We start from the raw sequence: 44,285 nt of genomic DNA, 5'->3' as shown, positions 1-44,285 counted from the left end.
GGCCGGCAGTGCCGGCCCGCCCGCCCTATCCGTACGCCGGGTCAGCCGTCGGCCGCGGCGACCAGCTCCGACGCGACCTCCCACAGCCGCTCGGCGTTGCCGGGGTCGACGGCGTACGGCGCGACCCCGGCCCACTCGGCCGTACGCTCGGTGACGACCGCAGCCTCGGCGCAGTCCTCGAAGTAGCGGCCACCCACGCCCTCCAGAAGTGGGGACGCGGCGAGCAGCACCGAGGTGGCGGCACCCTGCTGCGGGGTCTTGTGCTTCTCCTTGGGGCTGCGCAGACCGCCGATGTGCTTCTGCAGGCCGGTGGCGATCGCACCCGGATTCAGCGCGTTGCTGTGGATGCCGTCGCCCGACCACCGGCGGGTCACCTCGACCGCGAGCAGCGCCTCCGCGGTCTTCGACTGCCCGTACGCCAGCAGCGGGTCGTACGGCCGGAACGCGAAGTGCAGGTCATCGAAGATCACCGGGGACAGCAGGTTCCCGCTGGAGCTGACGGACACCACGCGGGCGCCGCCGGCGGCGGCCAACGCGTCGTGCAGTCCCACGGTCAACGCGAAGTGGCCCATGAAGTTCGTGGCGAACTGCAGCTCCCACCCCTCGGCGGTGCGTTCCAGCTCCGGCACCGCCATGATCCCGGCGTTGTTGACCAGGATGTGCAGCGGCTGCTCCCACCCGGCGACGAACCGGCGTACCGACGCCTGGTCGGCCAGATCCAACTCGCGGGCGGTGACCCGCTCCGCGCCGACGTCGGCCGCGATGTCCGCCGCGGCCTGCTCGCCCGCGCTGATCCGGCGCACGCCCAGCACCACCTCGGCACCCGCCCGGGCCAGCGCGCGAGCGGTCTCGAGCCCGATCCCGGCCGCACCGCCGGTGACGATCGCGCGCCGGCCGGTCAGGTCGACTCCGGCAAGCACCTCGTCCGCGGTCGAGGCGAAGCCGAACGGTGTCTGCATCCTGTCTGTCATGATCCGTCCTAACTTCCGGTCATTCCTCAGCGGTCCGTCGCTCCGCCAGCAGGCCCGTGGAGTTCCCGTTGCCACCCGTAAGAAGCAGCTCGGCCCGCGGTCAGTACTGCTGTACGGGGAGGCGGTAGCCGCCGTCGAGGCGCGGCGTGGCGGCGTTGAAGTACTGGTTGTTGATCATGTGGGTGACGAACCGGGCGAACTCCTCGGGGTGGCCGAGGCGCTGCGGGTTCGGAATCTGGGCGGAGATGCCGCGTTCCATCTCGTCGTCGATGTAGCCGTCGAGGATGGGGGTGCGGAAGCCGCCGGCCACGATGGTGTTGACGCGTACGCCCTTGCCGAGCAGGTCCCGGGCGGCGGGCAGGGTCATGCCGATCAGGGCCGCCTTGGTGGCGGCGTAGCCGGCGTGTCCGGCGTGTCCCTCGTGGGCGGAGATGGAGGAGGTGTTGATGACCACCCCCCGCTCGCCGTTGCTGTCCGGTTCGTTGCGCAGGATCGCGGCGACGGCGTTGGTCATGACGTTGAACGTGCCGACGAGGTTGATGTCGATCAGGCGCTGGAAGTCGGCAATGGGGGTCGGTGTCCCGTCGGGTTGCACCACGGGCACCGGAGCGATGACGGCCGCGGTGTTGACGTTGAGGTGCAGCGCGCCGAAGCGCTCGAGGGTGCGCGCGAACGCGTCCCGCACCGCGTCGGCGTCCGCGATGTCGCATTCCAGGCCGAGCGCGTTGTCGAGCCGGCCGGCGATCTCCTGGGCCAGTCGTCCGCGGCGGCCGAGGATGACCACGTTGGCGCCCTGAGCGGAGAGTTCCTCGGCGACGGCGAGGCCCAGGCCGGAGGTGGCGCCGGCGACGATGGCGGTCTTGTTCTTGATGTCCATGGGAGTCCTAACTCTCTGTGCAGGGGTGGACCGGGGCGCCTGTCGCGGCGCCGCCAGGTGGTTGATGGAGGGGGAGCGGCCCGCCCAGCCGGCCGTGCTCGGCAGTCGGCAGGCGGACCGGGTCCCCCGGCACGACCGCTCTATCGGCGGTCGAGCATCTCGAGGGAGGCGTCCCACAGGCGCGCGGCGGCCTGGGGGTCGAGGGCGTGTGCGGCGACGCCCGCTTCGTCGCCGGAGACGTCGGTGGAGCCGGCGGGCTTGGCTTCGTTGCAGTTCTCGAAGTAGCGGCCGCCGATGCCCTGCACCAGAGGGGACGCGGCGAGCAGCACGCTGGTGGCCGCGCCCTGCTCGACGGTGCGCCACGGGTAGTTGTCGAAGATTTCCTTGATCGCCGGGTCGACGTGGGCGCCGGTCTGGTGGCGCTGCAGGTTGGTGCGGATACCGCCCGGCATGACGGCGTTGGCGGTGATGCCGTCGGCGGCCCACCGGCGGGTCGCCTCGACGGCGAAGAGCACGATGGCGGTCTTGGACTGCCCGTAGGCCGACCACTCGTCGTACGGGCGGTGGTCGTAGTGGATGTCGTCGAAGACGACCGGGGACTGCAGGTGGCCGCTGGAGCTGACCGCGACGATGCGGGCGTCGCCGGCGGCGGCGAGGGCGTCGTGCAGGCCCAGGGCGAGGGCGAAGTGGCCGAGGTGGTTGGTGGCGAACTGCATCTCCCAGCCCTCGGGGGTGCGCTGCAGGTGCGGCAGCGCCATGATCCCGGCGTTGTTGACCAGGATGTGCAGGGGGCCCTGCCAGGCGGCGGTGAACGCCTCGATGGTGGCCCGGTCGGCCAGGTCCAGCGGGGCGACCCGGATGTCGGCGTTGCCCGTCCCGGCGGTGATCTCGGCGGCGACCCGCCGACCGGCCTCGACGTTGCGCACGGCGAGGGTCACCTCGGCGCCCGCGGCCGCCAGGGCCCGAGCGGTCTCGACGCCGATGCCGGACGCACCACCGGTGACGATCGCCCGCTTACCGGACAGGTCGACACCGGCGATGACCTCACCGGCGGTGCTCTCGCGGTGGAACGGGGTGGTGACGCGGTTCTGCGTGTCCATGCTGCTCCTGTCCTCGGCGGCGCGACCGGCGGCCACACCGCTACGCTTGATGCGGAGGAACCTCCGCTCACGTCACCGAGCCTAACCGGAGCATCCTCCGGTTGCCAATGAGTCGGCGGTCACGTCGCCGACCCGGCCAGAAAGGAACCCGCATGGCGGTAAGCAGTGATCGACCCCTGAGGGCGGACGCCAGACGCAACCGCGACCTGCTCCTCGCCTCCGCGGTGCGGCTGTTCACCGAACGGGGCCTCGACGTGACCCTCGACGCGATCGCCAAGGACGCCGGCGTCGGCATCGGCACGCTCTATCGGCACTTCCCCACCCGGGAAGCCCTCATCGAGGCCGCCTACCGCAACGAACTGACCGTCGTCTGCGACGCCGTCCCCGACCTGCTCGCCGCACTCCCGCCCGAGCAGGCGCTCCGCGCCTGGATGGACCGCTTCCTCGATTACGCCACCACCAAGTTCGGCATGGCCGACGCCCTGCACGCCGTCATCGCCTCCGGCGTCAACCCGTACGCCGAAAGCCTCGACCGGCTCGTCTCCGCAGTCGAGGCGCTACTGACCGCCACCGCCACCAGCGGCACCGTACGCACGGACGTCAGCGCCGAAGACGTCGTCTTCGCCCTCAGCGGCATCGCCCTGGCCACCAGCGAACCCGGCCGCCGCGAACAGGCGAGCCGCCTGCTCGACCTCCTGCTGGACGGACTGCGCTACCGCCGCTAGGCCGTGCCGGCACCACGACGCGCCGGTCGGGCACAGGGCCGCCTGAGGAGGACGGCAGGCATGGAGCAGGCCCAGCCGGGAAGGGACGTCGAGCGGTGGGGAGCAGGCTGGAGCCCAGCCTCGGACGACCCGGAAGGTAGGTCGTCGGACCGGAGCCCACCCGGACAGGACGGAGCAAGGAATGCTGCGGGTGGGTTTTCTGGTGGAGATGGAGGCGAAGCCCGGCAAGGAGGGCGACGTCGCGGAGCTGCTACGACAGGCGGAGCAGCTCGTGGAGGCGGAGCCGGGCACCATCGTCTGGTTCGCCGCGCAGCTCGGGCCGAGCTCGTTCCGGATCTTCGACTGCTTCGACAGCGAGGACGACCGCCACACCCACCTGATCGGCAAGGTGGGCCAGGCCCTGCAGGAGAACGCGGACCTGTTCAGCCGGCCACCGACGATCAACCCGGTGAACCTGCTGACGTACAAGATGCCGCGGTGAGGTTCCGGCCCCGGCCACCGCACCTACCGGCCACCGGACGCGCACGTCCGCGGTCGCGGATCTTGGACAGTTGCCGTTCGCTGTGACGGCAACTGTCCAAGATCCGTTCGCGCCGGGCCCACGGCCGGCGCAGGGCGCACGGGTACGGAGCTGACCACGCCGACGGGCCCGGCCATCTCGGTACCGAGCTGCAGGAGCAGCCCCTGTCAGCCCTTCAGGAGCTGGCGTGCCATGACGATCCGCTGCACCTGGTTGGTGCCCTCGTAGATCTGAGTGATCTTGGCGTCCCGCATCATCCGCTCGACCGGGTAGTCGCGGGTGTAGCCGTAGCCGCCGAGCAGCTGCACCGCGTCGGTGGTGATCTCCATGGCCGCGTCCGAGGCGAAGCACTTGGCCGCCGCGCCGAAGTAGGTCAGGTCGGCGTCGCCGCGCTCGGACTTGCCCGCCGCCGCGTACGTCAGCTGCCGGGCCGCCTCCAGCTTCATGCCCATGTCGGCGAGCATGAACTGGATGCCCTGGAAGTCGGCGACCGGCTTGCCGAACTGCTTGCGCTCGGCGACGTACCCCTTGGCGTAGTCGAGCGCGCCCTGGGCGATGCCGACGGCCTGCGCGGCGATGGTGACCCGGGTGTGGTCCAGGGTGCGCATCGCGGTGGCGAAGCCGGTGCCCTCGGCGCCGATCATGCGGTCGGCCGGGATCCGGACGTTGTCCAGGTAGACCTCGCGGGTCGGGGAGCCCTTGATGCCGAGCTTCTTCTCCGGCGCGCCGAAGCTGACCCCGGCGTCGGCCTTCTCCACCACGAACGCGGAGATGCCCCGCGAGCGGGCTGTGGGATCGGTCACAGCGAAGACCGTGTAGTACTCGGAGACGCCCGCGTTGGTGATCCAACGCTTCACCCCGTTGAGCACCCAGTGGTCGCCGTCCCGGACCGCCTTGGTGGTCATCGAGGCGGCGTCGCTGCCCGCCTCCGGCTCCGAGAGGCAGTACGAGAACATCGCGTCGCCGGTGGCGACCCGGCTCAGGTACTTCTGCTTCAGCTCCTCGGAGCCGGCCAGGATCAGCGGCATGGTGCCGAGCTTGTTGACCGCCGGGATCAGCGACGACGAGGCACAGGCCCGCGCCACCTCCTCGATCACGATGGCCGTGGCCAGCGCGTCCGCGCCGGCGCCGCCGTACTCGACCGGGATGTGCGGGGCGTGAAAGTCCGCAGCCCGCAGCGCGTCGTAGGACGCCTTCGGGAACTCGCCGGTCTCGTCCGCCTCGGCGGCGTTGGGGGCCACCTTCGCGTCACAGACCTCACGGACCGCCTCCCGGATCGCCTCGTGCTCATCGGGCAACCGGTAGACGTCGAACGACTGCTCTGCGGCCATGTCGGCCCTCCCCTTTCACCGCTATCATGCGCAGTCTGTGGCGTCCGGAGGCCGCCGACTGCCGCAGACTGAAGGATAGCCACCAGGTCCGGCCGGACCTTACCGGCGGGTAGGCTCGCGCACGACAGGCGTCGACACGGCACAACTACCCTCACACAAGACGACAAAGTCCCTCGGTGCCCGGCCATGGCGCCCCAAGCCGAACGCGACGCAGCGAAGCGCCGCCAGTGCGAGCGGAGAAGACAGGCGTGACGATCCCGTACCCGAACATCCAGCCGGTGCCGGCCATCACCCCGGTGACGCCGCCCTCGGGTGCGCCCCGGCCCCGGGTGACCTTCCTGGGCACCGGCTACCTCGGCGCGACGTACGCCATCTGCTACGCCGAGCTGGGCTACGAGGTCCTCGGTTTCGACGTCGACGCCGACAAGATCGCCAAGCTGAACGCGGGCGAGGTGCCGATCCACGAGCCGGGCCTGGACGAGCTGCTCCGGCGCAACCTGAGCGCCGGCCGGCTGCGATTCAGCACCGACATCTCCGAGGTCGCCGACTTCGGCGACGTGCACTTCATCTGCGTGGGCACCCCGCAGCGCGCCGACGGGATGGGCGCCGACCTGTCCTACGTCGAGGCGTCGGTGACCAGCCTGGCCCAGCACCTGACCCGCAAGGCGCTGATCGTCGGCAAGTCCACCGTCCCGGTCGGCACCGCCGAGTGGGTGGAGCAGCTGGTCGGCAAGCACACCCCCACCGACCTGGGCGTCGAGGTGGCCTGGAGCCCCGAGTTCCTCCAGGAGGGCTTCGCCGTCGACGACGTGCTGCGCCCCAACCGGATCGTGGTCGGCGTCAAGACCGAGTGGGCCAACGGCATGCTCTACGCCGCCCACAAGGGCGTCTTCGACCTGGCCGCCACCGAGGACCGCGAGGTGCCCCTGGTGGTCACCGACTTCGCCACCGCCGAGCTCGTCAAGGTCGCCGCGAACGCCTTCCTGGCCACCAAGATCTCCTTCATCAACGCGATGGCCGAGGTCTGCGAGGCCTCCGGCGGCGACGTCACCCAGCTGGCCCGGGCCATCGGGTACGACCCGCGCATCGGCAACCGGTTCCTCCAGGCCGGCCTCGGCTTCGGCGGTGCCTGCCTGCCCAAGGACATCCGCGCCTTCCAGGCCCGGGCGCAGGAGCTGGGCGCCGGCGAGGCGCTGCGCTTCCTGCACGAGGTGGACCTGATCAACCTCCGTCGCCGTACCCGGGTCCTCCAGCTCGCCGCCGACCTGCTCGGCCGCCGCTCCGGCCCGGCCGGCCCGGACTTCTCCGGCACCCGCATCGCGGTGCTGGGCGCCACCTTCAAGCCCAACACCGACGACGTCCGCGACGCCCCGGCGCTCGCCGTCGCCGCCCTGCTGGCCAAGTCCGGCGCGGACGTGCACGTGTACGACCCGCAGGGCACCGAGAACGCCCGCCGGGTCGCCCCCGAGCTGACCTACGAGGCCAGCATGAACGACGCGGTGACCGGCGCCAACCTGGTCTGCGTGCTCACCGAGTGGGCCGACTTCCGCAACGCCGACCCGGTCGTCCTCGGCGAGCTGGCCGCCGGGCGCAAGGTGGTCGACGGGCGCAACTGCCTCGACTCCACACTGTGGACGCAGGCCGGCTGGGAGTACCGCGGCATGGGCCGCCCCTGACGGTTACGCACCGACGCGCCGGCCGGGAAGCACCGCTTCCCGGCCGGCGCTCTGCATCGTGCCGAATCGCCAGCGCCAGGTGTCGAAATCCGCGCCGGGGCAGGGCATGCTCGACACTGGAGGTCCACAGTGCGGGCCGGCCGGGTGGAGGGGTGTCGTGGAGAGCTTTCAGTGCTCCTCGTGCGGGCGGCAGATACAGCCGGCCGCCAGTTGCCCGCACTGCGGTGCCGAGCAGCCGCAGTGGCGCGAGCACCTGGCGGAGGTCGAGCGGTCCATCGCGGAGATGAAGGCCCGCGAGGCGGCCATCCTCGCCGAACAGCGGCAGATCGCCGCCAAGATGCAGGCCGCCCTCTTCCAGCGCGACATCCTCACCCACGCCGGGGAGGAGCGGCTCAAGCAGGCCACCCGGCCGCGCCGGGTGCTGCGCCGCAAGCCGGGCCGCCGGCCGCCGACCGCTGCCACCGGGGCGCCGCCCCGGGTGCCCCGGCAGGGCGCCGCGCCGCCCGGGTCGGACGACGGCCCACCGCCGCCCCCGCGCGCCACCGCCTCCTGGCTGGACGCCGACGACCCGGAGCACCCGCCGGAGGCGTCCTCCCGGGAGGTGCAGAACATCCCGCTCGGGCTGGGCGCGCTGCTGCTGGCCGTGGCCGCGGTGGTCTTCGCCGCCGTCGCGACCAGCTCGATGGACGCCCTGGCCCGGCTCGGCATCCTGCTGATCGCCACCGTGCTGCTGCTGCTCGCCCCGCCGGTGCTGGCCCGGCGCGGGCTCACCTCGACCGCCGAGACGATCGCCGCGGTCGGCCTGCTGCTGGTGCCGCTGGCCGGGTACGCGCTCTGGGCGGTGGACCGGATCGGCGGCGGCGGGGCCTCCGGCGCGGTCTTCTCCGGGGTGATCTTCGCGGTGACCGCCGCAGTCGCCCTCGGGTACGCCCGGGGCACCGGCCTGCGCGCACCCCGCTTCGCCGCCGTGCTCGCCGCCCAGCCCGTGGTGCCACTGCTGGCGTACGACCGGATCACCGGCCCCGGCGGGTGGGCGCTCGCGCTGACCCTCGTCGCCGTGCTCGACCTCTGGCTGGCCCGCTCGTCGTTGCTGGTGGAACGCCCGATCCGCCGCGACCTGCCGGTCGACGCACCGGCCCCGCCGACCGCGCCCCGGCAGCGCACCGCCGGTGAGGGCCGGCCCGAGGCGGCGCCCGAGGAGGCCGGTGAGGTGCTCGGCGCCACGGCCGCCCCGGCGCCGGAGGAGATCGTCCGGCCGGTGCCGTGGCTGCCCCAGGTGACCTGGGGGCTGCACGCCGCGGCGGTGGCGCTCGCCCTGGCGTACGCGGTCACCGCGCTGCTGCGGGCGGCCACCGTACCGGCGGCCACGGTGGCCGGCGCGGCGCTGCTACTGGCCGCCGCGGTGGCTCTGGCCGGGGCGCTGGTGCTGCGGCGACCGCCACTGCCCGACGTGGCCGCCGGCATCATGACGCTGGCCGTGATCGGGGCGCTGGGCCGGGTCGCCTCGGTCGCCTATCCCGGTCGCGCGCTGCTGCTGATCGCCGCCGTCATCACGCTCACCGGGCTGGCCGTGCGGGCCGTACCGGAGGCGGCCCGGCGCGGGCCGCAGTTCGCCGCCGCGGCGGCGCTCACGGTCAGCGGGGTGGTGGTCGCCGGCGGCGCCCTGCGCGCCGGCCTGGCCCCGGCCCGCGCGGCCCTCCCGGCCTGGTCGGCCGACCTGACCCGGTTCCCCGCTGAGCTGGCCGCGGCGGTCGGCCCGGCGGCCTGGCAGCTCGCCGCGAGCGCCCTGCTGCTGACCGTGGCAGCGGTGCTCGCCCTGCCGCCGGAGATCCGCCGCGAGTTCGCGGTGGTCGGCGCGGGGCTGACCGCGCTCGCCGTGCCGGCCTCCCTCGGCCTCGGCTGGGCGGCCGCGCCGTGGCCGATGGTGCTCGCGGCGGTCGGTATCGGGGTGCTCGGCCTCTCCGCCGGCACCAGCCGGGCCGCGCTGGCGCACGCCGTCACCGCGACGGTGGTCGGCGTGATCGGCGCCGGGGCCGCGCTGAGCCGGCCCGCGCTGACGGCCGCAGCGCTGGTCACCCTGGTCGTGGCGGGGGTGCTGGTCGCGCTCGCACCCCGGGTGCGGATCACCCCGGCGGCGGCCGACACGCTCTCCGGCTGGGCGGCCGGCGGGGCGTCCTTCGCGCTGCCGGGCGCGGTGGCCGCCTTCGTCGCCGCCACCGAACCGGCCGTACCCGCCCCGACCCCGGCGATGCTGCGCGAGCTGACCGTCCCGATCCTGGCCTCCGGCTTCCTCGCCGTCTGCGTCACGCTCGGCTACGCGGCCATGGTGCAGGTCTCCCAGCGGCACATCGCCCTGCCGCACGCGGCGGGCACGGCGCTCGGCGCGCTCGCGGTCGTCGCCGCCGCCTTCGGCGCCCCCGGCACCACCGCCGCCGACGCCTGGGTGGGCGGGCTGCTGCTGGTCGCCACCGTGCTGCTCCTGCTCGCCCCCCGGATCGACGCCGGTCGCCGGTCCGACCTCGCCCTCGACGGCTCCGACCTGGCCGCCGCGGCGGTCACCGCCGCGCTGATCGCCACGCTGGCCCGGATCGCCGCGGTGATCTCCGCCGGCGGCCAGCTCGCGGTGGCCGCCGCGCTGGTGCTGCTGGTCGCCGTCGCCGCCCGGGCGATGCCCGAGGAGTGGCGCCGCGGCCCGGTGCTCGGGATCGCCGTCGGCGGCATCCTGATCGGCCTGCTCGCCGGCTGGTCTGCCCTGCGCGGCGGGGTCGGCGTGCTCGCCACGCCCGGCCCGATCTGGGCCGGCGACCTCGCCGGCTGGCCGGCCGCCCCGACAGGCGGAAGCACCTGGCAGGCCCCAGTGGCGCTGGCGCTGCTCGGCACCGCGGCCGGGATCCTGCTCCCGCCGCCCTGGAAGTACGACATCGCCGGTGCTGCGGCCGTGCTCGCCACCGTCGGCGCCCCGGCCGCCTTCGACCTGCCCTGGTGGTCGCCGGTGCTGGTCGGGACGATGGTCGCCACGGTCTTCGGGATGGCCGCAGTGGCCTCGGCCGACCCACGCGCGGGGCTGTCCCGGGCGGTCGTGGCCGGTGCGGTGGCGCTGCACGCGGCGGCGGCCGGGCTGGTCCGCCCATGGACCACCGCGCTGGCGCTGGGCGCCATCGCGCTGATCGGCCTGGTGGTCGCGGCGCTGGCCCGAGGGCTCGCCCCGTCGCTGGTGGAGGACGTGGAGACCGAGGGGATGCCGCCGCACCTGGTGCGGATCGGCGGCGCGGCGGCGGGCGCCGCCCTGCTGGCGCTGCCGGGCGCGGTGGCCGCGCTGGCCGCCGAGTTCGGTCACTCGGCCCAGGTGGTGCTGACCGCAGCGCTGGCGGCGTCCAGCATCGGGCTGGCCGGGGTCGCCGCGGTCCGCCGCCAGGTGCCGCAGTACCTGCCGTACGCGAGCGCGGCGATCGTCGGCGGCGCGACGGTCAGCGCGCTGGCCGCCATCTTCGCCCACCTCCCCTCCGGGGTGTACGCCGCCGCGGCGGCGCTGCTCGGGGTGCTCGCCGAACTGGTCCGGGCGGCCACCGTCCCGCCGGTCGGCTCGGCCCAGCCGGTCCGCCGGTGGGCCGTGCTGCTGGACGGCGCGCTGCGCCGGTTGCCGGACGACGGCACCACACGCCGCTGGCGGGTCAGCCCGGCCGTCGGCGCGTTCGCCGCGGCGGCGCTGCCGACGATGCTGGCCCTGGCCTCGCTCGCGCCGCTGCTCTACATCGCCCTGGTGGAGCCGCACCGGATGCTCTCCCGGATCTGGCAGGGGCCCCCGCCGGAGCTACTCACCCCGCCGCCGGAGGCGGTGGACGCCACCCACGTGCTGACCGCGCTGCTGCTCACCGCGACCGCCGCGCTGGCGGCCACCGGGCTCAGCGGCGGGCGGCGCTCCCGGGCGGTTCCGGTGGTCCTGCCGGGGCTGGCGGTGACCCTGCTGATCACCCCGGTGGCGCTCGGCCACGCCTGGCCGGAGAGCGCCCTGGCGGCGCTCGCGGTCTTCACCATCTCGATGCTCGGGCTGGCCCTGACCCCACCGCCGCCGCTGGCCGAGCGGGCCCGGTCGCTGCGGGTGACCCGGGTGCTGGTCTTCGTGATCGGGCTGGCCGGCGGCGGCGCCGGGCTGGCCGGCAGCCTCGGCACCCAGAGCCTGACCCTGTTCACGCTGGGCGGGGCGGTGGGCGTCGGCACCGTCGCCGCGCTCTTCGGCACCACCCAGCGGGCGCGCATCCTCGGCTGGCTCTTCGCCTCGCTGATGGCGCAGCTCTTCGTGCTCACCGCCGGGCTGGTCGCCGGGTTCGCCGCCGTCTGGTCGGCGTTCGGGGTGCTGGCGGTCGGCGCGGCGTTGCAGGTCTTCGCGGCGACCCTGCCGAGGCTGCGCCGGCCCGAGGCGCTGCGCGAGGCGGCCACCGTGGAGTGGAGCGGGTACGCCGCCGCGCTGATCGCCCTGGCCCTGGCCTACGACTCGCCCCGGCACATCGCCGCCCTGCTGGCCGCCTGGGGTGCCGTGCTCGGGGTGGCCGCGAGCCGGCCCGGGCGCCGCCCGCTGGAACGGCAGATCCTGTTCTGGGCCGTGGTGGCCTGCGAGATCACCGCCTGGTGGATCCTGATGCGGGTCGCCGACGTGGCGCTGCCCGAGGCGTACACACTGCCGTTCGCGGCGCTCGCCCTCCTGGTGGGGGTGCTGGAGCTGCGGCACCGGCCGGACCTGTCGAGCTGGGTGGCGTACGGACCGGCGCTGGTCACCGCGTTCGTGCCGACCCTGGCGATCGTGCTGGCGACCGAGGCCAGCATGCTGCGGCAGGTACTGCTGCTGCTCGGCGCGGTCGCGGTGCTGATCTTCGGCACGACGAGCCGGCAGCAGGCACCCGTGATCGTCGGCGCCGCGGTGACCGCGATCGCCGCGGTGCACGCGCTGTTCAGCCTGGGCCCGTGGCTGGTACTGATTCCGGTCGGCGTGGTGCTGCTGGTGCTGGGGGCGAGCAACGAGCGCCGGCGTCGCGCCCAGGAGCGGTTGCAGACCGCGCTACGCGGCATGCGGTGATTCGGAGGGTCCCTGTGGCGTGAGTGCCTTGTTGCGCAGAGCGTGCGGGGTGGTCGCGTTGGTCCGGGGCGGCGTGCGGGATGGCCGCTTTGGTCCCGGGCGGCGTGCGGGTTGGTCGCGGACGGGGAGCTGGTGGTTGAGCCCGGTGCGGAGCGCTCGTCTCGGCCAGGATCCAGCCAGCGCCCTTCTCCCGTTCGCCGGTCGCCGCCGGGCAGCCCGGTCGATCTTCGAGGTGAGCAGCAGTTGCGGCTACCAGCAGTGACATCAACCCCGGGTTGAACCCCGTCCTGCACGCCCTTTGCTCTGCTGCCCTCCACGCACCACTCACGCCGAGTGACGAGCCGTCGAGTGGTCGACGCCGAGGCGTATCGCGTTCCGGCTGTTCACGGCGGTGTCGCCTATGAGGCAGCAGAGCAAAGGGAGAAGACATGGGATCCGGGGGCACCAGAGCCGACACGCTGCGTGATGCCGCCGGGGGATCACCGACGGTGAGCGTCGTCGTGGTGTGGAGCGGTCAGGCGAGGGAGGCTCGGAGGGCGGCTTCCTTGCCGGCCACCATCTCCTCCAGGCTCGCCTGGAAGGCCGCCATCCGCTTCAGCAGCGCCGGGTCCGCGGCGGCGAGGATACGGACGGCGAGCAGCCCGGCGTTGCGGGCATTGCCGATCGACACCGTGGCGACCGGCACTCCGGCCGGCATCTGCACGATGGAGAGCAGGGAGTCCATCCCGTCGAGGTGCTTCAGCGGCACCGGCACGCCGATCACCGGCAGCGGGGTCACCGAGGCGACCATGCCGGGCAGGTGGGCCGCGCCGCCCGCCCCTGCGATGATCACCTTGACGCCCCGGTCGGCGGCGGAGCGGCCGTACTCGATCATCTTGACCGGGGTGCGGTGCGCGGAGACGACGCCGACCTCGTAGGAGACCTCGAACTCGTCCAGCGCCTCGGCGGCGGCCTTCATGACCGGCCAGTCCGAGTCGCTGCCCATGATCAGCCCGACTGTGCTCATGCCTGCCCCTCGCGCAGCCAACGGGCGGCCCGCGCCGCCCGCGCTCGTACGTCGTCCAGGTCGTCGCCGAGCACCGTGACGTGCCCGATCTTCCGGCCCGGCCGCACCTGCTTGCCGTACAGGTGGACCTTGGCGCCCGGCTCGGCGGCGAAGAGGTGGTGCAGCCGCTCGTCGATGGAGATCCCGCCCGGCTCACCGCCGAGGACGTTCGCCATCACCACCACCGGCGCGGTCAGCGAGGTGTCGCCCATCGGGTAGTCGAGCACGGCCCGCAGGTGCTGCTCGAACTGCGAGGTGCGCGCGCCCTCGATGGTCCAGTGCCCGGAGTTGTGCGGCCGCATGGCCAGCTCGTTGACGACCAGCCCGGCGTCGGTCTGGAACAGCTCCACCGCCAGCAGGCCGACCACGTCGAGCGCGGTGGCCAGGTCGATGGCGAGCTGCTGGGCGGCGAGCGCCAGCTCCTCCGGCAGGTCGGGGGCCGGGGCGAGCACCTCGACGCAGATGCCGTCCCGCTGCACGGTCTCCACCACCGGGTACGCAGCGACCTGCCCGAACGGCGAGCGGGCCACCTGCACGGCCAGCTCCCGGCGCAGCTTCACCCGCTCCTCGACGATCAGGGAGGTGCCGCCGGCGAGCAGCGTCGCGGCCAGCTCCGCGGCTTGGGTGGCGCCGTCGACCATCCAGACGCCCCGGCCGTCGTACCCGCCGCGGGCGGCCTTGAGCACCACCGGCCAGCCCTGCTCGGCACCGAAGTCGACCAGGTCGGCGGGCTCGGCCACCGGCCGCCAGGCCGGGTTCGGGGCGCCCAGCGCACCGAGGCGCTCCCGCATGATCCGCTTGTCCTGCGCGTGCAGCAGGGCGTCGGCGGCCGGGAAGAGCTTCACGCCCTCGGCGGCGAGGGCACGGATGTGCTCGGTGGGCACGTGCTCGTGGTCGAAGGTGACCACGTCGCAGCCCTTGGCGAAGGTACGCAGCGCGGAGAGGTCGGTGTGGTCGCCGTACTGGACGTCGGCGGCGACCAGGGCCGCGCCGTCGTCCGGGGCGAGCGCCAGCACACGCAGTGACTGGCCGAGGGCGATGGCGGCCTGGTGGGTCATCCGGGCCAGCTGGCCCCCGCCCACCATGCCGACGACGGGGAGACCGGTACGGGAATCCATAGCGCCGCCAGCCTATCCGGGCGGCCACCGGCGCTCGCCGCGAGGGGCGCAGGCCCCCCGGATCCACGCCGGCAGGCCGGCGGACCTCAGCCGAGCTGGGCGACCAGGTCGTCGACCGAGGTCACCGGCCGCTGGCAGACGAAACCCCGGCAGACGTACGCGGTGGGCCGCCCGTCGACCAGCGGTCGCTCCGCCAGCAGTGGCACCCCCGGCTGGTCGGGCCGGCCGGCCACCACCACCGCGCCGGGCGGGGCGTGCCGCACCGCGGCGGCCACCAGCGGGTCACCCGCCGGGTCGTCGGTGGCGACTGCGATCTCGTACGGCCCGGAGAGCAGCGCCTCCCCCACCGCCGCCGCGTAGCCGGTGAACCGGGCGTGCCGCCCGACGATCGGCGCGACGGTGGCCAGGGCCGCCTCCGCCGCCTCCCGGTAGCGGCTCTCGCCGGTCAGCGCCGCGTACGCCACCAGCGCCGCCACGATCGCCGAGCGCCCCGACGGGGTGGCGTTGTCGGTCGGGTCGGCCGGCCGGGCGACCAGCTGCTCCGCGTCGTCGGCCGTGTCGTAGAAGCCGCCGCCCGGGGCGGCGAACCGGGCCAGCGCGATGTCCAGCAGCCCACCGGCCAGCTCCAGCCAGCGCCCCTCGCCGGTGAGCTGGTGCATGGCGCAGAACGCCTCGGCCACGCAGCCGTAGTCCTCCAGCACGCCGGCCGGCTCGCCCACCACCTTGTCGCGCGACGCCCGGCGCAGCCGCCCGTCCACGACGTGCACGGCGGCCAGGTGCTCGGCGGCGTCCCGCATCGCGCCGTCGGCGACGATGGTGACGCCCTCCATCAGGTTCACGTCCTCGTCGTCCGGCGAGGCGTACAGGGCGGCGACGCGGAGGAACTCGGCGATGGCGGTGATCGCCAGGCCGTTCCAGGCGGCCACCACCTTGTCGTCGCGGGCCGGCTGGGGACGGGCGTCGCGGGCGGCCAGCAGCCGGCCGACGACGTCCCGCCAGCGGTTGCGGATCTCCGGGTCGGCGTCGTCCACGTCGCGGGCCAGCCGCAGCACGCTCGTGCCGTGCTCGAAGGTGCCCGCCTCGGTCACCTCGAACAGGTCGGCGGCCCACCGGCCGTCCTCCTCGCCGAGCGCCTCCACCAGCTGCGCCGGGGTCCAGGCGTAGGTGAGCCCCTCGACGCCCTCGGTGTCGGCGTCGAGCGCGGAGGCGAACCCCTCCCCCGGCCGGTGCAGCTCGTCGGCGAGGAACCGGGCGGTGTCCCGGGCCACCCGCCGGGCCAGCCGGTCCCCGGTGAGCCGCCACAGTTCGGTGTAGCAGCGCAGCAGCAGCGCGTTGTCGTAGAGCATCTTCTCGAAGTGCGGCACGGTCCAGTGCGCGTCCACCGAATAGCGGGCGAAGCCGCCCGCGAGCTGGTCGTGGATGCCGCCCCGGGCCATCGCCTCGGCGGTGTGCCGGGCGATCTCCAGGCTCCGCGCGGAACCGGTGCGCCGGTGGTGGCGCACCAGGAAGAGCAGGTTCATGTGCGGCGGGAACTTCGGCGCCCCGCCGAAGCCGCCGTTCGTCGCGTCGTACTCCCGGGAGAGCTGGTCGGCGGCGGCGTCGAGCAGTTCGGCGGTGAGCGGGGCGGTCGGTCCGCCGACGGCCTGGGCGCCGCCGATCGCCTCGACCACGGCGGCGCCCTGGCGCAGCACCGCCTCGCGCTGGTCGCGCCACGCGGTGGCGACGGACTCGAGCAGCCGGACGAAGTTCGCCCGGGGGAAGTAGGTGCCACAGAAGAACGGGGTGCCGTCGGGCGTGGCGAAGACCGTCATCGGCCAGCCGCCCTGCCCGGTCATCGCCTGGGTGGCGGTCATGTAGACGGCGTCGACGTCCGGCCGCTCCTCCCGGTCCACCTTGATCGCCACGAAGTCGTCGTTGACCAGCGCGCCGACCTGCTCGTTCTCGAACGACTCGTGCGCCATCACGTGACACCAGTGGCAGGCCGCGTAGCCCACCGAGATCAGCACCGGCACGTCGCGCCGCTTCGCCTCGGCGAAGGCTTCCGCGCACCAGGGCCACCAGTCGACCGGGTTGTCGGCGTGCTGGAGCAGGTACGGCGAGGTCGCATCGGCGAGTCGGTTCACCTGACGACCATATCCAGCCGGACGGGACCGCGCCGGTCGGACCGACGGCAATCGTGGGGCCTTCCCTAGTTCACCTTCATCTATTTATATCTGTGCATGCCGGCGATCGTCGCCGGCCTCGCGAGGAGGCACGCATGCGCGGATCCCGTCGTCTGTCGGCACTCACCTCGGTCGCGGTGCTCGCGGTGGTCCTCACCGGACACCCCGCCGCCGCGGCCGTCGACCCCGGCACCCGGATCTCGGGGACCACGGCCGTCGGCACCCACAACGCGTACGAACGCGGCACCTACACCTACCTGGCGCAGGCGCTCGACGCCCGGCCCGGGATGATCGAGCTGGACGTCTGGCCGGACGTGTTCACGCGCCAGTGGCGGGTCAGCCACTCCAACCCGCTCGGCAACGACAACAACTGCGTCGCCGCCACCAGCGCCGCACAGCTCTACACCGGCACCCGGAACAAGAACCTGGAACACTGCCTGGACGACATCCGGCTCTGGCTGGGCGCTCACCCCGACGCCGGGCCGCTGCAGCTCAAGCTGGAGCTGAAGACCGGCTTCAGCTCCCGTACCGGGCAGGGACCGGCCCAGCTCGACGCGCTGCTCGCCGCCCGGCTCGGCGACCGCGTCTTCCGCCCGGCCGACCTGCGCGGCGGGTACGCCTCGCTGGACGCCGCCGCCCGGGCCGACGCCTGGCCGACCCGCCGAGAGCTCGCCGGGAAGGTGCTCGTCGAGCTGATCCCGGGCACGGTCGAGGAGGGCAACCCCACCGACACGCTCCGCACCGACGTCGAGTACGCCCGCCACCTGGCCGCGCTGGCGTCGGCCGGCACCCTGGCCCGGGCGCAGGCCTTCCCGGCCGTGCACAACGCCCAGGCCGGCGACCCCCGCACCCGCTACAGCGAGGTCGGCCTGCGGCCGTGGTTCGTGGTCTTCGACGGCGACGCGAGCGCGTACGTCAACGGCACCATCGACACCTCCTGGTACGCCGCCAACCACTACCTGCTGGTGATGACCGACGCGCAGAACGTGCCCCCGGCGGTGGGGAACACCGACCCGGACGCCGCGAGGGCGCGCGTCGCCCAACTCGCGGCGGCGCACGCCAGCATCGCCTCCGCCGACTGGGCGGCACTACCGGCCGTCGTCGGCGAGGTCCTCCCCCGCGCCTGACCCTGGGCCGGGCCCGGTTCGCGGCCCGGTCCCGACTCGCGGTGTGTCGGGGTATCCCGCCGCCCGGACACCCCGACACGCCGCACGTCGCGACGGAGGGCGCCCCAGGGCCGGACGAGAGAGGGCGCTGCGGACCGGGGCGACGAGGGACCGGTGGTCAGGAGGCGCCGTCGGCGCGGAGCGGGAAGACGTTCGACTCGGCGGACTCGCGCAGCGTGCCGAGCACGGCGCTGATCTTGTCGGCCGGCATCGGCTTGAAGAAGTGGTAGCCCTGCGCGGCGGTGCAGCCCAGCTCGGCCAGGGCGAGCCGCTGCTCGGCGGTCTCCACGCCCTCCGCGACCACCCGCAGCCCCAGCTCCTGGGCGAGCCCGACGGTGGTGCGGACGATCGCCGCGGCCTCCGGCGACTCGGCCATCCGGATCACGAACGAGCGGTCCACCTTCAGCTCGTCCACCGCGATCCGGGTCAGGAAGGTCAGCGACGAGAAGCCGGTGCCGAAGTCGTCGACAGCGAGCTGCACGCCCATCGCGCGGACCGTGGCGAGCACCTCGTCGATCACCTCCAGCTCGCTCATCACCACCGTCTCGGTGATCTCCAGGACCAGCCGCTGCGGCGGCACCTGGTGACGACGCAGCGCGTCGGCGATCTCGGCCGGCAGGCGGGGGTCGAGCAGGCTCCGGGCGGAGAGGTTCACCGAGATCGGCACGTCGAGGCCGTCCCGGGCCCAGCCGGCGGCCACCGCGAGCGCCTTGTCCAGCACGTACCGGGTGAAGGCGCCGAGCTGCTCGCTGTTCTCCACCGGGCGGATGAAGTCGACCGGGCCGAGCCAGCCGCGCCGCGGGTGCCGCCACCGGATCAGCGCCTCCACCCCGGTCGGGGCGCCGGTGGCCAGGTCGACCGCCGGTTGCAGGGCCAGCACCAGCTGGTCGTCGACCTGCAACGCCTCCCGCAGCTCGGCGAGCAGCGCCAGCTGGTCGGTGCTCGCGGCGTCCCGGGAGCTGTCGTACGCGGCGACGCTGCCGCCGCCCTCCTTGGCCTGGTACATGGCGATGTCGGCCCGGCGCAGCAGTTCGGTCAGGTCGGCGGTGCCCGCCCCGGCCACCACCACCCCCACCGACACCTCGACGGACATCCGCACCCCGGCCACCTCGGTCGGGGCGGCCAGCCGCTCGGCGATCTCCCGGGCCTGACGCAGCGCGTACGCCATCGGGGCGGTGCGGTCGCCGATCACCGGGACCGACGTCAGCAGCAGGGCGAACTCGTCCCCGCCGAGGCGCCCCAGCAAATCGCCCGGGCGGGCGAGGGCGCCGAGCCGGTTGGCGGTGAGCCGCAGCAACTGGTCCCCGGCGGCGTGCCCGAGGGTGTCGTTGACCTCTTTGAACTGGTTGATGTCGAGCAGCAGCAGCGCCACCGGGTGGTCGTGGGCGAGCTGCCGCAGCGCCTGGTCGCCCTTGCTGAGCATGGCCGCCCGGTTCACCAGCCCGGTCAGCGCGTCGTGCACCGCCTCGTACGACGACCGCGCGCTGACCAGCCGCAGCTCGCGGTGGGTGGCCGCGTCGTGCAGCGCGGCGGCGAGCGCGTCGGAGAAGGCGGCCACGGCGTCCCGCTCGCGGGCGCTCGGCGGTGCCGAGGCGGGGAAGCGGACCCGCAGCTCGCCGACCTCGACGTCGCCGACGGTCAGCGCCCGGGCCAGTTCGTGCTCGGCGGTGGCCGGCCGAGCGGGCGGGCCGACCTCGCGGTCGCGCACCTGCCCGGAGGCGTCCCCCCGGTACCGGCGCCAGCGGCCGTCGCCTCGCGCCACGTCGACGTCGACCAGTTCGGCGCCGAAGAGGGTCAGCGCGCCGGTCACCGCGGCGGTGGCCACCCCGCGCTCGTCGAGCTGGTTGAGCGCGGCGGTCGCCTCGGCGAACGCCCGCCAGTCGCGGCGCTCCTGGTCGGCCCGGAGCCGGTGCCGGTAGGTCTGCTGGAGCAGCCAGAGCGGGGGCGGGAGCAGCAGCAGCCAGCGGGCGTCGATCTCCACCAGGGCGACCACGACCAGGCCGACCGCCACGTTGCCGACGAACATCAGCAGCTTGCCGCGGAGCGCGGCGAGCACCGGCGGGCCGATGGCGACGCCGTGCCGCAGCGCCAGCGTGGCGCCGCCGAGGCAGGCGGTGGCGAGCAGGTAGCTCACCGAGCCGGCGATCAGGGCGAGTGCGAGCCCGGGGGTGGGCGCGGCCAGCAGCGGCGCGCCGAGCGCGGTGGCGACCGCCACGGCGAGCGCGGTGGCGGCGGTCAGCGAGGCGGCTATCCGGAGCACCTCGAGCGGCGGCCGGCGGTCGACGGCCAGCGACATGCCCGTCCAGGCCAGGCCGGAACCGAGCAGCGCGGCGGCGGGCAGCCACCCGGCCGGCACGAGGTAGAGGCAGACGATCAGCGCGGCCTCGCCCCAGGTGATGCTGACCATGCCGGTGGCGGTGCGGAACCGCAGCCGGGCCAGCTGGGCGAGCGCGAACGCGACCAGGGCGATGCCGAAGCGCGCGGCCGGGGGAAGGGGGTCGTCCGACGGCAGACCGGCGGGAACGGTCAGGCCGATCACGACCGCCGTCAGGGCGGTCAGCGTGACGGCGACGGTCAGCAGCAGCACCCGCGGCGGGGTGCCGGCTGCCTCGGGCCGGTCGAGGTGCTCGCCGGCCCTGCCGGACGTCACCGGCCCGCTCCGTCCGCCGGCCGACGGGGGTTGCCCGGGACGGGCGCTGCTGCAACGGTCATGGCGCCCCCTCCCGCGCACGGCTCAGGGACTTTTCGGTCCCCCCGGCGGAAGGCTAAGCCAATCCGGGTGCCCGCAACAGGGGCTGACGACCCGGATCAGCGTGAATCACGCTCTGACTACCCGTTCCGGTGCTGCTGGTGGCCGTTGGGGGTGTCTGTGCGGGATTCCTGCGCCGAGGCCCCGCCCGCCGGATCGGCGGCCGGTGTGTCGGTCGGGCCCGGCGCCGGGAACCGGTCGGGCAGCCGGCGCAGCCGGGAGTTCATGTTGCGGATCAGCAGGACGGTGGCGGTGGCCAGGAGCAGGATGAGGAACAGGCCCATCGGCCCGGCCAGGCCACCCGTGCGGGTGTCCCCGAAGTTGTTCTCCGCGAGCACCTGAGCGGCGGTCAACATGGTGTTTCTCCGATGTGCGGTGGGGCTTCAGCGTAGCCCTCCGGCCGGTCAGCGGGCATGGGCCGTCTCGCGCACCCCGGCGAAGAGGTCCGACTCGGGCAGCGGGCTGTCGACCAGCGAGCGGACCAGCTGGAAGTCCTCCGTGGGCCAGGCGCGCCGCTGCAGCTCCATCGGCACGTGGAACCAGAAGCCGTCCGGGTCGATCTGGGTGGCGTGGGCGCGCAGCGCGTCGTCGCGGACCGGGAAGTAGTCGGCGCACTCGACCCGGGTGGTGATCCGCGGGCCCTTGTCCGGGCGGTCGTCCCAGCGCTTGAGCCACTCCTCGTACGGGGAGGCCAGGTCGGCGGCGAGCATGGCCTCGTGCAGCGCCATGATCTTGCCCTTGGAGAAGCCGATGTCGTAGTAGAGCTTGAGCGGCTGCCAGGGCTCACCGAGCTCCGGGTAGCGCTCCGGGTCGCCGGCCGCCTCGAACGCGGCGACGGAGATCTTGTGGGTCATGATGTGGTCGGGGTGCGGGTAGCCGCCCTCCTCGTCGTACGTGGTGACGACGTGCGGACGGAACTCGCGGATCAGCCGCACCAGCGGACCGGCGGCGACCTCGACGTCCTCCAGGGCGAAGCAGCCCTCGGGCAGCGGCGGCAGCGGGTCGCCCTCGGGCAGCCCCGAGTCGACGAAGCCGAGCCAGGCCTGCTCGACGCCGAGGATCGCCCGGGCGGCGTCCATCTCGGCGCGGCGGATCTCGCCGATGTTGGCCCAGACGTCGGGGCGGTCCATCTTCGGGTTGAGCACACTGCCGCGCTCGCCGCCGGTGCACGTCACGACCAGGACGTCCACGCCCTCGGCGACGTACTTCGCCATGGTCGCGGCGCCCTTGCTCGACTCGTCGTCGGGGTGCGCGTGCACCGCCATGAGACGCAGTTGCTCTGCCACTGTTGGGCGCTCCTCGTCTGTGCCCGCCGGCGACCCACCCGGGTCACCCGGCTGACCTGCCGGAATCCTCCCCCGTGCCGGACCCTGCCGGCGCCGACCTGTCATCCTTGACGACGGGACGGGCTGGGAGCATGGAACTCTCCCCATTCTTGCCGATGCCGCCGACAACAACGCCAGGAGATACCCGCCGGTGACCGAGACGCACGCCACAATCACGCCGGGCGCGCCCGCGTTCCCGCCCGGGCGGTACGGCCGCCGCCGGGAGCCGGGCCGCCGCCGGCCGCTGCTGGTCTGGCTGCTGGTGGCCGTCCTGGTCGCCGGGCTGGGCCTGGTCGCGGCGCAGCTCTACGCCCGCTACGGCGACCCGACGTACGACGCCGAGGTGATCACCTACACCGACGTCACCGACACCGGGGTGAGCGTCGACTTCCGGGTCACCCTGCCCGAGAGCGGCACGGCGGTGTGTGTGCTGCGGGCGCGCTCCCACGACGGCGCGGAGGTGGGCCGGGACGAGGTCGCGGTCAGCGCCCGGCCCGGCGAGCGGCACGGCACCTTCCAGCACCGGATCACCACGACCGCCCGGCCCTTCATCGGCGAAGTGATCCGCTGCCGCCCCGCCGGCTGACCCTCCGCACCAGCGCGGACCCACGATCCGGCCGGTCCGGCCGCCGACGCCGGTGGTGATCGACGACACCCGCGGGTGTGCCGCACTGGTAACTTGGTAACTCACCTGTCAGCCAGTTCCGCACGATCGAGGAGTACGCCTGTGTCCACCAATGACAACGAGGCGCCCGCCACCTGGCTGTCCCAGGACGCGTACGACCGCCTGAAGGCCGAGCTCGACCAGCACATCGCCAACCGGCCGGCCATCGCCGCCGAGATCAACGCCCGGCGCGAGGAAGGCGACCTGCGGGAGAACGGTGGCTACCACGCCGCCCGCGAGGAGCAGGGCAAGGCCGAGGGGCGCATCCTCTACCTCAAGGAGCTGCTGCGCACCGCCAAGGTCGGCGAGGCGCCGACCGCCGACTCGGTGGCGCCCGGCATGGTCGTGACGATCTACTTCGACGACGACCAGGAGGACACCGAGACCTTCCTGCTCGGCTCCCGGGAGATCGCCTCCACCACCGAGCTGACCGTCTACAGCCCGGAGTCGGCGCTCGGCAAGGCGATCCTGGGCGGTCGTCCGGGTCAGACCTGCACCTACACGGCGCCGAGCGGCGCCGACATCAAGGTGACCGTGGTCAGCTTCGAGCCGTTCTCCGGCTGAGTCCGGCCCCGCCGGGTCCGCGCGACCCGGCGGTTCCCATCGCGTACGGCCCGAGGCGTGGCACCGTCACCGGTGTCACGCCTCGGCCGCGAAGACCACCTGGTAGCCGCTGGCCCGCAGGGCGCTGATCAGCGTGTCGGAGTGCTCGACACCACGGGTCTCCACCGACAGCGCCACCTCCACCTCGCCGAGGCGCAGGTGCGGGTTGGCCCGCTGGTGCTCCACGTCCACCACGTTCGCCCGGTGCTCGGCGATCTCCGTGAGCAGCGAGGCGAGCTGACCGGGCCGGTCCGAGCAGCGCACGGTGACGCGCAGGTAGCGCCCGGCCGCGGCCAGGCCGTGCTCGATCACCCGGAGCATCAGCAGCGGGTCGATGTTGCCGCCGGAGAGCACCGCGACCACCGGCGCCTCCACCTCGACGACCCCGGCCAGCAGTGCGGCCACGCCCACCGCGCCGGCCGGCTCGACCACCTGCTTGCCGCGCTCCAGCAGCATCAGCAGCGCCCGGGAGATGTCCTCCTCGGAAACCGTGACGATCTCGTCGACCAGCTTGCGGACGTGGGTGAAGGTGATCTCCCCCGGCCGGCCGACCGCGATCCCGTCGGCGATGGTGGCGAAGGACGGCAGGCGTACCGGCTCGCCGGCCACCAGCGAGGGCGGGAAGGCCGCCGCGCTGGCCGCCTGCACCCCGACGACCCGGACGTCGGGGCGCAGCGCCTTGGCCGCCACCGCCATGCCGGAGATCAGGCCACCGCCGCCGACCCCGGTGATGATGGTCTTCACGTCCGGGCACTGTTCGAGGATCTCCAGCGCCACGGTGCCCTGACCCGCGATCACGTCGGGGTGGTCGAACGGGTGGATCAGCACCGCGCCGGTCCGCTCGGCGTACGTCTGCGCCGCCACCAGCGACTCGTCGACGGTGTTGCCGACCAGCTCGATCCGCGCGCCGTACCCCTTGGTGGCGGCCACCTTGGGCAGCGGCGCGTTCACCGGCATGAAGACGGTGGCGTGGGCGCCCACCAGACCGGCGGCGAGCGCGACGCCCTGGGCGTGGTTGCCGGCGCTGGCCGCGACCACGCCCCGGGCCCGCTCCTCCTCGCTGAGCCGGGAGATCCGCACGTACGCGCCGCGCACCTTGTAGGACCCGGCACGCTGCACGTTCTCGCACTTGAGCCACGCCGGGCCGCCGAGCGCGGCGCTGAGCGGCCGGGAGGGCTCCAGCGGGGTGGTGCGGGTGACGCCGGCGAGCAGCTCCCGCGCGGCCTGTACGTCGGCGAGACCGACCAGTTCCGTCATGCCCCGATCGTGCCACCCGCCACCGGGGGAACCATCGGCGCCGCCGGGGGCGTGTCGGCCGGCACCTGCGGCGCGGGCGCAACGACCGGCTGCGGCGCGGCGAACGGGCCGGGCGCGCCGGCCGGCACCGGCATGCCCGGCGCGTACGCACCCGGCACCGGCATGCCGGGGGCGACCGGCCAGGCCGGGGTGGCCCGGGCGATCCGGTCCTGCTGAGCGGCGGAGATCCGCCGGATCAGCACGATGAACGACACCGCCGCCACCACGCAGGCGATCGCCGGGATCGCGTTGCGGCCGAGCGCGCCCTGGTAGTAGTCGACGTACGCCTGGAAGTCGGCCCGGTCGACGGCCGTCTCGGGCAGCCGGGCGTACTCGAGGTCGTTCTTGCGGCTGAACAGCCGCTCGCCGACGCTGAAGAGCAGCCAGGCCGCCCACCAGACGCCGACCAGCCCCGGGGTGCTCCGGCGCCAGAGGCTGTCCCGGGCGATGTTGGCCACCACCCGGGCGGGCACCACGAAGTTGGCGAACGGCACCAGCCATCCGGCGATCGCCCAGCCCTGGCCGAGGGAGGGCAGCGCGCCGGGGAAGGCGTCGATGTTCTTGCGCGCCCGCCAGGTCCAGATGATGACCAGGACCGCGGCGGTCAGGTAGGCCACCACGAACGGCAGGCTCAGCGCCACCTCGAGCAGCATGGCCCCGAGGAGCACGTCGCTGTCGCCGTCGCGCTCGGCCTGCCGCGCCAGCACCATCCCGGCCACCGGGGCGAGCGCGGACAGCAGGTAGAACGCGGCGGTCACCCCGACCGCGACCGAGGCGGCCCGGCCGATGCCGCGTACGGAGTGGGTCTCCAGCCCCGGCGTGACGGCCGGCTGCCCGAGGGGGGTGTAGCAGTTCTGGCACTCGTTGAAGCTCGGGGACGTGGCGTCCCCGCAGGTCTGGCACTGCATGGGTGACCGTCCAGGGGGTGCGGCAGTGGATGCGCGCACACGCTAGACGATCATGCAACGACCGGCGACCCCGTTCCGACCCGCGGATAGCCGGGGGCGTGCCGGGACCAGGGTGCCTGCATCTCGAACTGCCCGGCCACCGCGAGCAGCAGCAGCTCCGAGCCGGGCGGGCCGACCAGCTGCACCGCGACCGGCAGGCCGTCCGGGCGCCGGCCGACCGGCACCACGATGGCCGGCAGGCCGGCGATGTTCCAGGGCGCGGCGTACGGGGCGTACCGGATGTTGGCCTTCATGTTGGCCGCCCAGGACCGGCCGGACCAGACGGCGGCCTCCGGCGGCGGGCCGGCCAGCGCCGGGGTGAGCAGCAGGTCGACCGAGTGGTCGGTGAAGAAGCCGATCGAGCGCTCGCGCCAGGCGGCCCGGTCGGCCTCCCGGACGTACCCGCGTCGTTGCGCCCACTCGCCGAGCGCGACGTGCCGACGGCTGCGCCGCTGGAGGTCCCGCCGGGCGATGCCGGCGGCGCGCACCTCGACGGCGGCGGCGGCGAACCACGTCGCGATGCCCTGCAGGCCGAGCGCGGTCGGGTAGACCGGGTCGGCGGGCACGGTGTCGTGGCCGGCGGCGGCGAGCAGCCGGCCGGCGGCCGCCACCGCGTCGGAGTTGGGGGCGTCCGGAGAGACGCCCCGCACCGGGGAGCGCAGCGAGACCCCGACCCGCAGCCGGGGCGGCGGGACCAGCTTGTCGGCGCGCCGGCCGGCGAGCACCTGGAAGCCGACGGCGGCGTCGGCGACCGTGGTGGTGAGCATGCCGTGCTCGGTGAGGCCGAACCAGTCCTCCGCGCCGAGCTGGGCGGGGACCACGCCCCGGCCCGGCTTGAGCCCGACCAGGCCGCAGCAGGCGGCCGGGATGCGGATCGAGCCGAGACCGTCGTTGCCGTGCGCGATCGGCACCAGCCCGGCGGCCACCGCGGCGGCGGCGCCGCCGGAGGAACCGCCGGGGGTACGTCCGGTGTCCCACGGGTTGCGGGTGACCGCCGACTCGTCGTCGGTGAGCGCCCAGAGGCCGAGCTCCGGCATCCGGGTCGCCCCGAGGATCACCGCGCCGGCGCCGCGCAGCCGCCGGACCACCTCGTGGTCGGCCTCCGCGACGCCGCTACGCGCGGCGGCCGAACCGTTCCAGGTGGGCAGGCCGGCGACGGCGGTGTTCTCCTTCACCGCCACCGGCACCCCGGCCAGCGGGAGGTTGGCCAGGTCCTCCTGCTCGTCGACCTTCTCCGCCTCGGTGATCGCCTCCCCGCCGCGTACCGTGCGGAACGCGGCGAGGTCGGCGTCGGCGCGGGCGATGTGGTCGAGGTGGTCGGCGACGACCTGGGTGGCCGAGACGTCGCCGCGGCGTACGCCCCTGGCGATCTGCTTGGCGGTCGCTCCGACCCAGGTCGGCATGATGTCCTGCACGGCCATCCTCCCCAGCCAGCGGTCAGCCCAGTGCCTGCTCCAGATCGGCGAGCAGGTCGTCGACCGTTTCGATGCCGACAGACAGTCGCACGAGATCGCCGGGAACTTCAAGCGGCGAGCCCGCAGCACTTGCGTGTGTCATCCGGCCGGGGTGCTCGATCAGGGACTCGACGCCACCGAGCGACTCGGCGAGCACGAAGAGCTTGGCCCGGTTGCAGATCTGCACGGCGTGCTCCTCGCCACCGGCGGCGCGGAAGGAGATCATGCCGCCGAAGCGGCGCATCTGCTTCGCGGCCACCTCGTGGCCGGGGTGCGCGGGCAGGCCCGGATAGATGACCTGACCGACCTTGGCGTGCCCGTCCAGGTACGCGGCGATCCGCTCGGCGTTGTCGCAGTGCCGGTCCATCCGTACCCCGAGGGTCTTGATGCCGCGCAGGGTGAGCCAGGCGTCGAAGGGTCCGTTGATCGCGCCCATCGCGTTCTGGTGGTAGCGGAGTTCCTCACCGAGGCCGGCGTCGGCGGCGATCAGCGCGCCACCGACCACGTCGGAGTGCCCGCCGATGTACTTGGTGGTCGAGTGGACCACCACGTCCGCGCCGTGCGCGATCGGCTGCTGCAGGTACGGCGAGGCGAAGGTGTTGTCGACCGCCAGCAGCGCCCCGGCGTCGTGCGCGACGGCGGCCAGGGCGGCCATGTCGGCGATGCCGAGCAGCGGGTTGGTCGGCGTCTCCACCCAGACGATCTTGGTGGTGGGGCGCATGGCGGCCCGGACCGCGTCGATGTCGGAGACCTTGGCCGGGGTGTAGTCCAGCCCCCAGCGCTCGGCGACCCGGGCGAAGAGCCGGTAGGTGCCGCCGTACGCGTCGTCCGGGATCACCACGTGGTCACCCGGCTTGCAGACGGTGCGCAGCAGGGTGTCCTCGGCGGCCAGGCCGCTGGCGAAGGCGAGCGCCACCGGGCCGCCCTCCAGGGCGGCGAGGCACTCCTGCAGCGCGTCCCGGGTGGGGTTGCCGGAGCGGCTGTACTCGTAGCCGTTGCGGGGCGCGCCGACGGCGTCCTGGGCGTAGGTGCTGGTCTGGTAGATCGGTGGGATCACCGCGCCGGTGCGGGCCTCGGGGTCCTGGCCGGCGTGGATGGCGAGCGTCTCGAAGCCGTGACTCATTCCCGAGACGTTAGTCCGCCCGTCCGCCGGGGCGGGCGGAACCCGCCCGCGGGGTCGCCCGGCTCTCCCTGCCGGGGGCGGCCGGGTGATTCACGGCCCGCCCCGGCCACCCGAGGCGACGCCCGTCTCCTTCGGGTGCATCTGTTGTCGCCGGGACGACAACAGATGCACCCGGAGCACCTCTCTTCGCTCCGTGTCGCGGGGGCGGGCGACCTCCCCGGCCGGCATTACGCTGCCCGGATGAGCGGGTGTGTGTTCTGCGGGATCGTGGCGGGCGAGGTGCCGGCGTTCCGGGTGGCCGACGAGCCGGACGGCGTCGCGTTCCTGGACACCCGGCCGGTCTTCAAGGGGCACGTGCTGGTGGTCCCCCGCACCCACCTGATCAGCCTCCCCGACCTGTCGGCGGACGCGCTGCCCGGCTACTTCCGCCTGGTCCAACGCCTCGCGGTGGCGGTCGAGACCGGACTCGGGGCGGGCGGGACGTTCGTGGCGATGAACAACAAGGTGTCGCAGTCCGTCCCGCACCTGCACACCCACGTGGTGCCCCGCACCAAGGGCGACGGCCTGCGCGGCTTCTTCTGGCCGCGGACCCGCTACGCCGACGACGCGGAGGCCGAGGAGCACGCCGCCCGCGTCGCCGCCGCTCTGGCACCGCCCGGAGCCTGAGTTGGCACCCGGCGGGTAAGGAACCGGGGCCCGCCGGCGTTGCACGCGGGGAGAGGTACCGAAAGGAGTCCCACCGTGTTCCTTCGCCGCATGAAGGCCGAACTGCCCACCCCCGACCAGGCGCTGCCCGGCCGCATGACCGCGATGCCGATCGCTGACCGGCACGAGGTGCTGCCGTCGACCCTGAAGGGTCCGTTTCCGGAGGGTGCCCAGGTCGCCGTCTTCGGCATGGGCTGTTTCTGGGGGGCCGAGCGGCTGTTCTGGACCCTGCCCGGGGTGATCACCACCTCCGCCGGCTACGCGGGCGGCAGCACGCCGAACCCGACGTACGAGGAGGTCTGCTCGGGCATGACCGGGCACGCCGAGGTGGTCCAGGTGGTCTACGACCCCACGAAGATCAGCTACGAGGACCTGCTCAAGGTCTTCTGGGAGAACCACGACCCGACCCAGGGCATGCGCCAGGGCAACGACGTCGGTACCCAGTACCGCTCGGCGATCTACACGACCACGGACGAGCAGCGGGCGACCGCGGAGGCGTCGCGGGACGCGTTCGCGCCGATCGTGGCCCGGGCCGGCAAGGGTGAGATCACCACGGAGATCACGCCGCTCGGCACGTACTACTTCGCCGAGGACTACCACCAGCAGTACCTCGCGCCGACCAAGAACCCGAACGGGTACTGCAACCACGGCCCCAACGGGCTGAGCTGCCCGGTCGGCGTGGCCCGTACCGCCGGCTGACCGGCCTGACGTTCGTCGACGGGCCTGCGGTGTTTGTCACACCGCAGGCCCGCTCCGATCCGGGCACTGGCCCGTCCACCGGCGGAAAAGTCGGCGGTGACCACGGGGCCGGGAAGAAGCGGCGCGCATCCTAGCAAACACGTAACGCCACCGACATCAGCTCAACAGGCGAACTGCAACAACCTCTGGCACCATTCCCTGGCATGTGCGGACTGGCTGGGGAGTACCGCCGTGACGGCTCACGGGCCGACGTCGCGGCGGTGGAGCGCATGGCGGCGACGATGAGCGACCGGGGACCCGACGACAGCGGGGTCTGGGCCCAGGGGCCGGTCGCCCTCGGGCACCGGCGCCTGAAGATCATCGACTTGTCGGCGGCGAGCGGGCAGCCGCTGGTCGACCCCGACTCGGGGCTGACCGGCGTCTTCAACGGCTGCATCTACAACTACCGGGAACTGCGCGCGCAGTTGCAGGCCAAGGGGCACCGCTTCTTCTCCTCGGGCGACAGCGAGGTGGTCGTCAAGGCGTACGCCGAGTGGGGGCTCGACTTCGTCGACCACCTGATCGGCATGTTCGCCGTGGCGATCACCGAGCGGGACACCGGCCGGCTGGTACTGGCCCGGGACCGGCTCGGCATCAAGCCGCTCTACCTTGCCGAGACGCCCGGCACGGTGCGCTTCGCCAGCACCCTGCCGGCGCTGCTGGCCGGCGGCGGCGTGGACACCGAGATCGACACCGTGGCGCTCGCCCACTACCTCAGCTTCCACAGCATCGTGCCGCCCCCGCGGACCATCCTGCGCGGCGTCACCAAGCTGCCCCCGGCGACCGTACGGGTCTACGAGCCGGACGGCCGCACCCACGACCGGGTCTACTGGGATCCGTCGTTCACCCGGGCCGCCGAACGGGCCGACTGGTCCGAGCAGGACTGGCAGGACGCCCTGCTGGAGTCGCTGACCACCGCCGTGCGCCGCCGGATGGTCGCCGACGTGCCGGTCGGCGTGCTGCTCTCCGGCGGCCTCGACTCCAGCCTGGTGGTCGCGCTGCTGGCCGGCGAGGGGCAGTCGGGCCTCTCCACCTTCTCCATCGGCTTCGACTCCGTCGGCGGCCGGGGGGGCGACGAGTTCGTCTACTCCGACCTCATCGCGAAGACCTTCGACACCGACCACCACCAGCTCAAGGTGGCCGCCGGCGACCTGGTGCCGCCGCTGGAGGCGGCCGTGGCGGCGATGAGCGAGCCGATGGTCAGCCACGACTGCGTCGCCTTCTACCTGCTCAGCCAGGAGGTGTCCCGGCACGTCAAGGTGGTCCAGTCCGGGCAGGGCGCCGACGAGATCCTCGGCGGCTACCACTGGTACCCGCCGCTGGCCGGCATCGACCGGGAGCAGGCGCTCCAGACGTACGCGAAGGCGTTCTTCGACCGGGACGCGGCCGGCCTGGCCCGGATGCTCAACGCGGACCGGCTGGCCGACGGCGACCCGGCGCGGGAGTTCGTGGCCGCGCACCTGGCCCGGCCGGGCGCGCAGACCGCGGTCGACGCCGGCCTGCGGATCGACACCCAGATCATGCTGACCGACGACCCGGTGAAGCGGGTGGACAACATGACCATGGCGCACGGGCTGGAGGCCCGGGTGCCGTTCCTCGACCACGAGTTCGTGGAGCTGGCGGCGAGCTGCCCGCCCGAGCTGAAGCTGGCCCAGGGCGGCAAGGGCGTGCTCAAGGAGATCGGCCGCCGGGTGCTGCCGCACGAGGTGATCGACCGACCCAAGGGCTACTTCCCGGTGCCGGGCCTCACCCACCTGGAGGGCAAGCTGCTCGACCGGGTACGCGACGCGCTCTCCGCGCCCGCCGCCCGCCGGCGCGACCTGTTCCGCGCCGACTACGTCGACGCGCTGCTCGCCGACCCGAACGCCGAACTGACCCCGTTGAACGGAAACAAGCTGTGGCAGCTGGGACTCCTGGAAATGTGGCTCCAGAGCCACGGGATCGACTGACGATGACCGAGACCGTGACGACCATCGACCGGGGCCGGGTGCCCGGCCGGCACCGGGAGCGGATCGGCCCCGGCGGCGACCCGGTCGCGCCCGGCACCCCGGAGGAGCGCGCGCGCACCACCGACGAGGCGGGCGTGGTGCTGGACTGCGGCTGGGGACGGCTGGTCTTCGGCCAGACCTTCACCCACCAGGCGGCCGTGGCGGACGTGCTGCGCTCCGAGGCGGCCGGCGCCCGGGACATCTGCATCTACCTGCGCGACCCGCACGTGCTGGTGTCGCGGCTGCCGGACGAGTTGTTCATCGACCCGTCGCTGACCTACCGGCTGCCGCTGGGCGAGCGGCGGCCGGCCGCCGTCGACGGCGACGACGAGATCCCCGGCCTGGTGATCCGTCCGCTGCGCGACGCCGACGACGCGGACGCGGTCAACCGGATCTACGCCCGCAACGGGATGGTCACCGCGCCGGTCGACGTGCTGGTCGACAACGCCGGCACCGACCGCTTCCTGCATCTGGTCGCCGAGGCGGCCACCGGCGAGATCGTCGGCACCATCACCGGTGTGGACCACGTGGCGGTCTTCGCCGACCCGGAGAACGGTGCCAGTCTCTGGTGCCTGACCGTCGACTTCAACACCGCGCCGCCCGGCACCGGCCAGGCACTGCTGACCGGGCTGGCCGACCGGCTGGACGAGCGGGGGCGGGCCTTCGTGGACCTGTCCGTGCTCGCCGAGAACTCCGGCGCGATCCGGCTCTACGAGCGGCTGGGCTTCCACCGGACCGCCACGCTCTGCGTGAAGCGGAAGAACCCGATCAACGAGCGGCTCTTCCTGCCCGCCACCCCGGACGGGTACGACGAGCTCAACCCGTACGCGAAGATCGTCGCCGACGAGGCGATGCGGCGCGGTATCCGGGTCGAGGTCACCGACCCGCGCTGGGGCGAGCTGCGGTTGACCAACGGCGGCCGGACGATCCACACCCGCGAGTCGCTCTCCGAGCTGACCTCGGCGGTGGCGATGAGCCGCTGCGACGACAAGCGGGTCACCCGGCGGATCCTCACCGAGGCCGGGCTGTCGGTGCCGCGCGGCCGGACCGCCACCGGTGACCCCGACGACCTCGCCTTCCTCACCGAGGTCGGCCCGGTGGTGGTCAAGCCGGCGCGGGGCGAGCAGGGCAACGGCATCACCGTCGGCGTCCGCACCGCCGAGGCGCTGACCGCGGCGGTCGAGCTGGCCCGCCGGTTCTGCCCGGACGTGCTGATCGAGGAGCTGCGCGACGGCGAGGACCTGCGGGTGATCGTGATCGACCACGAGGTGGTGGCCGCCGCCGTCCGCCGGCCCGCCCAGGTCACCGGCGACGGCGTGCACGACATCGCCGCGCTGATCGACCGGCAGAGCCGCCGGCGGGCCGCCGCCACCGGGGGCGAGTCGCGCATCCCGGTCGACGAGATGACCCGCGAGGTGGTCGCGGAGGCCGGGTACCGGATGACCGACGTGCTGCCCGAGGGCGAGGTGCTGGCCGTGCGCCGGACGGCGAACCTGCACACCGGCGGCACCATCCACGACGTCACCGCCGAGCTGCACCCGGCGATCGCCGAGGCCTGCGTGGCGGCGAGCCGCGCCCTGGACATCCCGGTGACCGGGCTGGACCTGCTGGTTCCCGCGCCGGACCGGCCGGAGCACGTCTTCATCGAGGCCAACGAGCGGCCCGGGCTGGCCAACCACGAGCCGCAGCCGACCGCCGAGCGCTTCGTCGACCTGCTCTTTCCCGGCACCCGGGCACCGCAGCGGCTCTGGTCCCCGGCCGGCCCGGGAGGTGCCGCGTGAGCCCGAAGCCACTGGAGATCGACCTGGACTACCTGCGCCAGGTGCTGCTGGAGCTGCTGGAGATCCCCAGCCCGTCGGGGCGTACCGATCATGTGCAGCAGTACGTCGGCGAGCGCCTCTCCGCGCTGGGCATCTCCTCCACGCTGACCCGGCGCGGTGCGCTGAGCGCGTGCCTGCCCGGCCCTCGGCAGACCGGGGCGGACCGGGCGATCGTGGTGCACACCGACACCATCGGCGGGATGGTGAAGCGGCTCAAGGAGAACGGCCGGCTGGAGCTGAAGACCATCGGCACGCACAGCGCCCGGTTCGCCGAGGGCGCCCACGTCCGGATCTTCACCGACGACCTGGACCGCGTGATCACCGGTCAGGTGCTGCCGTTGAAGGCCAGCGGGCACCGCTACAACGAGGACGTCGACAGCCAGGGCGTCGGCTGGGAGCACGTCGAGGTCCGGGTCGACGAGCCGGTCGACGACGTCGCCGGCCTCCGGGCGCTCGGCATCGACGCGGGGGACTTCGTGGCGTTCCTGCCCAACCCGACGATCACCCCCAGCGGGTACGTCAAGTCGCGGCACCTGGACGACAAGGCCGGCGTGGCCGCCGTGCTCACCGCCCTCAAGGCACTGGTCGACGCACGCGTCACCCCGGTGGTCACCGCGCATCTGCTGGTCACCGTCACCGAGGAGATCGGCCACGGCGCCAGCCACGGCCTCGACCCGGACGTCGCGGAGATCGTCTCGGTGGACGCGGCGGTGGTCGCGCCCGGCCAGCAGTCCCGGGAGCACGCGGCGACCCTGGCGATGGGCGACGGGGTCGGCCCGTTCGACTACCACCTGACCCGCAACCTCGCCTCGATCGCCCGGGAGCACGGCGTCGACCTGGTCCGGGACGTCTTCGACTACTACCGCTCGGACGTGGCGGCGGCCGTCGAGGCCGGCGCGCACGCCCGGGTGGCGCTGCTCGGCTTCGGCGTGGACGCCACCCACGGCCACGAGCGCACCCACCTGGACGGGCTGCGCCACCTCACCCAGCTGCTCTGCCTCTACCTGCAGAGCGACCTGGTCTTCCCGGAGTGGGACGCCGAGCCGGAGGGCGACCTGGCCGACTTCCCGTCGCTGGCGGTGCAGCCGGCCAGCGAGGAGGGGCCACGCGAGGGCCCGATCGGCATCGCCGACCCGAGCTGACCGGCCGGCCCCCGGCGAACACCCGCACCACCGCCGGGCATTCCGCCCGGCCCTGTGATCGAAATCCGTTGCCGGTGCCCCGCAGGAGTGGATAGCGTGGCGGTACACGGGAAAGGAGGTGGTCCAGACTTGTATAGCAATCGGACTCGTGAGGTGGCTGTCCGCTAGCCGCTGTCCTCGACAGTGAAACTCCGTCCGCCGCGAGGCGGGCATGCACGATCGTCGAGACCGTGTGGCAGCGGTGCGGCGAAACCACGACAGCCACCCGACCCCCGGGGTGCCGGCCCAGTCCAGCCGGCCCGCGCGCGAGCGCGGAAGCCCCGGGGGTCGCTTCATATCCGCAGGAGAGGTCCGTGTCGATGCGCGAGCTGGTGGTGCTCGGGACGGCCAGCCAGGCCCCGACCCGGCAGCGCAACCACAACGGGTACGTGCTGCGCTGGGACGACGAGGTGATCCTCTTCGACCCGGGCGAGGGCAGCCAGCGGCAGCTGCTGCACACCGGCGTCACCGCCACCGACCTGACCCGGATCTGCGTCACCCACTTCCACGGCGACCACTGCCTCGGCCTGCCCGGGATCATCCAGCGGCTCTCCCTGGACCGGGTGCCGCACCCGGTGGCGGCGCACTTCCCGGCGGGCGGCGCCGAGTACTTCGCCCGGCTGCGCCACGCCACCTCCTTCTACGAGACCGCCGAGCTGGCCGTCGAGCCGATCGAGGCGGACGGGCAGCGGATCACCCTGGGCGCCGGCACCCTGGAGGCCCGCCGGCTGCGGCACCCGATCGAGACGTACGGCTACCGGCTGGTGGAGCCCGACGCCCGCCGGATGCTGCCGGAGCGGCTGTCCGCGTACGGCATCGCCGGGCCGGCCGTCGGGGAGCTGCTCCGCGTGGGCCACCTGGACCTGGACGGACGCCGCGTCACCCGGGACGAGGTGAGCGTGCCCCGACCGGGTCAGCGGTTCGCCTTCGTGATGGACACCGGGCTCTGCGACGCGGTGTACGCCCTCGCCGAACACGCCGACCTGCTGGTCATCGAGTCGACCTTCCTGGAGTCGGAGGCCGCCCTGGCCGCCGAGGTCGGCCACCTGACCGCGGCTCAGGCCGCGCGGGTGGCGGCCGAGTCGGGGGTACGCCGGCTGGTGCTGACCCACTTCTCCCAGCGCTACAGCGACCCGCAGCGCTTCGCCGACGAGGCCCGCGAGCACTTCGCCGGGGACCTGGTGATCGCCGAGGACCTGGCCACCGTGCCGGTCCCGCCCCGCCGGGTAGCCTCGGCCGGGTGACCGTCACGCTCCGCCCCGCCACCGACGACGACCTGATGGGGATCGGCGCGCTGCACCAGCGGTCCCGGGTGGCCGCCTACTCCTCGTTCCTGCCCGCCGAGGCGCTGGCCGACCCGACGCCCGGGGCGATGGGCCGGTACTGGGTCGAGCGGGTCGGCTGGGAGCGCGACGACCACCGGATGACCGTGGCCGAGCGCGACGGCCGGCTGGTCGGCTTCAGCTACCTGGGCCCGGACGACGACGGCGATCCGGACACCGGGCTGCTCAACGCCATCCACCTCGACCCGGACGAGCGGGGCCGGGGCACCGGCCGCGAGCTGATGATCGACGCCCTGGACGCCATGCGGTCGCGGGGCTGGTCCCGGGCGGTGCTCTGGGTGCTGGCGCAGAACGACTCCGCGCGCCGCTTCTACGAGCGCGGCGGCTGGACGCCCGAGGGCACCCGGCGCGACGAGCACTTCGGCCCCGTCGTCGTGGCGCAGGTCCGGTACGCCCGACCGCTGTGACCCGGGCGTTCGCTCTGAGCTGATCGGGGCATGCCCGTCGATCCGGTCGCGTTGCCGCAGGCATGGACACCGATCACACCGAGCGGGCGGAGGACGCCGCGCTCGACGCGTACTCCCGGGTGGTCACCGGCGTGGCGGCCCGGGTGCTGCCCAGCGTGGCCGCACTGTCGGTGCGGACCACGCGGGGGGCGGGCGCCGGCTCCGCGATCACCGTGGGCACCGACGGCCTGCTGCTGACCAGCGCGCACGTGGTGCAGGGCGCCCGGGACGGCTCGGCCGCCTTCGGCGACGGCACCGAGGTGCGGTTCCGGGTGGTCGGCGCGGACCCGCTCTCCGACCTGGCGGTGCTGCGGGTGGACGAGGCGACCGTGCCGCCGGTGGAACTGGGCGATGCGGACACCCTGCGGATCGGCCAGCTGGTGGTGGCGGTCGGCAACCCGATGGGGCTGGCCGGGTCGGTGACCGCGGGGGTGGTGTCCGGCCTGGGCCGGTCGCTGCCGGCCCGCGACGGCCGGGTCACCCGCCTCATCGAGGACGTCATCCAGACCGACGCGGCGCTCAACCCCGGCAACTCCGGCGGGGCGCTGGCCGACTCGGCCGGCCGGGTGATCGGGGTGAACACCGCGGTCGCCGGCTACGGCCTCGGGCTGGCCGTGCCGATCAACGCCACCACCCGGCAGATCGTCGACGACCTGATCGCCGACGGGCGGGTCCGCCGGGCGTGGCTGGGGGTGGCCGGCGTGCCGGTGCCGCTGCCCCCGGAGGTCGCCGAGCGCACCGGCCAGCGGCGCGGCCTGCGGGTGGTCGAGGTGGTGCCGGGCAGTCCCGCCGGACAGGCCGGGATCTACCTCGGCGACGTGATCCTCTCCGCCGGCGGCCGGCCGGTCCGCGACGGCCAGGGCCTGCAACGGCTCATGCTCGGCCCCGCGATCGGCACCCGGCTGCCCGTCACCGTGCTGCGCCGGGGCGCCTTCGTCGACGTGGTCGCGGTCCCCACCGAGCTGAACCGCTGAGCCGCCCGCCCTCGTGGCACGACGACGCGGGGCCTCCTTCCGGTTCGGAAGGAGGCCCCGCGGTACGCCGTCGGGTCAGCGGGCGCCGAGGTGGGCGAGGAGGTCCTGGCGGGTGAGGACGCCCTTGGGCTTGCCGTCGACCAGCACCAGGGCGGCGTCGGACTTCTCCAGCAGACCGACGGCCTCGCTCACCGGCTGGCCGCCGCCGATCATCGGCAGCGGCTCGGCCATGTGCCGCTCGATGGTGTCGTGCAGATGCGCCTGCCCGGTGAAGAGCGCGTCGAGCAGGTCCTTCTCGGCGATCGAGCCGGCCACCTCGCCGGTCACCACCGGCGGCTCGGCCTTGAGCACCGGCAGCTGCGAGACGCCGTACTCGCGCATGTAGTCGATCGCGTCGCGGACCGTCTCGGTGGGGTGCACGTGCACCAGCTCGGGCAGCCCGCCCGGCTTGCTGGCGAGCGCGTCGGCGACGGTCGGCTCGGTACCCGAGTTGTCCAGGAAGCCGTACCGGGCCATCCAGGTGTCGTTGAAGATCTTCGACAGGTAGCCCTTGCCGCTGTCCGGCAGCAGCACGACGATCACGTCGTCCGGGCCGGCTCTGCGGGCCACCTCCAGGGCGGCCACCACGGCCATCCCGCAGGAGCCGCCGACCAGCATCCCCTCCTCGCGGGCCAGCCGCCGGGTCATCTCGAACGAGGCCTTGTCCGAGACCTCGATGATCTCGTCGGCGACGCCCCGGTCGTAGGTCTCCGGCCAGAAGTCCTCGCCGACGCCCTCGACCAGGTACGGCCGGCCGGTGCCGCCGGAGTAGACCGAGCCCTCCGGGTCCGCGCCGATGACCCGCACCCGGCCCTCGGAGGCCTCCTTGAGGTACCGGCCGATGCCGGAGATGGTGCCGCCGGTGCCGACGCCGGCCACGAAGTGGGTGAGCCCGCCCTCGGTCTGCTTCCACAGCTCGGGGCCGGTCGTCTCGTAGTGCGAGCGCGGGTTGGCCGGGTTGCTGTACTGGTTGGGCTTCCAGGCGCCGGGGATCTCCCGGGCCAGCCGGTCAGAGACGTTGTAGTAGGAGCGCGGGTCCTCCGGCGCGACGGCGGTCGGGCAGACCACCACCTCGGCGCCGTACGCACGCAGCACGTCCTGCTTGTCCTGGCTGACCTTGTCCGGGCAGACGAAGACGCACTTGTAGCCCTTGAGCTGCGCCACCAGGGCCAGCCCGACGCCGGTGTTGCCACTGGTCGGCTCGACGATGGTGCCGCCCGGCTTGAGAATGCCCGCGGCCTCGGCGTCCTCCACCATCCGCAGCGCGATCCGGTCCTTCACCGAACCGCCCGGGTTGAGGTACTCCACCTTCGCCAGCACGGTGGCCTGGATGCCCTCGGTGACGTTGCGCAGTCGTACCAGCGGGGTGTTGCCGATCAACTCGACGACGTTGTCGTAGTACTGCACCTCGTTGTGCCCTTCGTTGCGGCGCCGGCGCCGGCGGCCGGGCAGACGTTTCGTTCGTCGCCCAGGGTACGTGCCGTCAGGGGATCATCTGCCCGGGGATGACGGAGCTGCGACGGTCCTCCCACTCCAGGAAGCGCTCGGTCTCCGCCAGCACGCTGCCGGCCAGCCAGGTGACCATGACCGCGTCGTCCACCAGGCCGAAGACGGTGAGGAACAACTCCGGCACCACGTCCACCGGCGAGAGCACGTACGCCGTCGCCGCCGTCATCATGGCCAGCCGGAGGCCGCCGTCGTACTCGCCCCGGGTGGTGGCCCTGATCATCCGGGGCAGCGCCGCCAGCCGCTGCCCGAGCGACGGGCCACCCCGGGCACCCGCCATCAGTGCCCGCGCCAACGCGGTGAACGCCGCGCTCCGCTTCAACGTCCTGCTCATCCGTCCAGCCCCTTTCCGCCCGACCAGCGTGACGCGGGGGCGCAAGCCCACCGCGACGGCGGCCCGGGGCCGTCTCCCCGGCGCCGTCACCCGACACGTACCCAGATGCGTCGTTCGCCAGCCATGCACCGGCCGCCACGAGGAGAGCGGCGTGTCGTGCCGGCGCGATAACGTGGCGGTATGGGGGTGGCTGGTTCCGTCGTACCCGTCGGTCCGCGCTGGCAGCGCGCCCGCCGGATCGCCCGGATGGCGGCGATCGGCACGGGCGCGGGCGCGGCGGCGTTCGTCGCGACCGGCGGGGTGCTGCTCGGCCAGGCCCGTCAGGCCCGGCGCACCATCCCGATGGCCGAGGCGCCCCCACCGCGCTGTGACGGCGTCTACGGCGCGAAGTGCCCCGGCCCGCCGCTGACCATGGTCGTGCTCGGCGACTCCTCGGCGGCCAGCTACGGCGTGCACCGGCGCCGGGAGACCCTGGGGGCGCTGCTCGCCACCGGGCTGTCCCGACGGCTGCACCGGCCGGTCCGGGTGCACCGCTTCGCCGTGGTGGGCTCGCTGTCCGCCGGGCTGAAGCCGCAGGTCGAGTCGGCGCTGGAGTGCGACCCGGACGTCGCCGTGATCCTGATCGGCGGCAACGACGTCACCAACCGCACCCCGCCCGGGCTGGCGGTGCGCTACCTGGTCGACGCGGTCCGCGCGCTGCGGGCCGCCGGCTGCGAGGTGGTCGTCGGCACCTGCCCCGACCTCGGGGCGATCCAGCCGATCCAGCCGCCGCTGCGCTGGCTGGCCCGGCGGTGGAGCCGGCAGCTGGCTGCCGCCCAGACGGTGGCGGTGGTCGAGGCGGGTGGCTGGACGGTTTCCCTCGGCGACATGCTCGGTCCCCGATTCGTCGCCGAACCGACCCGGATGTTCGCCTGGGACCGGTTCCATCCCTCCGCCGAGGGGTACGCGGTGGCCGCCGCCGCGCTGCTGCCCACCGTGATCTCGGCGCTCGGCACCGGCGGAGAGCGCAGGCCTGTCCTGGGCCGGGGCGAGGGGGTACGGTCGCTGCCGGAGGCCGCCCAGGAGGCGGCCCGGCACGCCGGTACGGAGGTCAGCGGCACCCAGGTCCGGGGCCGCGACCGCGGGCCGGCCGGCCGCTGGGCGCACCTGCGCCGACGGGCCTTCTTCGGCGTCGGCGCGGTGCCGCAACCCGGTTCCGCCACCGACTCACCCACACTGGAGGGATCGGCATGAGCGAGCGAACCATCGGGCCCCGCGCGACGGAGCCCCGTGCCGACCGCCGCCAGGGGCAGGAGTGCCGGCGCGCCGGCGAGCACCGGGAGGTGTCGTCATGACCGAACGCGGCATCGGCACCGAGCTCGCCCTCCGGCTCGGCAAGGCGGCGGCCGTCTCCCTGGTCGCCGGCACCATCGGCGGCGCGGCGGTGCTCGCCGGGCAGGCCGTCGCCGCGCGTAACCGCAGCTACGCCCAGCCGGAGCTCGGCCTGGCGCTGCGCGCCACGGTGGGCCGGGCCGGCGCCCCGCCGCTGCGGCTGGTGCTGCTCGGCGACTCCTCGGCGCTCGGCGTCGGGGTCGAACGCTTCGACGAGACCGTCGGCGGGCAGCTGGCCCACCTGCTGACCGAGGGGCCGACCGGACGGCAGGTGCACCTGTCCAGCGTGGGGGTCTCCGGCTCCCGCTCCACCGACCTGGCCACCCAGGTGGCCCGGGCGCTGCTCGGGGAGCGTCCCGACGTGGCGGTGATCCTGATCGGCGCCAACGACGCCACCACGATGCGCCGGCCGGGCGAGGCCGCGGCGTACCTCGGCGCGGCGGTGCGCCGGCTGCGCGACGCGCGGGTCGAGGTTGTGGTGGGCACCTGCCCCGACCTGGGCGCGGTCCGTGCCGTCGCGCAGCCGCTGCGGCAGGTGCTCGGCTGGTCGGGGCGGCGGATCGCCCGGGCGCAGACCGCCGCCGTGCTCGACGCCGGCGGCAGCGTGGTCGACCTGGGCGCGGAGACCGGGCCGGTGTTCCGCGCCGACGCCGGGACCCTCTGCCCGGACGGCTTCCACCCCTCCGCCGACGGGTACCGGGTCTGGGCGCACGCCCTGCTGCCGGCGGTGGCCGCCGCGGCCGCCGCGGCCGCCCGCCACTGAGCGGACCGGCGCACGGCACGGCAGGCCGGCGGACGGCACGGCGGACACCACGGCGCGGGGTGACATTTCCCGCCGCCCCGGCAGCTTCCGCGCCAAGTTACCGGCGAGTTAACGTTGGTTCATGCCGATTGAGTCGTCCCGCGACGCCGTCATCGTCGCCACCGCCCGCTCCCCCATCGGTCGCGCGTTCAAGGGTTCGCTGCGCGAGGTCCGCCCCGACGACCTCGCCGCGACCATCGTCCGGGCCGCGCTCGACAAGGTCCCCGGGCTCGACCCGACCGAGGTCGAGGATCTCTACCTCGGCTGCGGCCTGCCCGGCGGCGAGCAGGGCTTCAACATGGCCCGGGTGGTCGCCACGCTGATGGGCCTGGACGGCCTGCCCGGCGCCACCCTGACCCGCTACTGCGCCTCGTCGCTGCAGACCACCCGGATGGCGATGCACGCGATCCGCGCCGGTGAGGGCGACGTCTTCATCTCCGCCGGCGTCGAGATGGTCTCCCGCTACGCCCGGGGCAACTCCGACACCCTCCCCCCGGAGGCGCAGGCCCTGGTCGGCGGCGGCTGGGAGAACCCGCGCTTCGCCGAGGCGCAGGAGCGCTCGAAGGCCCGCGCGGCCGGTGGCGCCGAGGTGTGGAGCGACCCGCGCGAGACGGGCGGGCTTCCCGACATCTACCTGGCGATGGGGCAGACCGCCGAGAACCTCGCCCAGGTGTACGACGTGACCCGCGAGGACATGGACGCCTTCGGCGTACGCAGCCAGAACCTCGCCGAGAAGGCCATCGCCGACGGCTTCTGGGCCCGCGAGATCACCCCGGTCACCACCCCGGACGGCACCGTGGTCAGCACCGACGACGGCCCGCGCGCCGGCGTCACGCTGGAGGCGGTCGCCGGCCTCAAGCCGGTCTTCCGCCCCGACGGCCGGATCACCGCCGGCAACTGCTGCCCGCTCAACGACGGCGCCGCCGCCGTGGTGGTGATGAGCGCCCAGCGCGCGAAGGACCTCGGGCTCACCCCGCTGGCCCGGATCGTCTCCACCGGCGTGACCGCCCTGTCGCCGGAGATCATGGGCCTCGGCCCGGTCGAGGCGTCCCGGCAGGCCCTCAAGCGGGCCGGCATGACCGTCGACGACGTCGACCTGGTCGAGATCAACGAGGCGTTCGCCGCCCAGGTGATCCCCTCCTACCGGCAGCTCGGCATCCCCGAGGAGAAGGTCAACGTGATGGGCGGCGCGATCGCCGTCGGCCACCCGTTCGGCATGACCGGCGCCCGGATCACCGGCACGCTGCTCAACGCCCTCGAGTGGCACGACAAGACCATCGGCCTGGAGACCATGTGCGTCGGTGGCGGCCAGGGCATGGCGATGGTGCTGGAGCGGCTGAGCTGAGCCACGGTTCGCCGGAGGCCCGCCGGGGTACCGGAACCGCATGGCGACGGTCGTGGAGCGGGAACGCAAGTACTCCGCCGACGAGGGCTTCCGGCTGCCGGACCTGACGGGGTGCGGTGGCGTCGCGACGGTGTCGGACGCCACCGCCCTCGACCTGGACGCGGTCTACCTGGACACCGCCGACCTGCGGCTGGCCCGCAGCGGCTTCGCACTGCGCCGGCGGACCGGCGGTCACGACGCGGGCTGGCACCTCAAGGTCGGCGCGGCCGGTGGCGCCCGGACGGAGTACCAGTTCCCGGCCGGGGCGGACGACGTGGACCCACCGGCGGAGCTGGTCGCGCTCTTCCGGGCCGCCGCCCGCGGGCGGGCGGTCGCGCCGGCGGCACGCGTCACCAATCACCGGATGGAACGCCGGCTGCTCGACGACCGCGGCCGGGTGCTGGCGGAGGTGGTCGAGGACACCGTCGAGGGGCGGGATCTCGTCACCGGCGAGCGACAGGCGTGGCGGGAGATCGAGGTCGAACTGGTCGACGGCGACGACCGGCTGCTGGACGCGGTGGAGTCACGGCTGCGCGCGGCGGGCAGCCGTCCGGTCGCCGTCTCGAAGTCCCACCGGGCCCTCGCCGGCCGTCTCGCCGCCGCGGCCGAGGCGACCGCGCCGGATCCCGTCGTCGCCTACGCGCTCGCCCAGCGCGACGCGCTGATCGCGAACCATCCGGGGGCCCGGCAGGGCGACGAGGACGCGGTGCACGACATGCGCGTCGCCGTGCGCCGGCTGCGCGCCACCCTGCGCACCTTCCGCGGCCTCTGGGACCGCCGGGAGAGCGAGGCCGTCCGCGCCGAGCTGCGGTGGCTCGGCGGCCGGCTCGGAACGGTCCGGGACGCCCAGGTGATGGCCGCCCGGCTCACCGACGCCGTGCGGGCCGAACCCGTCGAGCTGGTACTCGGCCCGGTCGCGGCGCGCGTGGCGGAGCGGTTCGCCGCCGACCTCGCCACCGCCCTCGACGAGCTGCGGCGGACGTTCGACTCGGACCGGTACCCGGAGCTGCTGACCCGGCTGGACCGGCTGCTGGAGGGGCCCACCGCGCGCACCGCCGACGCGCGGTGGGTGACCCGCCGGGTCCGCCGGGCGCTCAGCCGCGCGGACGACCGGCTGGACCGGGCCCTCGACGGGCCGCCGGCGGAGGAGGCGGACGGCGCGCTGCACGAGGCGCGGAAGGCGTACAAGAACGCCCGGTACGCGGTGGAGGTACGGGAGCCGGGCGCCGGGAAGCCCGCCGCCGCGCTCGCCGGCCGGCTCAAGGAACTCCAGGACCTGCTCGGCGCGCACCACGACTCGGTGGTCACCCGAGAGGTGCTGCGCCGGCAGGCGCTGCGCGCGTACGCCGACGGCGAGAACACCTTCACCTACGGGATCCTGCACGCTCGGCAGGCCACGGCCGCCGACCGGGACCTGCGTGCCGTACCCGCCGCCCGGGACCGGGCCCGCCGGCGCAAGGTACGGCGCTGGCTGAAGAGCTGAGCGGTCAGAGCGCCGAGCGGGTCGCCGTCACCTCGGCGGCGGCTCGGGCCAGCGTCTCCTCCGGCGCTCCGGCCGCGAGCAGGTCGGCCGTCACCACCCGGAGCTGATCCACCAGCGCCAGGTCGTTGTCCAACCGGGGTACGCCCCGGCGCGGCTCGCCCTCGGCGTCCGCGCCGAGGTTGGCCAGCTCCTGCACCAGCCGGTGCATCAGATCGGCGCGGGACACGTTGCCCCCCTCGGCGACCGCC

36 protein-coding genes are annotated in these 44,285 nt (G+C 74.1%); 19 read left to right on the top strand and 17 right to left on the bottom strand.

Annotated elements, in window-relative coordinates; translation table 11 throughout:
- Positions 1 to 41: 41 nt before the first annotated feature.
- From ACSNN7_RS16725 to ACSNN7_RS16715, 3 genes are all read right to left on the bottom strand, one after another.
- Positions 42 to 971, bottom strand: coding sequence for an SDR family NAD(P)-dependent oxidoreductase (locus ACSNN7_RS16725; RefSeq protein ID WP_436681727.1), 930 nt, complete (start codon positions 969 to 971; stop codon positions 42 to 44).
- Between the two features lie 100 nt (positions 972 to 1,071).
- A complete protein-coding gene (locus ACSNN7_RS16720; RefSeq protein WP_436681726.1) occupies positions 1,072 to 1,848 on the bottom strand; it encodes an SDR family oxidoreductase in 777 nt (258 codons plus the stop codon).
- A 140-nt stretch (positions 1,849 to 1,988) separates the two neighbouring features.
- Positions 1,989 to 2,948 (bottom strand): SDR family NAD(P)-dependent oxidoreductase, encoded by a 960-nt coding sequence (locus tag ACSNN7_RS16715; protein ID WP_436681725.1) that lies wholly within the window; start codon positions 2,946 to 2,948, stop codon positions 1,989 to 1,991.
- Positions 2,949 to 3,100: 152 nt separating this feature from the next.
- On the opposite strand from ACSNN7_RS16715, the gene ACSNN7_RS16710 reads away from it, so the two are divergent.
- Together ACSNN7_RS16710 and ACSNN7_RS16705 are read left to right on the top strand one after the other, a co-directional pair.
- A complete protein-coding gene (locus ACSNN7_RS16710; protein ID WP_436681724.1) occupies positions 3,101 to 3,673 on the top strand; it encodes a TetR/AcrR family transcriptional regulator in 573 nt (190 codons plus the stop codon).
- A gap of 190 nt (positions 3,674 to 3,863) precedes the next feature.
- Positions 3,864 to 4,154, top strand: coding sequence for a putative quinol monooxygenase (locus ACSNN7_RS16705; protein WP_436681723.1), 291 nt, complete (start codon positions 3,864 to 3,866; stop codon positions 4,152 to 4,154).
- A 206-nt stretch (positions 4,155 to 4,360) separates the two neighbouring features.
- On the opposite strand, the gene ACSNN7_RS16700 is transcribed toward ACSNN7_RS16705, so the two are convergent.
- The gene (locus ACSNN7_RS16700; protein ID WP_436681722.1) at positions 4,361 to 5,524 is read right to left on the bottom strand and encodes an acyl-CoA dehydrogenase family protein; all 1,164 of its coding nucleotides are present in this window, start codon (positions 5,522 to 5,524) and stop codon (positions 4,361 to 4,363) included.
- A gap of 248 nt (positions 5,525 to 5,772) precedes the next feature.
- Here ACSNN7_RS16700 and ACSNN7_RS16695 point away from each other — a divergent pair, with 248 nt between their 5' ends.
- Both ACSNN7_RS16695 and ACSNN7_RS16690 read left to right on the top strand, forming a co-directional pair.
- A complete protein-coding gene (locus ACSNN7_RS16695) occupies positions 5,773 to 7,200 on the top strand; it encodes a UDP-glucose dehydrogenase family protein (protein ID WP_436681721.1) in 1,428 nt (475 codons plus the stop codon).
- A gap of 157 nt (positions 7,201 to 7,357) precedes the next feature.
- Entirely contained in the window at positions 7,358 to 12,271 is a 4,914-nt protein-coding gene (locus ACSNN7_RS16690; RefSeq protein WP_436681720.1) for an SCO7613 C-terminal domain-containing membrane protein, read from the top strand.
- 514 nt (positions 12,272 to 12,785) lie between these two features.
- Here the strand turns inward: ACSNN7_RS16690 and purE are convergent.
- The 3 genes from purE to ACSNN7_RS16675 all read right to left on the bottom strand — a co-directional run bounded on the left by purE (position 12,786) and on the right by ACSNN7_RS16675 (position 16,557).
- Positions 12,786 to 13,277, bottom strand: a complete 492-nt coding sequence (purE, locus tag ACSNN7_RS16685) for a 5-(carboxyamino)imidazole ribonucleotide mutase (RefSeq protein WP_436681719.1) — start codon at positions 13,275 to 13,277, stop codon at positions 12,786 to 12,788.
- Positions 13,274 to 14,434, bottom strand: a complete 1,161-nt coding sequence (locus ACSNN7_RS16680; RefSeq protein WP_436681718.1) for a 5-(carboxyamino)imidazole ribonucleotide synthase — start codon at positions 14,432 to 14,434, stop codon at positions 13,274 to 13,276. Before ACSNN7_RS16680 ends, purE begins: the two co-directional genes overlap by 4 nt.
- A gap of 86 nt (positions 14,435 to 14,520) precedes the next feature.
- Positions 14,521 to 16,557 carry a thioredoxin domain-containing protein gene (locus ACSNN7_RS16675; protein ID WP_436681717.1) on the bottom strand — a complete coding sequence of 679 codons (2,037 nt, stop codon included), beginning with the start codon at positions 16,555 to 16,557 and terminating at the stop codon, positions 14,521 to 14,523.
- Between the two features lie 134 nt (positions 16,558 to 16,691).
- Here ACSNN7_RS16675 and ACSNN7_RS16670 point away from each other — a divergent pair, with 134 nt between their 5' ends.
- Positions 16,692 to 17,723, top strand: a complete 1,032-nt coding sequence (locus tag ACSNN7_RS16670) for a phosphatidylinositol-specific phospholipase C domain-containing protein (RefSeq protein ID WP_436681716.1) — start codon at positions 16,692 to 16,694, stop codon at positions 17,721 to 17,723.
- 157 nt (positions 17,724 to 17,880) lie between these two features.
- Here ACSNN7_RS16670 and ACSNN7_RS16665 read toward each other — a convergent pair whose 3' ends face one another.
- The 3 genes from ACSNN7_RS16665 to mca form a co-directional block, all read right to left on the bottom strand.
- On the bottom strand, positions 17,881 to 20,349 hold the full coding sequence (locus ACSNN7_RS16665; protein ID WP_436681728.1) for a putative bifunctional diguanylate cyclase/phosphodiesterase: 2,469 nt from the start codon (positions 20,347 to 20,349) through the stop codon (positions 17,881 to 17,883).
- Positions 20,350 to 20,591: 242 nt separating this feature from the next.
- The gene (locus tag ACSNN7_RS16660) at positions 20,592 to 20,867 is read right to left on the bottom strand and encodes a hypothetical protein (RefSeq protein WP_436681715.1); all 276 of its coding nucleotides are present in this window, start codon (positions 20,865 to 20,867) and stop codon (positions 20,592 to 20,594) included.
- A gap of 48 nt (positions 20,868 to 20,915) precedes the next feature.
- Complete coding sequence (gene mca, locus ACSNN7_RS16655; RefSeq protein WP_334451667.1) at positions 20,916 to 21,797, bottom strand: mycothiol conjugate amidase Mca; 882 nt, start codon at positions 21,795 to 21,797, stop codon at positions 20,916 to 20,918.
- A 190-nt stretch (positions 21,798 to 21,987) separates the two neighbouring features.
- Between mca and ACSNN7_RS16650 the strand changes: the two genes are divergently transcribed.
- Together ACSNN7_RS16650 and greA are read left to right on the top strand one after the other, a co-directional pair.
- Positions 21,988 to 22,422: a DUF4307 domain-containing protein gene (locus ACSNN7_RS16650; RefSeq protein WP_436681714.1), complete on the top strand. Its 435-nt coding sequence runs from the start codon at positions 21,988 to 21,990 to the stop codon at positions 22,420 to 22,422.
- 141 nt (positions 22,423 to 22,563) lie between these two features.
- On the top strand, positions 22,564 to 23,064 hold the full coding sequence (gene greA, locus ACSNN7_RS16645) for a transcription elongation factor GreA (RefSeq protein WP_436681713.1): 501 nt from the start codon (positions 22,564 to 22,566) through the stop codon (positions 23,062 to 23,064).
- Positions 23,065 to 23,139: 75 nt separating this feature from the next.
- On the opposite strand, the gene ilvA is transcribed toward greA, so the two are convergent.
- Genes ilvA through ACSNN7_RS16625 form a run of 4 tightly spaced genes read right to left on the bottom strand, consistent with a single transcriptional unit; the run spans position 23,140 to position 27,923 of the window.
- The gene (gene ilvA, locus ACSNN7_RS16640; protein WP_436681712.1) at positions 23,140 to 24,360 is read right to left on the bottom strand and encodes a threonine ammonia-lyase; all 1,221 of its coding nucleotides are present in this window, start codon (positions 24,358 to 24,360) and stop codon (positions 23,140 to 23,142) included.
- Positions 24,357 to 25,307: a DUF4328 domain-containing protein gene (locus ACSNN7_RS16635; protein ID WP_436681711.1), complete on the bottom strand. Its 951-nt coding sequence runs from the start codon at positions 25,305 to 25,307 to the stop codon at positions 24,357 to 24,359. The genes ilvA and ACSNN7_RS16635 overlap by 4 nt, the downstream gene beginning before the upstream one ends.
- Before the next feature lie 50 nt (positions 25,308 to 25,357).
- On the bottom strand, positions 25,358 to 26,767 hold the full coding sequence (locus ACSNN7_RS16630) for an amidase (protein WP_436681710.1): 1,410 nt from the start codon (positions 26,765 to 26,767) through the stop codon (positions 25,358 to 25,360).
- A gap of 16 nt (positions 26,768 to 26,783) precedes the next feature.
- Positions 26,784 to 27,923, bottom strand: a complete 1,140-nt coding sequence (locus tag ACSNN7_RS16625) for a cystathionine gamma-synthase (RefSeq protein ID WP_436681709.1) — start codon at positions 27,921 to 27,923, stop codon at positions 26,784 to 26,786.
- A 240-nt stretch (positions 27,924 to 28,163) separates the two neighbouring features.
- Here ACSNN7_RS16625 and ACSNN7_RS16620 point away from each other — a divergent pair, with 240 nt between their 5' ends.
- The 8 genes from ACSNN7_RS16620 (at position 28,164) to ACSNN7_RS16585 (ending at position 37,118) form a co-directional block, all read left to right on the top strand.
- Positions 28,164 to 28,589 (top strand): HIT family protein, encoded by a 426-nt coding sequence (locus ACSNN7_RS16620; RefSeq protein WP_436681708.1) that lies wholly within the window; start codon positions 28,164 to 28,166, stop codon positions 28,587 to 28,589.
- A gap of 75 nt (positions 28,590 to 28,664) precedes the next feature.
- Positions 28,665 to 29,327 (top strand): peptide-methionine (S)-S-oxide reductase MsrA, encoded by a 663-nt coding sequence (gene msrA, locus ACSNN7_RS16615; protein WP_436681707.1) that lies wholly within the window; start codon positions 28,665 to 28,667, stop codon positions 29,325 to 29,327.
- 203 nt (positions 29,328 to 29,530) lie between these two features.
- On the top strand, positions 29,531 to 31,315 hold the full coding sequence (locus ACSNN7_RS16610; RefSeq protein ID WP_436681706.1) for an N-acetylglutaminylglutamine amidotransferase: 1,785 nt from the start codon (positions 29,531 to 29,533) through the stop codon (positions 31,313 to 31,315).
- A 2-nt stretch (positions 31,316 to 31,317) separates the two neighbouring features.
- Positions 31,318 to 33,135 carry an N-acetylglutaminylglutamine synthetase gene (ngg, locus tag ACSNN7_RS16605; RefSeq protein ID WP_436681705.1) on the top strand — a complete coding sequence of 606 codons (1,818 nt, stop codon included), beginning with the start codon at positions 31,318 to 31,320 and terminating at the stop codon, positions 33,133 to 33,135.
- The gene (locus tag ACSNN7_RS16600; protein WP_436681704.1) at positions 33,132 to 34,316 is read left to right on the top strand and encodes an osmoprotectant NAGGN system M42 family peptidase; all 1,185 of its coding nucleotides are present in this window, start codon (positions 33,132 to 33,134) and stop codon (positions 34,314 to 34,316) included. Before ngg ends, ACSNN7_RS16600 begins: the two co-directional genes overlap by 4 nt.
- Before the next feature lie 353 nt (positions 34,317 to 34,669).
- On the top strand, positions 34,670 to 35,599 hold the full coding sequence (locus ACSNN7_RS16595) for a ribonuclease Z (protein WP_436681703.1): 930 nt from the start codon (positions 34,670 to 34,672) through the stop codon (positions 35,597 to 35,599).
- Positions 35,596 to 36,105 (top strand): N-acetyltransferase family protein, encoded by a 510-nt coding sequence (locus ACSNN7_RS16590; protein WP_436681702.1) that lies wholly within the window; start codon positions 35,596 to 35,598, stop codon positions 36,103 to 36,105. The genes ACSNN7_RS16595 and ACSNN7_RS16590 overlap by 4 nt, the downstream gene beginning before the upstream one ends.
- 62 nt (positions 36,106 to 36,167) lie before the next feature.
- Positions 36,168 to 37,118 (top strand): S1C family serine protease, encoded by a 951-nt coding sequence (locus tag ACSNN7_RS16585; RefSeq protein WP_436681701.1) that lies wholly within the window; start codon positions 36,168 to 36,170, stop codon positions 37,116 to 37,118.
- Positions 37,119 to 37,193: 75 nt separating this feature from the next.
- Here ACSNN7_RS16585 and ACSNN7_RS16580 read toward each other — a convergent pair whose 3' ends face one another.
- Positions 37,194 to 38,564, bottom strand: a complete 1,371-nt coding sequence (locus tag ACSNN7_RS16580) for a cystathionine beta-synthase (RefSeq protein ID WP_436681700.1) — start codon at positions 38,562 to 38,564, stop codon at positions 37,194 to 37,196.
- A gap of 76 nt (positions 38,565 to 38,640) precedes the next feature.
- On the bottom strand, positions 38,641 to 38,997 hold the full coding sequence (locus ACSNN7_RS16575) for a YkvA family protein (protein ID WP_436681699.1): 357 nt from the start codon (positions 38,995 to 38,997) through the stop codon (positions 38,641 to 38,643).
- Between the two features lie 180 nt (positions 38,998 to 39,177).
- On the opposite strand from ACSNN7_RS16575, the gene ACSNN7_RS16570 reads away from it, so the two are divergent.
- The 4 genes from ACSNN7_RS16570 (at position 39,178) to ACSNN7_RS16555 (ending at position 44,037) form a co-directional block, all read left to right on the top strand.
- The gene (locus ACSNN7_RS16570) at positions 39,178 to 40,230 is read left to right on the top strand and encodes an SGNH/GDSL hydrolase family protein (protein ID WP_436681698.1); all 1,053 of its coding nucleotides are present in this window, start codon (positions 39,178 to 39,180) and stop codon (positions 40,228 to 40,230) included.
- A gap of 97 nt (positions 40,231 to 40,327) precedes the next feature.
- Positions 40,328 to 41,131 (top strand): SGNH/GDSL hydrolase family protein, encoded by an 804-nt coding sequence (locus ACSNN7_RS16565; RefSeq protein WP_436681697.1) that lies wholly within the window; start codon positions 40,328 to 40,330, stop codon positions 41,129 to 41,131.
- A 121-nt stretch (positions 41,132 to 41,252) separates the two neighbouring features.
- Positions 41,253 to 42,515 (top strand): acetyl-CoA C-acetyltransferase, encoded by a 1,263-nt coding sequence (locus ACSNN7_RS16560; protein ID WP_436681696.1) that lies wholly within the window; start codon positions 41,253 to 41,255, stop codon positions 42,513 to 42,515.
- 40 nt (positions 42,516 to 42,555) lie between these two features.
- Positions 42,556 to 44,037 (top strand): CHAD domain-containing protein, encoded by a 1,482-nt coding sequence (locus tag ACSNN7_RS16555; RefSeq protein WP_436681695.1) that lies wholly within the window; start codon positions 42,556 to 42,558, stop codon positions 44,035 to 44,037.
- Positions 44,038 to 44,041: 4 nt separating this feature from the next.
- Here ACSNN7_RS16555 and ACSNN7_RS16550 read toward each other — a convergent pair.
- Positions 44,042 to 44,285: hypothetical protein (locus tag ACSNN7_RS16550; protein ID WP_436681694.1), on the bottom strand; the 244-nt coding region annotated here is incomplete at its 5' end.

The organism is Micromonospora sp. URMC 105 (assembly GCF_051386295.1).
In the GTDB taxonomy this organism is placed as follows: Bacteria; Actinomycetota; Actinomycetes; order Mycobacteriales; family Micromonosporaceae; genus Micromonospora.
This window is presented reverse-complemented; position numbering and strand designations above follow the sequence as displayed.

Excerpts from the sequence above, each read along its gene's own strand:
- ACSNN7_RS16700 (WP_436681722.1), bottom strand. The coding sequence starts at position 5,524 with ATGGCCGCAGAGCAGTCGTTCGACGTCTACCGGTTGCCCGATGAGCAC.
- ACSNN7_RS16555 (WP_436681695.1), top strand. The coding sequence starts at position 42,556 with ATGGCGACGGTCGTGGAGCGGGAACGCAAGTACTCCGCCGACGAGGGC.
- ACSNN7_RS16725 (WP_436681727.1), bottom strand. The coding sequence starts at position 971 with ATGACAGACAGGATGCAGACACCGTTCGGCTTCGCCTCGACCGCGGAC.
- ACSNN7_RS16625 (WP_436681709.1), bottom strand. The coding sequence starts at position 27,923 with ATGAGTCACGGCTTCGAGACGCTCGCCATCCACGCCGGCCAGGACCCC.
- ilvA (WP_436681712.1), bottom strand. The coding sequence starts at position 24,360 with ATGACGGAACTGGTCGGTCTCGCCGACGTACAGGCCGCGCGGGAGCTG.
- ACSNN7_RS16575 (WP_436681699.1), bottom strand. The coding sequence starts at position 38,997 with ATGAGCAGGACGTTGAAGCGGAGCGCGGCGTTCACCGCGTTGGCGCGG.
- ACSNN7_RS16610 (WP_436681706.1), top strand. The coding sequence starts at position 29,531 with ATGTGCGGACTGGCTGGGGAGTACCGCCGTGACGGCTCACGGGCCGAC.
- ACSNN7_RS16630 (WP_436681710.1), bottom strand. The coding sequence starts at position 26,767 with ATGGCCGTGCAGGACATCATGCCGACCTGGGTCGGAGCGACCGCCAAG.
- ACSNN7_RS16565 (WP_436681697.1), top strand. The coding sequence starts at position 40,328 with ATGACCGAACGCGGCATCGGCACCGAGCTCGCCCTCCGGCTCGGCAAG.
- ACSNN7_RS16620 (WP_436681708.1), top strand. The coding sequence starts at position 28,164 with ATGAGCGGGTGTGTGTTCTGCGGGATCGTGGCGGGCGAGGTGCCGGCG.
- ACSNN7_RS16660 (WP_436681715.1), bottom strand. The coding sequence starts at position 20,867 with ATGTTGACCGCCGCTCAGGTGCTCGCGGAGAACAACTTCGGGGACACC.
- ACSNN7_RS16715 (WP_436681725.1), bottom strand. The coding sequence starts at position 2,948 with ATGGACACGCAGAACCGCGTCACCACCCCGTTCCACCGCGAGAGCACC.
- ACSNN7_RS16710 (WP_436681724.1), top strand. The coding sequence starts at position 3,101 with ATGGCGGTAAGCAGTGATCGACCCCTGAGGGCGGACGCCAGACGCAAC.
- ACSNN7_RS16670 (WP_436681716.1), top strand. The coding sequence starts at position 16,692 with ATGCGCGGATCCCGTCGTCTGTCGGCACTCACCTCGGTCGCGGTGCTC.
- ACSNN7_RS16585 (WP_436681701.1), top strand. The coding sequence starts at position 36,168 with ATGGACACCGATCACACCGAGCGGGCGGAGGACGCCGCGCTCGACGCG.
- ACSNN7_RS16635 (WP_436681711.1), bottom strand. The coding sequence starts at position 25,307 with ATGCAGTGCCAGACCTGCGGGGACGCCACGTCCCCGAGCTTCAACGAG.
- ACSNN7_RS16570 (WP_436681698.1), top strand. The coding sequence starts at position 39,178 with ATGGGGGTGGCTGGTTCCGTCGTACCCGTCGGTCCGCGCTGGCAGCGC.
- ACSNN7_RS16720 (WP_436681726.1), bottom strand. The coding sequence starts at position 1,848 with ATGGACATCAAGAACAAGACCGCCATCGTCGCCGGCGCCACCTCCGGC.
- purE (WP_436681719.1), bottom strand. The coding sequence starts at position 13,277 with ATGAGCACAGTCGGGCTGATCATGGGCAGCGACTCGGACTGGCCGGTC.
- ACSNN7_RS16560 (WP_436681696.1), top strand. The coding sequence starts at position 41,253 with ATGCCGATTGAGTCGTCCCGCGACGCCGTCATCGTCGCCACCGCCCGC.
- ACSNN7_RS16680 (WP_436681718.1), bottom strand. The coding sequence starts at position 14,434 with ATGGATTCCCGTACCGGTCTCCCCGTCGTCGGCATGGTGGGCGGGGGC.
- ngg (WP_436681705.1), top strand. The coding sequence starts at position 31,318 with ATGACCGAGACCGTGACGACCATCGACCGGGGCCGGGTGCCCGGCCGG.